Source organism: Paraburkholderia guartelaensis, from assembly GCF_004353905.1.
In the GTDB taxonomy this organism is placed as follows: domain Bacteria; phylum Pseudomonadota; class Gammaproteobacteria; order Burkholderiales; family Burkholderiaceae; genus Paraburkholderia; species Paraburkholderia guartelaensis.
Map to the genome: position 1 here is coordinate 1 of NZ_SMOD01000036.1, position 56,343 is coordinate 56,343.

Below are 56,343 nucleotides of genomic sequence, written 5' to 3' on the forward strand. Positions count from 1 at the left end.
GCGGCGTTCGGCGCGCTCGCGGGCGGGGCGGGCGCGGCGCAGGTGGTGGCCGGCCTGAGTGCGGAAACCGCGGTGTCGACGGCGCTCCTGCTCACGGCGGCCGGGCTGGCCTGGTTCGTGAAAACCGATCCGGCGCATGCGGGCGTGCGCCACACTGCGCCGGCGCGGATGAACGAATCGGAATCGCGCTGATGCAATCGCGAACCGGCGTGCCAATTACAGCGACGCCTCCTGGATCGCGCCGGAGTCGATTGCGCGCACGATCAAGCCGTCGTTCTGCGCCTTGCGGATGGCGTGAGCGATCAGCTGGTCGGGCTCTTCGAGCTCTGCCTTGAGCGCGCCGATGATCCCGCTGGCGTCGAGGATCACCAGCGTCTTCGCGGTAGCCGCGTAGCTGATGAACACGCGCCGCGTGCCGTCTTCCGCAAGACTCGCGCAGAACTGCTCGGTCTTGCCTGCCACGTTGAAGTCGAAGTTCTGTATCAAGGCCTGCTCCCTCTTCACCCGGTCGCCCGGTGGTTGTGAATCGACACTCGCGCCTCGCCCCACGCGAAGACGTCAGCCTCGCAGGCCGCCGCCGCGCGGTGCGCGCAAGCCATCAATGGAAGCACGTCCCGCGCCCGTCACGGTCAGCAGCAGGAAACCGCCCGCGATCGCGACGTTCTTCCAGAAATGAATGACCGCGTCCTGTTGCGCCGCAGCTTGGGTCATGTTCCAGAAGTCATGGCCGAGTATCGCCGTGACGATAGCGTACACGGCCAGCAGGAACGCAACCGCGCGCGTGCGCACGCCCAGCACGATCGCAATGCCGCCGAGCAGTTCGACGGCGGTCGCCACGATCGCGCCATACGAGGCATACGGCACACCCTTCGAGTGCAGGTAGCCGACGAACCCCGCGTATCCCAGCAGCTTCATGGCACCGCCCCAGAGAAAAAGAATGGCGAGCGCGATGCGAGCGATGAAGATGATGAAGGAATCGGCGGGACGGGTCATGGAGGGCTCCGGTATGCAATATCGGAATGACCGTGTGGCGCACGCTCAGTTCCCTCGATGTTGGATGGCAGTGGCGGATGAGGCGGCACGCAGAAGGGCGCGCCATGCGCCGGAGCGAAACAAACTAATTCGGGAATTGATTCGGAATGCTATGGAATTTGCCTGATGCGCCGTGGCGCGATTCGTTCGCGATGCCCCCGAGCAATTGCGCAAACCGACGCGGTGCTGGCACGCTCAATGCTTGTGATGCATGCCGTGCGGCCGATGCGCGTCGAGCCAGCGAGTCAGGCGCGCCTCGAGCGTGCCTCTGCTGCGGCGCGACACGGCCCACATGGCCGCGCACACCAGCAACATGACGCCTGGTCCGAGCAGATAAGCAGCAACGGTTTCCCTCATGGCAGTCTCCTCTGCGCGACGCCACAGTCCGTGAGAATTTTTATTCTAGGCGATAGCGCGGCACACGGTAAACGTCGTCCACGAATGCTGCGGGGGCGTAAACCCGAGGTTTTCATATATCCGTTGCTGGGTCGGCCGCTGCTTCTTTACCTCAGACGTAATCGCTCCGGCCACGCATTTCGCTAGAATCGGCGGCATGAACACGCTCGCCTCCATCCTCCCTGCCGCGCCGTCCGGCGCCGCACGCCTCAGCATCGGCGAAATGCTGCGCGACTGGCGCACGCGCCGGCGCATGAGCCAGTTGCTGCTCGCAACCGAAGCCGAGATTTCGACGCGCCATCTGAGCTTCGTCGAATCGGGCCGCGCGCTGCCGAGCCGCGAGATGGTCATGCATCTGGCCGAGCAGCTCGATGTGCCGCTGCGCGAGCGCAACGCGCTGCTCGTGGCCGCGGGCTATGCGCCGCTCTATCGCGAACGAGCGCTCGACGACCCGCAGCTCGCCGCCGCGCGCGAGGCTGTCGATCTCGTGCTGCGCGGCCACGAGCCGTATCCGGCCGTGGCCGTGGACCGCCACTGGAATATCGTCGCCACGAACGGCGCACTCGCGCCGCTCATCGGCGATGCTTCGCCCGCGCTGCTCGCCGCGCCGATCAATGCGCTGAGGCTTTCGCTGCATCCCGAGGGCATGGCGCCGCGCATCGTCAACTGGCACGCGTGGCGCGCGCATCTGCTCACGCGCCTGCAACGCCAGATCGATGCGAGCGCCGACCCCGTGCTCGCCGCGCTGCACGAGGAACTCGCGGCGTATCCCACGCCGCCTGGCGTTGCGAACGTGAGCGCCGAGCCGATCGCCAATCACATTGCCGTTCCGCTGCGCGTGCGCACCGTGCTTGGCGAACTGGCGTTCTACAGCACGACTACCGTGTTCGGCACACCGGTCGACATAACGCTATCCGAACTGGCAATCGAAGCGTTCTTTCCCGCCGATCCGCAAACCGCCCAGGCATTGCGCGACCACGCGCCTTGATGCCCGCAGGCGACCACGCAGAGTGCGCCGGAGAATATGTCGGGCCCGTGAAACGAGCTGGAATAGCCATTCCAGATTCATGCGCACACAACGATCGCGCAATTCAGCGTACTGCAATGTAATACGGCAGCGTAAATCTCAATCAATTACAAAAATAGTACGTCTTTTTGCTGTCAATTTACGCGTCAATTCCAGTTCGACGATGCTATCCGGAAAGCGCCGTGCTTCGCTCAACCGATAGATTCACCCATGAAATCATGGGTATTTCCTCTGTCCACGGAAAGCTTTAAAACACGAGTCGTTTTCAAACATATCCGCGCGGCAACGTGCGTTTTGCATATCTGACATTTCGCCATCTCCTCGACATAAATTTCAAAATGTCGTTATATCCAAATAAATACGTCGAAAGAGATTACATTCATCCTCTTTACTTCTTCTTGTTCCTACTTTTAAATACGGTTGTCCCTGACGCACACACAAGCTGGAGATGCCATGAGCCATTTTCTGGATCGTCTGCGTTACTTCACGGCGGCACGAACACAATTCGCGGACGGTCACGGCGCCGTCACAGACGAAGACCGAAAATGGGAGGAGGCGTACCGTACACGCTGGCAGCACGACAAAATCGTGCGCTCCACACACGGCGTGAATTGCACGGGCTCATGCTCGTGGAAGATCTATGTGAAGGGCGGCATTGTCGCGTGGGAAACGCAGCAAACCGACTACCCGCGCACGCGTCCTGACATGCCCAACCACGAACCGCGCGGCTGCTCGCGCGGTGCATCGTATTCGTGGTATCTCTACAGCGCCAATCGCCTCAAGTATCCGCTCGTGCGCAGCGCGCTCGTGAAGCTATGGCGCGAAAAGCGCCGCACGCTCGACCCCGTTGCCGCGTGGGCCGCCATTGTCGACGACGATGCCGCGCGCAAAAGTTATCAAACGCGGCGCGGTCTTGGCGGCTTCGTGCGGGCAGACTGGAGTGAAGTGCTCGAAATCGCGGCCGCAGCGAACGTGCACACCATCAAGCGCCACGGCCCCGACCGCGTGATCGGCTTCTCGCCCATTCCCGCGATGTCGATGGTGTCGTACGCGGCCGGCTCGCGCTATCTCTCGCTCATCGGCGGCGTGTGCCTTTCGTTCTACGACTGGTATTGCGACCTGCCGCCCGCGTCGCCGCAAACCTGGGGCGAGCAGACCGACGTGCCCGAGTCCGCCGACTGGTACAACTCGTCGTTCATCGTGATGTGGGGGTCGAACGTCCCGCAAACGCGTACGCCCGACGCGCACTTCATGGTGGAAGCACGCTATCGCGGCGCAAAGATCGTGTCGATCTTCCCCGACTACGCCGAAGGCGCGAAGTTCGGTGACATCTGGCTGCATCCCAAGCAAGGCACCGACGCGGCGCTCGCGCTCGCCATGGGCCACGTGATCCTCAAGGAGTATCACCTCGCCGGCAAGAGCGCCTATTTCGCCGACTATTGCAGCCGTTTCACCGACATGTCCTGCCTCGTCACGCTAGTCCAGCGCGACGGCCAGTACGTGCCCGACCGCTATCTGCGTGCGTCCGACTTCGACGGCGCGCTCGCGCAGGACAACAACCCGGAATGGAAGACCGTGGTGATCGACAGCGCGACCCACGAGTTCGCGGTGCCGCTCGGCTCGGTGGGCTTTCGCTGGGGCCAGCAGGAAGGCGCCGATCGCGGCAAGTGGAACCTGCGCGAAGAAGGCGTCAATGGCGCGCCGCTCAAGCCCGCGCTCTCGCTCGTGGAAAAGCACGACGACGTGGTGGACGTGCTGTTCCCCTACTTCGGCAACGTCGCGCATCCGCACTTCCCGCACACCTCGCACGGACCGGTGTTGAGCCGGCGCATTGGCGTGCGGCGCGTGGCGACGCCCGCCGGCGAGCGGCTCGTCGCCACCGTCTACGATCTCTTCGTGGCGAACTACGGGCTCGACCAGGGCCTGGGCGGCAAGGATCTCGCGCACAGCTACGACGACGACGTGCCCTACACGCCCGCGTGGCAGGAAGCGATCACGGGCGTGAAGCGCGCGGACGTCATCAACGTCGCGCGCCAGTTCGCCGAGAACGCCGACAAGACCGAAGGCCGTTCGATGGTGATCATCGGTGCGGGCATCAATCACTGGTTCCACATGGACATGGCGTATCGCGCCATCATCAACATGCTCGTGATGTGCGGCTGCGTCGGCAAGTCCGGTGGCGGCTGGTCGCATTACGTGGGCCAGGAAAAATTGCGCCCGCAAACGGGCTGGACCGCGCTCGCATTCGCGCTCGACTGGAACCGGCCGCCGCGCCAGATGAACGCCACCTCGTTCTTCTACGCGCACACCGACCAGTGGCGCTACGATCCGATGAATCCCACCGACCTGCTTTCGCCGCTCGCGAACAAGGCCGACTACCACGGCGCACCGATCGACTACAACGTGCGCGCCGAGCGCATGGGCTGGCTGCCTTCGGCTCCGCAACTCACGAGCAATCCGCTGGAGCTTGGCCGCTCGCTCGAAAGCCCCGCGAAGGCCGGCGCCGAAGTCGTGCGCCGCCTGAAAGACGGCAGCCTCAAGCTCGCCTGCGAGGACCCCGACAACCCCGCCGTGTTCCCGCGTAACCTGTTCGTGTGGCGCTCGAACCTGCTCGGCTCGTCGGGCAAGGGGCACGAGTACTTCCTCAAGCATCTGCTTGGCACAACGAACGGTGTGCAAGGCGAGGAAGTGGTGAAGGACGGCGTGCCGCGTCCCGAAGAAGTCGTCTGGCATGAGGAAGCGCCCAAGGGCAAGCTCGATCTGCTCTGCACGCTGGACTTCCGCATGTCCACCACCTGCATGTACTCGGACATCGTGCTGCCCACGGCCACGTGGTACGAGAAGGACGACATGAACACGTCGGACATGCATCCGTTCATTCACCCGCTTTCCGCTGCTGTAGACCCCGCATGGCAGGCGCGCAGCGACTGGGAAATCTTCAAGGCGATCGCGAAGCGCTTTTCCGAATTGAGCGTGGGCCATCTCGGCGTGGAGCGCGACGTGGCGCTCGCGCCCATTGCGCACGACGCCGCGGGCGAACTGGCCCAGCCCTTCGGCGTGGACGACTGGAAGCGCGGCGAATGCGAACCGGTTCCGGGCAAGACCATGCCGGGCGTGGTTACTGTCGAGCGCAATTACCCCGAGACGTATCACCGCTTCACTTCGCTCGGGCCGCTCATGGACAAGCTCGGCAACGGCGGCAAGGGCATTAGCTGGAATACAGAAGATGAAGTCCACGAGCTCGGCGCGCTGAACTACCGCGACCAGTCCGAGGACGCCGGCGACGCGAAGGGCCGCCCGCGCATCGAGACCGCGCTCGACGCCGCGGAGACGATTCTCTCGCTCGCGCCCGAAACCAACGGTGCAGTCGCCAAGAAGGCGTGGGAAGCGCTTTCGAAGTTCACGGGCATCGAGCACGCGCATCTCGCCGAAGCCCGCGCCGACGAGAAGATCCGCTTCCGCGATATCCAGGCACAGCCGCGCAAGATCATTTCGTCGCCGACGTGGAGCGGCATCGAGTCGGAGCACGTGTCGTACAACGCGGGTTATACGAACGTGCACGAGCTGATTCCCTGGCGCACGCTGAGCGGCCGCCAGCAGCTGTACCAGGACCACGCGTGGATGCGCGCGTTCGGCGAGGCGCTGTGCGTGTACAAGCCGCCTATCGACACGGGCAGCTACGAAAAGATGGCCGGCTCGCGCTCGAACGGCAACCCCGAGCTGGCGCTGAATTTCATCACCCCGCACCAGAAGTGGGGCATACACAGCACCTACACCGACAACCTGCTGATGCTCACGCTCTCGCGCGGCGGCCCGATCGTGTGGATTTCGGAGAAAGACGCGGCGCAGATCGGCGTGGTCGACAACGACTGGATCGAGTGCTTCAACGCGAACGGCGCACTCTGCGCGCGCGCCGTGGTGAGCCAGCGTATTCCGCGCGGCATGGTGATGATGTACCACGCGCAGGAAAAGATCGTGAATACGCCGGGGTCCGAAATAACGGGCACACGCGGCGGCATTCACAACTCGGTGACGCGCATTTCACTCAAGCCCACGCACATGATCGGCGGCTATGCGCAACTCGCTTACGGCTTCAACTACTACGGCACGGTAGGCTCGAATCGCGATGAATTCCTCATCGTGCGCAAGATGAAGAACGTCGACTGGCTCGACGCCGAGGAAACACCCGTTGGTCCCTTGCCTGCCGCCGTCGAAGCGGCTGTGAAACCGGCCGTCCGCGAAGGAGAAAGCTCATGAAAGTGCGTGCGCAGATCGCGATGGTGCTGAACCTCGACAAGTGCATTGGCTGCCATACGTGTTCGGTCACCTGCAAGAACGTCTGGACGAGCCGCGAGGGGATGGAATACGCGTGGTTCAACAACGTCGAGACGAAGCCAGGCATCGGCTACCCGAAGGAATGGGAAAACCAGGAGCGCTGGCGCGGGGGCTGGGTGCGCAAGGCCGATGGCCAGATCGAGCCGCGTCTGGGCGGCAAGTGGCGCTTGCTTGCGCAAATCTTCGCGAATCCACATCTGCCGGAAATCGACGACTACTACGAGCCCTTCACGTTCGACTACGCGCATCTGCAGGAAGCGGGCAATACGAAGGCCACGCCCGTTGCGCGGCCGCGCTCGCTCGTGAGCGGCGAGCGCATGGAGAAGATCGAGTGGGGCCCGAACTGGGAAGAGATTCTCGGCGGCGAGTTCGAGAAGCGTTCGAAGGACTATAACTTCGAGAACGTGCAGAAGGAAATCTACGGCCAGTTCGAGAACACCTTCATGATGTATCTGCCGCGCCTGTGCGAGCACTGCCTGAATCCGGCATGCGTGGCGGCGTGCCCTTCCGGGTCGATCTACAAGCGCGAGGAAGACGGCATCGTCCTGATCGATCAGGACAAGTGCCGCGGCTGGCGCATGTGCGTTTCGGGCTGCCCGTACAAGAAGATCTACTTCAACTGGAAGAGCGGTAAGGCCGAGAAGTGCATCTTCTGCTATCCGCGTATCGAAGTCGGTCAGCCCACTGTGTGCTCGGAAACCTGCGTGGGACGCATCCGCTACCTCGGCGTGCTGCTCTACGACGCCGATCGCATTCAAGAGGCCGCGAGCGTCGCCGACGAAAAGGATCTCTACCAGGCGCAGCTCGACGTATTCCTCGACCCGTTCGATCCCGCCGTGATCGAGCAGGCCGCGCGCGACGGCGTTCCGCAGGCGTGGATCGACGGCGCGCAGCGCTCGCCCGTCTACAAGATGGCGATCGACTGGCGCATTGCCTTCCCGCTGCACCCCGAGTACCGCACGCTGCCGATGGTCTGGTACGTGCCGCCGCTCTCGCCCATCAACGCGGCCGCCAATAGCGGCGAACTCAGCATGAACGGCTGGCTGCCCGACGTGCACTCACTGCGCATTCCGCTGCGCTACCTCGCGAACCTCCTGACCGCCGGCGACGAAAAGCCGGTCCAGGTCGCGCTGGAACGTCTGCTCGCCATGCGCGCGTTCATGCGCGCGCGCCAGGTCGACCGCGTGGACGCCCCTCAGGTGCTCTCGCAAGTGGGGCTCTCGCTCGCACAGGTCGAGGAGATGTACCGTTATCTCGCGATCGCGAACTACGAAGACCGCTTCGTGATTCCCACCACGCACCGCGAGTACGCGGAAAACGCCTTCGACCTGCGTTCTTCGTGCGGCTTCACGTTCGGCAATGGCTGCTCGGACGGCAAATCGGAGGCGAGCCTGTTCGCGCCAAAGAGTGGGCATCGCAAGATTCCCATTCAGGAGATCTGATCATGTTCGCGGCTCGTCCCCAGCCCATGACGTACCGGCTCGTTGCGTCGCTGCTCGAGTACCCCGATGCGACGCTCATCGAGGCCGTGCATGAACTGCGCGCGATCGTGCGCAGCGAGCGCGCGTTCGGCACCGAGGCGCGCGAGAAACTCGAGCGCTTCCTCGACTATCTCGGTTCGCGCGATCTGCTCGCGTTGCAGGAGAACTACGTCGCGTTGTTCGATCGCGGCCGCGCTACGTCGCTGCATCTGTTTGAGCACGTGCACGGCGAGTCTCGCGACCGCGGCCAGGCAATGATCGACCTCGTCCAGACCTATGAGAAGCACGGCATGCTGTTGCAGCCCGGCCAGTTGCCCGACTATCTGCCCGTGTTTCTCGAATACCTCTCGATTCTGGAGGCGAACGACGCGCGTGCGCTGCTGGGCGAGACTGTAGCGATCCTGCAATCGATTACGGAAGAGCTGAGCCGGCGCAATAGCCACTACGCGTATGTGATCGGCGCGCTGCTGCCGCTCGCGGGCGCGGGCGGCGCCGACCTGCCCGATGCCGCGCACGACGACGACGCGGGCAAGCCGCATGACAAGGAGCATCTGAGGGCGCTCGACGCGGCCTGGGCCGACGAACCTGTGCAATTCATGGGCGCGGAGCGCCCGGCCATCGCGCCCGTGGAGTTCCACCCGCGGCGAGCACCACGCTGAAGAGAACGCAACACGCCAGCTGAGCACGTTGTTCGAACACCGCAAGCAAGGAGCCGTCATGGGCCAATACTTCCATCAGTTTCTGTTCGGCATCTATCCGTATATCTGCCTTGCGGTGCTGCTGTTCGGCTCGCTCGTGCGCTTCGACCGCGAGCAGTACACGTGGAAGAGCGACTCGTCGCAACTGCTGCGGCGCGGCGCGTTACGCCTTGGCAGCAACCTGTTCCACTGGGGCATTCTGGTCGTGGTGATGGGTCACTTCGTCGGCTTTCTCGCGCCGCACTGGCTCGTCGCGCCGTTCATCTCGGCCACCGTGCACCAGTTGCTCGCGATGGTCGCGGGCGGCGTGGCCGGCAGCTTCGCCATTGTCGGGCTCACGATCCTGATCGTGCGACGGCTCGGCGACACGCGCATCCGCGTGAACAGCAAAGGGTCGGACATCCTCATCGTGTTCATGCTGTGGGCGCAGCTCGCGCTCGGCCTCGCGACCGTGGTGCTCTCGGCGCAGCACATGGACGGCCTGATGTTCGAACAGCTCACCGATTACGTGAAAGGCGTGGTGACATTCCGGCCCAATATCGCCGGGCTGCTCGACGGCGTGCCGCTCGTCTATCAAACCCATATCGCGCTCGGCTTCACGATCTTCCTCGTTTCGCCGTTCACGCGCATGGTCCATATCTGGAGCGGCATCGCTTCGGTGTTCTATCTGATCCGTCCGTACCAGCTCGTACGCAAGCGCTAAATCACGACAACCGGAACCAGGAGCGCTATCGATGATGAATGCGGTCCCCAATGAAGAGCAGCGAGACCAGCCCGCCCGCGTGAATGACGTCGAGATCGGGCTCGCGGCAATCGAGGCCGAGCGCGGCAATCACGCCGACGACCCGGACCCCGCGCTCGCCGCGCGGCGCACGCTCGTCGTGCACGAACTGCTGCGCCAGCGCGCCGTGGCGCTGGATCTGCTCGCGCCTGACGCCGAACTCGACGACAGCGCGATGGACGCGCTGCTGGAACGCGAGCTGCGCGTGCCCGAGCCCACGCGCGAAGACTGCGAGCGCTACTACACGCAGCACGCGAAGCGCTTCGTGCGCAACGAACTCGTGTACGCGAGCCATATCCTCTTCGCCATTACCGATCGCGTGCCGCTCGCGCTGCTGCGCCAGAAGGCCGAAGAAACGCTGCGCGAATTGCAGCAGGCGCCCGACACCTTCGAGGCGCTGGCGCGCCAGTTCTCGAACTGCCCCTCGGCGGGCGTGGGCGGCAGCCTTGGGCAGCTCACGCGCGGCGACACGGTGCCCGAATTCGAAGCAGCGCTGTTCGACTGCGCCGACATCGGCGTGCTGCCGCGTCTCGTGCGCACGCGCTTCGGCTTTCATCTCGTGCGCGTGGATCAGCGCGTACCGGGCAATCCGGTGCCCTACGACGAAGTCTCCGGCGACATCGCGCGCTTTCTCAGCGAGCGCGTGCGCCATAAGGCCATCCAGCAGTACGTATCGATCCTGGCTTCCGAAGCAACGCTCGAAAATGCGGCGCTGGAAGCCGCGACGAGCCCACTCGTCCAGTGAAGTCGATGTGCACCCCCACGCGATGGAGGCAACATGAATCTGCGTAGCGAACCGGCGCGCCCCGCAGCGAGCGCAGCTCAGCCCGAGAAAGTCGGCGCGAGGGCATGGTCAGTCCTGCTCGTCAGCACGCTCGCGTTTCTCGTCTGTTTCGTAGTGTGGATGATGTTCGGCGTGCTCGGCGTGCAGTTGCGCGACGAACTGCAGCTCAACAGCACCGAGTTCGGCCTGCTCACCGCCACGCCCGTGCTGACGGGCGCGGTCATGCGCTTGCCGCTCGGCGCGTGGACCGACCGCTTCGGCGGGCGCATTGTCATGACCACGCTGCTCGTGGTCTGCGCCGTGCCCGTGTACATCGTCAGTTATGCGAGCGAACTGTGGCAATTCCTGCTCATCGGCCTCTTTCTCGGCTGCGTGGGCGCCTCGTTCGCGGTGGGTACGCCGTATGTGGCGCGCTTTTTCCCGCCCAGCCAACGCGGCTTCGCCATGGGCTTTTTCGGCGCGGGCACAGTGGGCGCCGCCGTCAACCTGTTCGTCACGCCGCAGTTGCAAAACCTCTACGGCTGGCGCTTCGTGCCGCGCGTCTATGCCGTCGCGCTGGTCGTGACCGCCGTGATTTTCTGGCTCGGTTCGGCGCGCGACCCGGGCGCCGGCAAGTCGGGCGGCTCGCTGCTCGACTCGTTCAAGGTGCTCGCGGACCCGCGCGTGTGGCGGCTGTGCCAGTACTACTCGATCACCTTCGGCGGCTTCACGGCGCTCTCGCTGTGGATTCCGCAATACCTGAAGGCCGAATACGGCATGTCGCTCGTCATGGCTTCGGCGTTCGCCGCGGGCTTTTCGCTGCCAGGCTCGATCCTGCGCGCCGTGGGCGGCGTGCTCGCCGACAAGCTCGGCGCGCACACCGTCACGTGGTGGGGCCTGTGGGTGGCGTGGATCTGTCTCTTCATTCTCTCGTATCCGCCCACGGACTTCGTGATCCATACGATCGACGGCCAGGCGGCGCTGCATATCAGCATGCCGGTGTTCGGCTTCGTTGCGGTGGCCTTCGTGCTGGGCGCGGTGTTCGCGTTCGGCATGGCCTCGACGTTCAAATACGTGGCCGACGACTTCCCCACCAACATGGGCATCGTGACCGGCATCGTCGGGCTGGCGGGCGGCCTGGGCGGCTTTCTGCTGCCGATCCTGTTCGGCATCCTGCTCGACTGGCTCAAGATCCGCTCGAGCTGCTTCATGCTGCTCTACGGCATCGTGTGGGTCTCGCTGATCCTGCTCTACATCTCCGAGGTCAAGCGCACGCCAATTCTTGGCCAATCCAGCGCCTGAGCGCACAGCAGTTACATTTGCTTTACGGCGCCTGCGCGGCGGCTCAGGCCGCCGCCTTCGCGGGCTCAGGGTCCGCCGCGGTGACAACCAGCACGCTGCACGACACGCGGTCGAGCAGCAGGCGGTCGTCGCGCCCATCCCACCAGCGCTTGAGCGGCCCGCGCCGGTGGTGCGCCACCACGATGAGATCGGGCTGGAGTTCCGCGCAGTAGCTTGCGATCACGTCGATCGGCCGGCCCACCACGAAGTGCCCCGTTGCCACGAGCCCCTTGTCCTGCAGGCACGCCACCCCGTCACGCAGAATCTCGCGCGCCGCTTCTTCCGCGGCTTCGAACGGCACGGCGGACGCGATGTCCGTCCCCCATTGCAGCGGCGCCTGGTCGAGCACGGCCAGCAAATGCGTTTGCGCGTGGCATTCGCGCGCAAGGTCGGCACCCTCACGCAAAGCCCGGCGGCCTTCGCGCGTTGCGTCGTAACACAGCAGAATCCTGTTGAACGAGGCCATGATCCCTCCCCCGATGATTCCCGGCGCCGGGCGGGCGAACGTGCCGTACCCGAAATGCCGCTTTCATTATGCCAGTTGTATCACGTCATGATATACATGAAACGTCGGCTCTCGCGCGCGGCATACGTGGTCAGTTACATGGCCGGTGTGTTACCGGGCGCAGCCCTCACCGAAGCACTACCCTTATTGACCTGAATCCGCGCAAAAATCCAGCCCGACCCGGATTGCGCCTCGACAAGCGGCTCGCAAACGTTTCACACGCGCGATCTCTGCGCAATATCCAGCCTGCATATTTTCCAAAAACCAACGGCGCATCCCACCGTCTGCACTCGTAACATCTCAGTTACACATTGCCCTGTTACAGGGCGCCAGGGTCGAAACACCTGTTACAACTTAATCGTCATAGGTATTAATCCGCAGACCCGTATTTTTTACCTGTCAACCCAACTTCTTTCTAAACGTTTATTCCAGCGGGCCGCCGTTTTCCGCCTTTCGCTGATTCGTTGCGCATGCATCGACGGTCTGGCGGAAACCCTGATAAACCAAGGCTCTACGGTCCGTTTTCCGGATCAGACCAGAGCCGCGGCGGCTTGCCGCAAGCCGGGTTTCAAATTGCAGCAAAACTTACCGAAAATAATTTACAACAGTACGATTATTTTTGATCCGAGGGATTGATTTCTGAGATAAGCCCTCATACAATTCCCTCCAAGGTTGTTACGAGATGTAACAACCTGTATCAAAGAGTCAGATCGAGCCAAAGAGCGAAGATCGACCACAAGACCAGAAAAGATACAACGGCGAAAAAGCCGGGGGGTTAAATTCGGGGCTTCGGAAACTAGAGAAATGGACCGTAGCAGCGAGACGCTGGAATCTATCCGCGAAATTAATTTGTCGTATCTGATGCTCGCACAGCGCATGCTGCGCGAGGACAAGCCGGTCGGCATGTTCCGACTGGGACTGTCGTCGGAACTGGCCGATCTGCTTGGCGCTCTGTCGCTCGCGCAGATCGTCAGGTTGGCCTCTTCCGACCAACTTCTCTGTTTTTTCCGCTTCGACGACCATGCGATGTTGTCCGCGCTCACGCAGACTTCGAAGCATGCCGACGTGGCGGCTACCCATGCGGCCATCCTGCTTGCGGGACAGCCGGCTGGTCAATTCGCCTGAGGGTGACGTCCATGACTACGCGGCGCAGCCTCACCGAAGACGCTCAGGAAGTATTCCGCGCGATCGCACTGATCGAGCTGGGCGCACGCATGCAGGTGCTCGAAAGCGAACTCACGCTCTCGCGCGACCGCATGATCCGCCTGTATCGCGAGATCCGTGGCGTATCGCCACCCAAAGGTATGCTGCCGTTCTCGGCGGACTGGTACATGACGTGGCTGGCCAACATCCACGCCTCGCTGTTCTATAACACGTACCTGTTCCTCAAGAACGAAGCGCGTTGCTCGCATCTCGACGCGCTCACCAAGGGGTTCCGGCTGTATCTGGAACACTGCCGCCACAGCGGGGCCGAGCCGGCGCTCGACCTGACGCGTGCGTGGACCCTGGTGCGTTTTTTCGATGCCGATATTCTGCAGTTGACGCCTTGCTGCCGTTGCGGCGGTAAATTCGTCGCGCATCGCCACGACCTTCAGCACAACGTCGTGTGCGGCGCATGCCAGCCTCCTTCGCGAGCCGGCAAGACGAAAAAGGCGGCTGCAGCGCGACGGGGCGCCGAGCAGACCGAGAGCGACCTTCCGGCAGTTGTAACGTCGGATGGCATTGCCGAGGCTGCGTAAGCGTAGGAGAGCAGATCCGGATTAACCGGACGCGAGACCAAGACGCGAACCCGTCCGGTGCCTGAGCGCACCGGACGGCGAAGCGCTTTCTGATTGCCGCTTTGCTTGCCGCCTTTGATTGCCGCCTGTATGGCGCGCGCCTGTTACACCTTCCCTGCTTTTAGTTTCCGCTGAACGTCTGCCAGACGAGCCACAGGTTCGCCGCCGAAATCACGACGAACAGGAACCACGCCAGCAGCCGCGTGGGGAACCGGTTCACGAACTGGCCCATCAGCGCACGATCGTTCGTCATGCGAATGAGCGGCCAGAGCGCGAACGGCAGTTGCAGACTCAGCACCACCTGGCTTGCCACCAGCAGCTTGCCCACCGCGCCGTTGCCGAGCAGCGCAACGCCCGCGAAAGCGGGGATCAGTGCGAGCACGCGCGTAATGAGCCGCCGCTGGTAGCACGGAATCTTCATCTGCAGGAAGCCTTCCATGATGACCTGGCCCGCCACGGTGCCCGTGAACGTCGAACTTTGCCCGGAGGCAAGCAGCGTGATCGCGAACAGCACCGCCGCCGCGCCCGTGCCGACGATCGGCGCGAGCAGCTTGTAGGCCTGTTCGATATCGGTGACCTCGGTGTGCCCGTTGGCGTGAAACGCCGCCGCGGCCAGAATCAGGATGGCCGCGTTGATGAGCAGCGCGATCAGGAGCGAGACGATCGTGTCGAGCCGCGAAAGGCTGATGGCCTGCGCGAGGCTTGCGGGATCACGCTTGACGGCGCGCGTCTGCACGATCGACGAATGCAGGTAGAGGTTGTGCGGCATGACGGTCGCGCCCAGAATGCCGATCGCCAGGTATAGCGGCTCCACCGAGGAAATGGCGTGCCACGACGGCACCGCGCCCGCGAATACCGAGGGCCAGTGCGGCTTCACAAGCGCGAGCTGGATCACATAGCCCAAGCCTATCGTGGCGATAAGCCCGGCCATGATCGCCTCGAGCGAGCGGAAATTCTTGCCCTTCAGGCCCAGCACGATGAGTGTGTCGAACGCCGTGAGCACCACGCCCACCATCAGCGAGCAGCCCAGCAGCAAGTGGAACGCGAGCGCGCCGCCCAGCACCTCCGCAAGATCGCAGGCGATGATCGAAAGCTCGGCGAGCACCCACTGGCCGAGCGCCACGGGCCTTGAATAGCGCTCGCGCGAAAGCTCCGCCAGATCGCGCTGCGTGACGATGCCAAGGCGCATGGAAAGGCATTGCAGCGCAATTGCCGCGAGGCTCGAGAGCACGACCACGAACAACAGGCTGTAACCGTAGCGCGAGCCCGCCTCGATATCGGTGGCCCAGTTGCCCGGGTCCATGTAGCCGATCGACACCAGCAGGCCAGGGCCAGCGAATTGCCAGAACTTCTTCCAGAACGGCGCGCGCGGCGAAACCTCGATACTGCCCTGCACTTCGGACGGGCAAAACGGCGCCGTTGCCGTGGTCGGTAGTCGGAACTCCAACGGTTCGATCCTCAAGGGTTGACGCGTCGCGGCACGTGCCGCGATCGAGCCCTCAAGTGTACAGCGTCGGCTGCGGCACTTCTCTCAAGAGCGTAAAGCGGCCCACGTCGCGCAGGCGGTAGTCGAGCGGATCGTGCAGCGTATGCACGCGCGCATTGCGCCAGAATCGGTCGAGCGCGAGCGCCGCGCCCGTGGCGCGTGCGCCGCACGCCTCGAAAAGCTGCTCGCCGCCCTGGAGCGCGGCGCGATGCGCGACGATTTTCGCCTCCGAAATCGCGAGCGAGACTTCGGCACGCGAGGCCGTGCTCAACGTCTCGCCTTCGTCCCACGCGGCGTCGAGCAACGCGCCCGCGCGATCGGCCAGCACCGCCGCCGCGAGCGACTGCACACGCATTTCGCCAAAGCGCTGCTGCAGGAACGGGTCGTCGGCCACGTGCTGCACGCCCGAATTGACCCACGGGCGGCCGTTCGCGAGCACATAGGCGCGCGCCTCTTCGAGCGCGCCTTCGGCGAGGCCCACGAAGAGATTCGTCAGCACACCCTGGGAGACCAGCGTGCGCAGCGTGGCGCGCGGCGTGTCGGGGCGCTGCAGCACTTCGTCCGCGCGCACCTCCACGTTCTCGAACGACACCGTGCCGCTATCGGTCTGGCGCTGGCCTATCGGGTCCCAGTCGTCGTGCACCGTGATCCCGGCGCGCGTGGTGGGCACGACCGCGAACACCGGGCTGCCAGTAGCGGGATCGTGCGCACTCACGGTCATCATCTGCGACCCGTAGGTACCCGAACAGAATCCCTTCTTGCCATGCAGACGCCAGCCGCCTTCCCTTCCCGGCTGCGCGACGAGCCGCGTGTCGATGGGATTCACGGCATTGCCCCACCACCAGCGATGCTCGACAGTGCCTTGCAGCCAGTTCGCGCGCTGCGCGGCGCTGCCCCACAATTCGACGCTCGCCACCTGCAAGCACTGGAAGCCGAGCAGATGTGCAAGCGCGCTGTCGACGCGCGCGAGCTCGCGGATGGTCGCGTAGATGTCGCTCCAGCGCACGCCGTCCCGGCCGAACTGCCCGCCGAATTCGCGCGGCACGGCGAGCGTGAGCAACCCGGCGTCGGCAATGCGCTGCTTTTCGGCGGCCGCGTGACCGCCCGCGAGATCGCGCTGTGCGGCGTTCGCGCGCAGCGCTTCGAGCAGCGCGGCAAAACGCGCGTCCTGTTCCTGCCCGCGTGGGCGCTGTGCTTCGTTCATACCCTTAGTTCCCGAATGTGATGCCCTAAAAGCGAAGCGCGCAGCAAGCGGGCTGCGCGCGTCATGTCGAACGGCCTGCGCCACTCAGGTGCGCCGCAAAAGACGCCGCACCAGCATGTCGCCCGTGAACTGCACCGCCGCGACGATCGCGATCAGCAGCACGATCACGGTGACCATGACCGTCGTGTCGAAGCGTTGATAGCCGTAGCGAATCGCGAGGTCGCCGAGACCACCCGCGCCGACGGCGCCCGCCATCGCGGAGGAGCCGATCATCGCCACCACGGTGATCGTGAAGCCGCCGAGCATGCCGGGCAGCGCCTCGGGCAGCAGCACATGCCACACGATATGGCGGCGCTGTGCGCCCATGGCCTGGGCCGCCTCGATCAAGCCGCGATCGACTTCGCGCAAGCTCACTTCGGCCACGCGTGCAAAGAACGGAATGGCGGCGATGGAAAGCGGCACCACGGCGGCCCACACGCCAATGGTCGTGCCAACGAGGAAGCGCGTGAGCGGCAGCAGCGCGACCAGCAGGATGATGAAGGGCGTGGAGCGGAATGCATTGACGAGCGCGCCCAGCGTGGTGTTGAGCGCGGGCCGCTCCAGAATGCCGCCGCGCGCGGTCGTGACGAGCAGCAGTGCGATAGGAATACCAATCAGGAGTGCGAATACCGCCGATACGCCGACCATCAGCAACGTGTCGCGTATCCCTTCGAGGAGTTCGGTGATCCACACGTCAGACATAGCCGAGCACCTCCACGCGGCTCGCATATCCACGCGCCCGCTCGGCGAGCGACACGGCTTCGGCGGCGCTCAGCACCGGCGCGGAAACGACTAGCCGCCCTTGCGCGCGCCCTTGAATCCTCTCGATACCGCCATGCACGAAGCGCACGCCCTGCACGCCGAACGCCTGCGCGAGCGTGGCGAGTTCGGGCTCTTGCGCCGCTTCGCCGGTGAAGCGCACGTCAAACAGCGCGTGTGCGCCCGCTTGCGGCGAAGCGTGAATACGCGCCGCCAGGTCGTCGGGCAACTCGTGGCCGGGCGTGTGCAGCAGCGCGCGCGTCGCATCGTGTTGCGGATCGCCGAACACGCGCCACACGGGCCCCTGCTCCACCACCTCGCCGCGCTCGATCACCGCGACCGTGTCGCAAACGTCGCGTATCACTTCCATCTCGTGCGTAATGAGCACGATGGTGACGCCGAGCCGCCGGTTGATGTCACGCAGCAGCGCGAGAATGGCACGCGTGGTTTCCGGGTCGAGCGCCGAAGTCGCCTCGTCGCAGAGCAGGATATCGGGCTCGTGCACGAGCGCGCGTGCAATGCCCACGCGCTGCTTCTGACCGCCGGAAAGGCGCGCGGGCCACGCGTCGCGTCGTTCGCTCAAGCCGACGAGATCGAGCAGCACGTTCACGCGCGCCTCGATGTCGGCCTTCGGCATACCCGCGATTTTGAGCGGCAGTGCGATGTTGTCGTGCACGGTCTTGGCGGAAAGCAGATTGAAGTGCTGGAACACCATGCCGATACGTCGCCGCAGCGCGACCAGAGCGCGCTCGTCGAGTGCGCCCACGTCCACGCCGTTCACTTGCACGCTGCCGCTCGTGGGCTTTTCGAGCCCGTTGACGAGCCGCAGCAGCGTGGACTTGCCCGCGCCGCTGCGCCCGATGATGCCGAACACCTCGCCGCGCGCCACCTGCAAGTCGACGCCCGCGAGCGCCGCCGGCGCGCCTGCCGCGTAAGTCTTGCCGACGTTTTCGAACACGACCGCAGGCTGCGACGCATCGGCATTGCCCTGCGCCTCGCCCGCCGCCGGCCCCGCCTCGATAAAGCGCGTCGCTCCGAACCATTTCATCATTGCTGCTCTCCTCGTGCGTAGATTGCGCGCGCTTTACCAGGCGACCGCGTAGAGGTTGCCGAAGGCTTTGTCGAGTTCACGGCGCACGGCCGGCGAATGCTGGTAGATGTCGATGAACTTGCGGATGCGCGGATCGTTCACGCTCTCAGGCCGCACGACGAACTGGATCGCAAACGCCTTGTTCTCCACGCCGTCGAAGAGCAGCGCGCTATTCGGATCGGTAGTGCCCGCGAGCTTGATGAAGCTCGGGTAGCCTTGCGCGAGATCGACGTCGTCGAGCGATCGCGCCAGTTGCGACGCTTCGAGCTGCACGATCTTCAGGTGTTTGGGATTGGCAACGATGTCGAGCGTCGTGGCGCGATAGTCCACGCCCGGCTTGAGCTTAATGAGGCCCGCGCGCTGCAGCAGCAAGAGGCCGCGGCCGCCGTTCACGGGATCGTTCGCGATGGCGACCGTCGCGCCATCCTTCAGGTCTTCGAAGCGTTTCACCTTCTTCGAATACAGGCCGATCTTCATGATCGTGCCCGGCGCGATGGCAACGAACTTGTAGCCGCCCTGCTGTTCGGCGTTTTCCAGAAACGGCTTGTGCTGGAAGTAGTTGGCGTCGATATCCTTGTTCGCCAGCGCGGCGTTGGGCGTATTCCAGTCGGTGAATTCGATGATCTTCACGTCCACGCCCTGTGCCTTCGCCTCGCGCGCCGCTTCCTGGAGCGCGGGCGTTTGTGGCGTGGTGGCAATGCCGATCTTGAGCGTAGCGGTGTCAGCGTGTGCGTTGAGTGCTGCCGCCGCAAGCGACACGGTGATTGCCGTCAGCAGACCGAAGCGCAGGAAAAAGGAAGGGCGCCCCACGGCGCGCACGGCACGGATCATCGCGTTCCTCGAATGGAAGTTGGACTTCGTTCAGTGAGGAGCGACGCGATGTGGGCCCATCGCGTTGGCTCCAGATGGGTCCAGACGATGATAGGGGCGCGGCGGGGCCGGGTCTACGAAGCGATTGCGCAAAGGAAATCGCCGCCTGCGATATGCACAGGCGGCGAGCGTTGCGGCTATTTTGCGCGGGGTGTAAGGGGCGTTTTAACGCGCCGCGAGCGGCGCCGGAGGCGGCGGCGTACCGTCGCCGGGCTTCGCGTCGCCCCAGCCGCCGCCCAGCGCACGGATCAGGTTGACGGTCGCCACGGCCTGCGAACCCTGCAGATGGCTGGCCTGCAACTGCGATACGAGCACCGTCCGTTCGCTGTCGATCACGTTCAGATAGCTGACCTCGCCTTCCTCGTACTGCGTGCGGGAAAGCTGCGCCGACTGCTGCGAAGCGCTCACCGCGTCGTTCTGCTCGCGGATCTGATCGTCGAGCAGGCGCAGGTCGGAGAGATTGTCTTCGACCTCGCGGAAGGCCACGAGCACCTGCTGGCGGTATTGCGCAACATCTTCTTCATACTTCGCGCGCGACTGGGCGAGATTCGCCTTGCGCCGGCCGCCGTCGAAAAGCGGCAGCGTGAGCGCCGTACCCGCGAGCGGCCCGAGCAGGAACGCACGGCTCGACCACATGAACAGGTCGCCGAGCGTTGCGGACTCGAAGCCAGCCGCACCCGTGATATTGAGCTGCGGGAAGAACGCCGACTTCGCGAGACCCACGCGTGCGTTCGCGGCCGCCATGGCGCGCTCGGCAGCGGCCACGTCGGGGCGGCGCTCAAGCAGCGTGGAAGGCAGGCCCGGCGGCACCTGCACGACGACCGGCGCGAGCGGAGTTTCGGGGAACGTGAAGTCCGCGGGAGCCTTGCCAAGCAGGATCGCGAGGCTGTGCTCCGAAGCCGCGCGCTGACGCGCGACGCCCACCGCATCGGCACGTGCACTCGCGAGTTCGTTGCGCGCCTGCGCCACGTCCAGCGCGCTGATGTCGCCTTCCTTGAAGCGGCGCTCGACGAGCTTGAGCGCGTCTTCGCGCAACGCCACCGTGCGACGGTACAGATCGACATCGGAGTCGAACTGGCGCAGCTGGAAGTAGTTCTGCGCGACATCGGCCTGCAATGCGAGCTGCACCGAGAGGAACAGGGCTTCGCTTTGCTGGGCGTCCGCCTGCGCCGCGTGGACATTCGAACTCACACGGCCGAACAAGTCGACTTCATAGCTTGCTGTAGCCTGCGCGCGCCACAGCGTTTGAGCGGGCACGTTGTAATTTTGCGGGAAATACAGCGAAGCCGGCGAAGCACGCTGATACGTCGGGCCGAAGCCCGCATCGATCGACGGGAACCACGAGGCGCGCGCGGCCTGCGTCACGGCGCGCGCCTGCTGCACGCGCGCGGCCGCCGCCTTGAGGTCCTGGTTGGCTTCGAGCGCCTGCTGCTCGAGCTTGTCGAGCGCCGGGTCGCCGAACACCGTCCACCATTCGCCGCGGTGGGTGTCGTCGGCAGGCTGAGCGGGCGTCCACGTGCCCACGTCGTGCGGATTCGTGCTCTGCGTTTGTTGCGGCGCTTCTTTGTAGGCGGCTGGCACGGCGGCGTCGGGCACTTTGTAGGTCGGCTCGACCGAGCATGCCGCGAGCCATGCAAAGAGCGCGACGCTCGCCGCAATTCGTGTGATACGCGCGAAACGCCCGCCTCCCGGCGCGGCATTCGCGCTATAGCGCAAGATGGATTCGTTAGTCATGTTGATCATTTTCCCTTGTCGCCTTACGCGTCGACCATCGACTGCGGCTTGCGCGCATTGTCCTTCTGCGCGACGTGAATCTTGCCGCCCGCGAGCGTGCGCAGCACCACGTAGAACACCGGCGTCAGCAACAGACCGAATGCGGTCACGCCGAGCATGCCGAAGAACACAGCCACGCCCATTGCATGACGCATTTCCGAACCCGCGCCGCTGGAGAGCACGAGCGGCACCACGCCCATGATGAACGCGATGGACGTCATCAAGATCGGGCGCAGACGCAAGCGGCTCGCCTCGATGGCAGCGGAAAGCGGCGTGTGTCCGTCATGCTCCAGCTCGCGCGCAAACTCGACGATCAGAATCGCGTTCTTCGAAGCGAGTCCCACCAGCACCATCAAGCCGATCTGCGTGAAGATGTTGTTGTCGCCCTGCGTGAGCCACACACCCGTCAATGCACACAGCACGCTCATCGGCACGATCAGGATCACCGCGAGCGGCAGTGTCAGGCTCTCATAGAGCGCCGCCAGCACGAGGAACACGAGCAGCACGCTGATCGGGAACACCCAGATGCCCGCATTGCCCGCCAGCACCTGCTGGTACGTGAGGTCGGTCCATTCGAACTTCACGCCGCGCGGCAGCACCTCAGCCGCGATGCGTTCCGCCGCCGCCTGCGCCTGGCCCGACGAATAACCGGGCGCCGGGCCACCGTTGATGTCGGCAGCGGTGTAGCCGTTGTAGCGCACCACCATCTCGGGGCCATACGTCGGCGTGACCGTGACGAGCGACGAGAGCGGCACCATTTCGCCCGCGGCGTTGCGCGTCTTCAGTTGCAGGATGTCGTCAGCCCGCTGGCGGAACGGCGCATCGGCCTGCACGCGCACCTGATACACGCGTCCGAAGCGGTTGAAGTCGTTCACGTAGAGCGAACCCAGATAGATCTGCATCGTGTCGAACACGTCCGTGACCGGCACGCCAAGCTGCTTCGCTTTCGTGCGGTCGAGATCGACGTTCAGCTGCGGTACGTTGATCTGGTAGTTCGTGAACGTCGGGCCCAGCTCCGGCGTTTGCGCCGCGCGCTTGACGAAGTCCTGCGTCGCGCGGTTGAGCGCCTCATAGCCGAGCGCACTATGATCCTCCAGCTGCATCTTGAAGCCGCCCAACGTACCGAGACCGAGCACCGGCGGCGGGGGGAACACGGCGATGAACGAATCCTTGATGCCGGCGTACTGCTGGTTCAGCGCACCCGCAATCGCACCTGCCGAAAGCGCCTTGCCCTTGCGCTCCTTGAACGGCTTGAGCGTGACGAACACAATGCCCGCGCTCGAACTATTCGTGAAGCCGTTCACCGAAAGACCCGGGAACGCCACGGCGCTTTCCACGCCGGGCTGTTTGAGCGCAATGGCGCTCATGTCGCGAATCACGTTCTCGGTGCGGTCGAGCGCGGCGCCATTGGGCAGTTGCGCGAACGCGATCAGATACTCCTTGTCCTGCGCAGGCACGAAGCCGCCCGGCACCACACGCGCCATCAGCACCGTGGCGGCGATCAGCACCACATAGACTGCGAGCATCGCGCCCTTGTGGCGCAGCACGCCATTTACGCCGCGCCCATAGCTTTCCGAGCCGCGATGGAACACCCGGTTGAAGCGGCGGAAGAAGCCGCCCAACACGAGGTTCATCCCGCGCGTGAGCCAGTCTTCCTTCTCGCCGTGACCACGCAGCAGCAGCGCAGAGAGTGCCGGCGAAAGCGTGAGCGAGTTGAACGCCGAGATCACCGTGGAAATGGCGATGGTCATCGCGAACTGCTTGTAGAACTGGCCCGTGAGACCGCTCATGAACGCGAGCGGCACGAACACAGCCACGAGCGTGAGCGCAATGGCGATGATCGGCCCGCTCACTTCCTGCATGGCTTTATACGTCGCATCGCGCGCGGATAATCCGCTGGCGATATTGCGCTCCACGTTTTCGACCACCACGATTGCATCGTCGACCACAATGCCGATGGCGAGCACCATGCCGAACAGCGACAGTGCGTTGATCGAGAATCCGAATGCAAGCAGCAGCGAGAACGTCCCGACGATCGACACCGGCACCGCGATCAGCGGAATGATCGAGGCACGCCACGTTTGCAGGAACACGATCACCACGATCACCACGAGCGCAATCGCTTCGAGCAGCGTATGCACCACGGCTTCGATACTGGAACGCACGAACTGCGTGGGGTCGTAGACAATCTTGTAATCCACGCCCGCGGGCATGTCCTGCTTGAGCTCCTTCATCGCCGCGCGCACCTGGTCCGAAATCGCGAGCGAGTTCGCGCCAGGCGCCTGGTTGATGGCGAGCGCTACGGCCGGCTTGTTGTCGAGCAGCGAGCGCAGGCCGTATTCGGAGGCCGCCAGTTCGATACGCGCGATATCACGCAGGTACGTCACGCCGCCATCAGGATTCGTCTTGACGATGATGTTGCCAAACTCGCTTTCCGTACGCAGACGGCCGCGTGCATTGACGTTGAGCTGGAACGGCGTGCCAGGGACGCTCGGCGACGCGCCGATCACACCCGCCGCCACCTGCACGTTCTGCTCGCGAATCGCGTTGACTACGTCGTTCGCAGTGAGATTGCGCTGCGCCACCTTCTGCGGATCGAGCCAGATACGCATGGCGTAATCGCCCGAGCCCCACAGCTGAACCTCGCCCACGCCCTGGATGTTCGAGAGCCGGTCCTTGACGTTGAGCAGCGCGTAATTGCGCAGGTACGTCATGTCGTACCGGTTGTCCGGCGAGATCAGGTGCACCACCATCGTGAGCGTAGGCGAGCTCTTGATGGTCGTGATGCCGAGACGCTGCACGTCTTCCGGCAAGCGCGGCAGCGCCTGGTTCACGCGGTTCTGCACGAGCTGCGTGGCCTTGTCCGGGTCGGTGCCGAGGCGAAACGTGACCGTGAGCGTGAGATTGCCGTCGCTATTGGCTTGCGACTGCATGTACAGCATGTTCTCGACGCCGTTGATCTGCTCTTCGAGCGGCGCGGCGACGGCTTCGGCGATCACCTTCGGGTTCGCACCCGGATACTGCGCGTGGACCACCACCGAAGGCGGCACGACCTCGGGGTACTCGGAGATCGGCAACTGGAACAGCGCGATCACGCCGGCCAGCAGGATCAGCACGGACAGCACGCCCGCGAAGATCGGCCGGTCGATGAAGAATTTCGATATGTTCATGGGTTGCTCTTGTTCATGACGCTCAATATGACGCGAATCTTGCTGCTTAGTCGTCCTGACGGATGCACAGGCGCAGGCTGCGATCGCCTACGCCCGCCGCTCGTCAGGACGTTTTCGCTGCCTTGGCGCCGGGGTTCGCTGCCGTGTTGGTCGAATCGGCGTCGGGGTCGCCGTTCATCGGCACCATGTGCGAGCGCACGGCTTCACCGGGGCGCACGCGCTGCGTACCGTTCACCACCACGTGGTCGCCCGCCTTCAGGCCGTCCAGAATCACGCGCAGGTTGCCCTGCTGGCCGCCCGTTTGCACCGTGCGGTAGGCGATCTTGCCGCTGTTATCCACGACGTAAACAAACTTCTTGTCCTGGTCGGTGCCGATGGCGGCGTCGTCCACGAGCAGCGCCGGGTGCGGGGCGCTGCCGCTCACCTTGATGCGTGCGTAAAGCCCCGGCACCAGCGCGCCGTCGGCGTTGTCGAAACGCGCGCGCACGCGGATCGTGCCCGAGGTGGTGTCGAGACGGTTATCCACCGACTCGATCGTGCCCGTGCGCGAATAGCCCGATTCGTTCGCAAGACCCAGTTCCACCGGCACCTTCGAGCCATTCTTCATGTGGCTGATGTAGTCGAGATAGGTCTGCTCGTCGGCGTCGAATTCGGCGTAGATGGGCGAAACGGAAACGAGCGTCGTGAGCGGTGCGGCGCTCGCCCCGGCCGAGACGACGTTGCCTACCGTGATCTCGGCGCGCGACACACGTCCGGCAACCGGCGCGACGATGCGCGTGTAACCCAGATTGATCTGCGCGGCTTCGAGCGCGGCCTGCGCGGCCTTGAGGTTCGCGTTCGCTTCACGCGAGGCGTTCTGCTTCTCGTCGTAATCGCGCTTGGCGATGGCGTTATCGCCAATCAGGCGCTGCGCGCGCTCCCAGTCGCTTTGCGCGTAGCCCGTGCGCGCCTGCGCGGCGGCAAGCTGCGCAGCGGCCTGATCGACGGCCGCCTGGTACGGGCGCGGATCGATCACGAACAGGGTCTCGCCCTGCTTCACGAGTGCGCCGTCATGGAAGTTCACGGAGACGATCGTGCCGGAAACCTGCGGACGTATCTCCACTTTCTCGACAGCGGCCATGCGGCCCGAGTAGGTCTGCCAGTCGGTGATCGTGCGGTTGAGCACGGGTGCGACATCGACCTCGGGTGCAGGCGGCGCTTCAGCGGCAACGGCAGGGTGCGAGTCGAGGCGGATGGCACCGAGGGTGCCGAGGCCCGCGACCACCAGCACGCCAATGACCGCTAGCGCGATACGGGTTCGGGATTGCGAAAAAAGTGACATGTCGGACTCCAGAAATAATGGTTAGTGTTCTTCACTGGTTCGGCAGCACCGCCGCAAGGGTGCTTCGTCTATGACGCGCCCGCGTCGAAGCAACATTGGAAAAACCGTACGGCTTCGCTGAGCGCGGCCGGATGCGCCGCGAGGTTCGCGTGCGAGACGCTCGGGTAGCGCACCACCTGGGTGCGCACGCCCGCGTCGATCAGGCGGCTCGCGTACTTCTCCGCTTCGATGTGCAGCACGTCGTTCTGTGCGGTCACGATGAGCGTGGGCGGCAACCCGCCAAGACGCAGCGATTCGAGCGGCGCCGCGTACGGATGCATGCGCTGCGTCGCATCGGGCAGATACGCGCGATAACACGCCGCGCACTCGCTTGCTGTGATATCGGAGCCCAAGCGCGCCTCGTCGCCAAGACGCGTGAGGCTCGGGTCGAGCATCGGCGCAAACAATGCCTGCGCCGCGAGTTTCACGTCGCCGCGATCGCGTCCCATGAACGCGAGCACGTTGGCGATCTGGCCGCCCGCGTCGTGGCCCGCCGCGATCACGCGCTTCGGATTGCCGCCAAAGGCGCGGGCCCGCGTAAGCGCCCACAGCGCCGCGCGATGCGCATCTTCGGGCGCGGCTGGAAACGGGTGCTTCGGCGCGAGCGAATACCCGACGCTCACCACGAGCGCTGGTAAGCGTTCTGCGAGAAAACGCCCAATGGCATCCGCTTCTTCGATCGACCCGCGCACAAAACCGCCGCCGTGGAAATACAGCAACACCGGCAAACCATTCGCGGCTTCGGGTCGGTACAGCCGCAGCGGAATCTGCTGGGCGTAGCCTTCAATCATCACGTCGGTCGTGAGCACCGCGCGCGCCTTGCTGGGCTTGGCGGACGCGGTATCGGGCAGGGCCGCGGGCACTTCGGCCAGCGGCGCTTCCTCCGCGGAGGTCCAAGACGTAGGGCGTTTAAAGACATCCATGTCAAATCGGCGCAATGCGCGAGAGTAGATTCGAATGAAGCGAATTGTGGGTTCGGCAGACTTGCAAATAAATGCCTATAATCCGGCAACACAATTCGGCGCACCTGAACAATCTGTCTCCTCTTTCTGCGCGGGCGTTTCTATCGAACGTCGCGCCGTGCGACCGAAGCTTTTTGGAGAGTGGTAATGGACCGCCTTCAGGCCATGCAAGTGTTCACCCGCGTCGTCGATACCAACAGCTTCACGCGCGCTGCCGAAACGCTCGATATGCCGCGCGCTTCGGTCACGACGATCATTCAGAATCTCGAAGCGTTTCTCGGCGTGCGCCTCATGCACCGCACCACGCGCCGTCTGTCGCTCACGCCCGATGGCGCCGCGTACTACGAGCGCTGCGTGCGAATTCTTGCGGACGTCGAGGAAACGGAAACCACATTCCAGGATCGCAACCGCAAACCGCACGGCAAATTGCGCATCGACATGCCAGGCTCGATCGGGCGGCTCATCGTGATTCCGTCGCTGTGCGAATTCCATGGCCGCTATCCCGACATCGACCTGCAACTCGGGCTTTCCGATCGCCCCGTCGACTTGCTGCAGGAAGGCGTGGATTGCGTGGTGCGCGTGGGTGCACTGCAGGATTCGTCGCTGGTCGCGCGGCGCATCGGCATTTTCGAAGGCGTGTCGTGCGCGGCGCCGTCGTATCTGGAGCGCCACGGCACGCCGCAAACGCTCGAAGAGCTGGCCGAGCATCGCGCCGTGAATTACTTCTCGTCGCGTACGGGACGCGTGATGGACTGGGCGTTTCTCGTCGACGGCAAGGAAGTGGAGGTCAAGCTCAAGAGCATGGTCTCGGTAAACGACGCGGACGCTTATGTGACCTGCGGCATCGAAGGCTTCGGCCTGATTCAGGGGCCGCGCTACATGGTGCTACCGCACCTGAAGTCGGGCGCGCTCGTCGAGGTGCTGCCCGATTACAAGCCGCTACCCATGCCGATTTCGGCCGTCTATCCGCACAGCCGCCATCTGTCACCCAAAGTGCGCGTGTTCGTGGACTGGATCGCCGAAGTGTTCGACCGCTGCCCGCTGCTGAGCGGCCGCGCCTCGCTCGACAAGGCCTGCACGATGCGCACGCTCGAAGAGCGCGAAAACGCGCCGGCGCTCGAAACGCCTGTCATTTCGGAATGGGCCGCATAAGCTCAGCGGCGTAACGCAATCGCGCTGCGCCAACCCTCAAAGCCGCGTCCGCAAAGGCTTCGCGGGCGCGACGCCGCGATTGTTCCGGATTTTCGACAATTGCTTTCGCATTCCGGCCGTTTATCGCAAACGGCTGCGCAACTACATTTGCTCCTGTCGCCGCGACCTACGTGGCACCAGTACAAAAGGAGCAGATCATGAAACGCACTCTCGCAACCGCCATTGGCGCCACGCTCGTTCTCTCGCTCGCCGCCAGCGCTTCGGTCTTCGCCCAGGAAAACAGCGCCCCGAAAACGCGCGCTGAAGTGAAGGCGGAAATCGCCGCCGCGTATCGCGACGGCACGCTGCCCTCGCTGAACAAGACGAGCTACCCCGAGCAAAGCCTGATCGGCCGCACGCAAGCCCAACGCATCGCGCTACAGGAAAGCCGCGCGAACAACGCCCAGCGCGTTGCGCAGGCTGGCGAATAATTCCACAAGACGCATCGGCATTTCGATTGCAAGACGAAAAACGTAGGAGTCCAACATGAATCCGACCGTACCTTCCGAACTCGAGCAATGGGACAACACCACGCCCGTGTGGACGCCGTTTCGGCATTGAAGAGTGAAGCGCGCGTGAAGATGTAAAGATGTGAAGATGTGAAAAGGCCCGGCGGTTTGGCAACCGCCGGGCCTTGGCATTACCGGTTCACGAAATCGGGCTCGAAAAACACCCAGCGCACGAGGGGAAAGCGTGACTGCAGGTCGGCTTCGATCTCGTTGATCGCTTCGACCATGGTACGGCTGTGCTCGTAGTCGAGCATTTCGCACTGCACCGCCACCATCACCTCCTTGCCCCATTGCAGGGTAATGAGGCTGATGATGCTGCGAATCTCGGGCCGCGCGCGCAGGAACGATTCGATATCGCGCCGCATTTCCGGGCTTGCCGATTCGCCGACGATCATCGACTTCACTTCGCGCGCGATGAACCACGCAATCAGCATGAGCAGAATGCCCACGCCGATCGAGCCGCACGCATCCCATACCGGATTGCCCGTGATGACCGTGAGCAGCACGGCGGCGAACGCAATGGCGAGACCCGCCAGCGCGGCGATGTCCTCGCCCGCGACGACGAGCAGGTCGGAATCGCGCGTTTCGCGCGCCCAGCGCCACAGCGATTTCGTCGGCGCGCCCTTGCGAATCTCACGCATCGCGCCGTAAAGCGAGAACGCTTCGAGCGCCACGGAAATGCCGAGCACGACGAGCGCCACATACACGAATCGCAGCGGCTCGCGCGCGATCAGCCGATGCACGCCCTCATACACCGAGAACGCGCCGCCCACGAAGAACAGCAGCAGCGCCACGAGCAGCGAATAGAAGTTGATCGCGCGGCCCGTGCCCATGGGATGCAGCGGCGTGGGCGGCTCGCGCGACTGGCGCAAGCCGAAGAGCAAGAGCAATTGATTGCCGCAATCGGCCGTAGAGTGAATCGCCTCCGCGAACATCGATCCCGAACCCGTGAACGCAGCGGCAGCGAACTTGCAGACCGCAATGCCGAAGTTCGCAGCGAGCGCGTAGAAGATGGCTTTCGGCGATTCTCCGCTCATACGGTCCTCATGCGACGTCCACGCGCGCCGGGCCTTCGCTCAGTTCGCCGATCACGCGTGCGTCGCCAAAGCCTTCCGCACGGAAGATCGCCAGCACTTCGTCCACGTTTTCCGGCGCGCAGGCCACGAGCAGGCCGCCCGAGGTTTGCGGGTCGGTGAGCAGCGTGCGTGCGCTTTCGGGCAGGCTGGGCGCGAGCGTGACGGCGTCGCCGTACGAGGCCCAGTTGCGGCCCGAGGCGCCCGTGTACACGCCGTCGTCGACGAACTTCTGCACGCCCGGCAGCCACGGCAGCTCGGCGTAGTGCACGCGCGCCGTGAGATTCGCGCCGCGCGCGATTTCGAGCGTGTGGCCGAGCAGGCCGAAGCCCGTCACGTCGGTCATGGCGTGCACGCCCGGCAGTTCGGCCAGCGTCGCGCCCGGTTTGTTGAGCAGGGTCGCGGCGGCCACCATCGCCTTGTAGCCCGCGTCGCCGAGTATTTCCTTCTTCAGTGCTGCGGAAAGCACGCCGACGCCCAGCGGCTTGCCGAGCACGAGCACGTCGCCGGCTTTTGCCGATGCGTTGCGCTTCACGCGCGAGGGATGCACCACGCCGAGCGCCGCCAGGCCGTAAATGGGCTCCACGGAGTCGATCGAATGCCCGCCCGCCACGGGAATGCCCGCCGCCGCGCACACGTCCTCGCCGCCGCGCAGCACCTGCGCGATCACATCATGCGGAAGCACGTTGATCGGCATGCCCACGAGCGCCAGCGCGAGGATCGGCTTGCCGCCCATGGCGTAGACGTCCGAAAGCGCGTTGGTCGCGGCGATGCGGCCGAAGTCGTACGGATCGTCGACGATCGGCATGAAGAAGTCCGTGGTCGCGACGATGGCCTGCTCGTCGTTGAGCTTGTAGACCGCGGCGTCGTCGGCGGTCTCGGTGCCGACCAGCAGGTTCGGAAACGCGGTGGTGAGCGGCGTGCTGCGGGCGAGCAGCGCGGAAAGCACGCCCGGCGCGATCTTGCAGCCGCAGCCGCCGCCGTGCGAAAGGCTCGTGAGGCGCGGTACGGCGGCGCCAATGGCGGGTTTGTCGTTCATGTCTGGAAATCGTCCTGAAAGTGCCGGATGAGTTTTCGTATTATGGGGCAATCGCCGGACGGGCGATGCGGGCGGCGCGCACGCACCGCGGCGCCGCTCAGCCGCGCCCGGCAGCCTGGCCCGCGGCGTTCGCGGCGACGCCGCCCGCGTGGAGCGTATCGACGAGCCATTGCGGATCGTCGTGCGGCAGATCGTGCCCCGCCCACGGATGCTCCACGTGCGGCGCGCCCCAGGCCCGCGCGAGCCGCGCCGAGCAAACGGGGTTCACGAGCCGGTCGCCCCGCGACGACACCACGAGCACCGCACAGCGCGGCACGCCGAGCGCCTTGAAGCGCGCGGCGGCGGCCAACTGGCGCAGCGCGTTCGCGCGGCTCACATGGGCGCTCTCGCGGATCGCTCGCCACGTTTCGAGGTCGGCCGCGAGCGTGTCGCGGCGCGCGCAGGTGCGCCCGTGGATCAGGGTCTCGGCAATGTTGCCGCTGTCGCCGCCATCCCAATGCCGCGCCACGCGCACGAGTGCGGGCCACGCCGAGGGCCGCAAGCGCTCGTACACGCGGCTATGCGGCCGCATGCTCGTGTTCACGAGCACGAGCTGCCCGATTTCTACGGGGTAACGCAGCGCCCACGCCGTCGCCACCATGCCGCCCAGCGACATCGCCAGCACGCGGTATGGCGCGCGTGCGCCGTACCGCTGCTGCGCTTCGGCGCGCAGCGCATCCACGTAGTCGTCCACGGCGAGCGGCGAGCGTACGAGCGCCGCCGTGCCGTTGCCCGGCAGGTCGATGGGCAGCACGCCGTCGCGCGCCGCCAGCAGCGTGGCAAACGCGCCCCAGTGGCGCGATTCGCGCGTGAGGCCGCGCAGCAGGATCCATGGTTCGCTCATGTGCCCGGCTTGCGATACCAGTGCCCGATCGCGCTTTTCAGCACTTCCTCGCGTATCACGCCCTCGGGCAGCCAGCGCTGCGAGGAATACGCGGCGCGCGTGAGGAACTCGAACAGATTCGCGTGACGCCGCAACACACGCGCGGTGCGATGCTGCAAGAGGGGATTGAACATGCCCTGGCGCGAAAAGATCTGACGCGGGTTCTTCTTGATCCACAGCCACGAGCCCAGTTCGAGTGTGAGCGGCAGGAAGATGTTGCTGTTAGGCGCGCGATCGTACGCGCAATCCCACAAGTCGCCGTGCAGTAAATACTGGTGGCTCTGCGGCTCGAAGGTGTAGCCATGATGCGGATGCGCGCGCTCGAACATCGTCTTGAGCACGTACATTTCGGGCAGATGCCGTATGAGGCGGCGCGTGCGTGCGTACGGAAACCAGATGCTGTCGGTCCAGCCATAACCCGAATGGCAGTCGAGCGCGAAGGAAAGCGGGCGCCGCGTGAGTTCTTCGTCGACGATCTTCAGGAGCGCCTGCGCCTCGACCTCCATGGCCGCGCCGCGCCGCCCCCGATACCACGGCAGCCACGAGCCGACGCGCTGGCCGCCCGCGAGAAAGGGCACGCGCTCGTCGGCGTCCTGCGGCGCGTTGCGCATGAGGTCGACGCCGTTCGGATTCGCACGCGTGGCGAGCCACATGCCGCCGGGATTGAGGATTGGCGCGAAGACGATGCGCACGGACTCGAGCTGGCGCAAGAGCAGTTCGTCCCAGGCAAGACGCCCCACCAGTGCGCGCATGTAATCGAGCACGAGCTGCGAGCCGATGCGCTCGAGCCCATGAATGCCCCCGAAAAAACCGATGCCGGGCGCGGCCGGATCGCGCGAGCCGATTGCCGCCACATACAGAGGAAACGTGCGGCCGCGCACCTCGACTTCGCCTTCGCTGCGAATGTCGAGCCAGCGTGCGCCGGCATCGAGGATCATCTTGAGATCCTCGTATTCCTCGAAGCTGTCGGGTAGGAAGCTCAGTGCCTGCATATGGCGCCGGGTTTCGTCGCTCGTTTGGGTGGGGCCGCCCAGGTGGGACCGCCCAGGTCGGGCCGCCGCGTGCGGCCGCTTTGTCTACAACTGCCTTGCGAGTGCCGCCCCTGTCGACAATGAGTCAGCAATAAGTCAGGAAAACCAGGGACAGCACGTACGTTGCCCATCAATATAGCCGCTTCCCATGATATTGAGCATGACAGATGTTTGGCGTCATGTGTCTGTCACATCTCTCGCGTTTTTTTTCGCCGCTAGAAGGCCGCAAGACATGTAGTCGTCTAGACGTCGCGACACCTTCACTTAACCGTCACAGTCACTTCCTAGAATGAGCCCTCGACTACACAGCGACGGATTGTTATGGACGCCATACGCATCGAACGCCTCTCGAAAAGCTTCGACAGCGGCCGCAAGGCACTCGACGAAATTAACCTGCGCGTAGGCGTTGGTGAGATGGTCGCGCTGATCGGCGCATCGGGCTCGGGCAAATCGACATTGCTACGCCATATTGCGGGCTTCACGGCTTCCGACCCGCAGCCTTCGCGCATCGAGATTCTTGGTCGTCCTATTCAGCAGGACGGCCGCATCGTGCGCGAAGTGCGCCGCATTCGCCGCGACATCGGCTTCGTGTTTCAGCAGTTCAACCTCGTGCATCGCCTCACGGTCGAAACGAATGTGCTGATCGGCGCGCTGTCGCGGCTGCCGTTGTGGCGACGCCTCACGGGCCGCTTTCCGCGTGCCGAGCGCGAGCTGATGCTGGCCGCACTCGGCGAAGTCGGCATCGCGCACAAGGCCGCTGAGCGCGCATCGAATCTCTCGGGCGGCCAGCAGCAGCGCGCGGCGCTCGCCCGCGCGCTCGTGCAGCGCGCACGAATTATTCTCGCCGACGAACCCATCGCCTCGCTCGACCCCGCATCGTCGCGCCGCGTGATGGACATGATGCGCATGCTCAACCGCGATCACGGCTTGACGGTGGTCGTCTCGCTGCATCAGGTGGATATCGCCATGGAGTATTGCCCGCGCACCATCGCGCTGCGCGACGGGTGCGTAGTGTACGACGGCGCTTCGGCGGCGCTCACGCCCGCCCTGCTGCAACAGCTTTATGGCAACGCCGCGCGCGAATTGCTCGAACCCGATGCTGCACCGGCCTCGGCAACGCGCTTCGGCGCGCAGCCTCGCGCGGCCTGATCACGCAACGCAACCCTTTCTCAACCCGCAACGTTTCTTCTCACCACGGACCGCCCCAATGAAACTGTTCCGCTCCATGCTCTCCTGGTGCGCCGCCGGCGCCGTCGCGTTTGCCTCGCTCGGCAGCGCGGCCGCTCACGCTGAAGACCTCAACTTCGGCATCATCTCGACCGACTCGTCGGCGGTGCTCAAGCAACGCTGGCAACCGTTCATCGATGATCTGAACAAGCAGACCGGCCTGCACGTGAATGCGTTCTTCGCCACCGACTACTCGGGCATCATCGAAGCCATGCGCTTCAACAAGGTGCAGATCGGCTACTTCGGCAACGCTTCGGCCATGGAAGCCGTGGACCGCTCGAATGGCGAGATCTTCGCGAAGGTGCTCTACGCGAACGGCGACGCAGGCTACAAGTCGGTGCTCATCACGAACGTGAACAGCCGCGTGAAGTCGATCGACGATGTGTTCAAGAATACTAAGGATCTCACGCTCGGCTGGGGCGACCCGAATTCGACCTCGGGCACGCTGATTCCGGGCTATTACCTCTTCGCGCAGCACGGCATTTCGGTGAACGCGACGAACTTCAAGACCGTGCTGCCGTCGAGCCACGAAGCGAACCTGCTCGCCGTAGTGAACAACAAGGTGGATATCGCCACCAACAACACCATCGAGCTTGCCACGTTGCAACAGAAGCACCCGGACCGCTTCGCCCAGGTGCGCGTGCTGTGGACCTCGCCGCTCATTCCGTCCGATCCGCTCGTGTATCGCAAGGATCTGCCTGAAGCCACCAAGCAGAAGCTGCGCGACTTCTTCTACCACTACGCCAAGACCGACCCGCGCGAGAAGAAGATCATGGCCGATATCACCGGCTACGCAGGCTTCGCGCCCGCCACCGACGCGCAGCTCCTGCCGATCCGCCAGGTCGCGCTGTTCCAGCAGAAAGAGAAGATCGCCGCCGACACGCATCTCTCCGACGACGACCGCAAGAGCCAGCTCGCCGCAATCGACGCGAAGATCGGCGCGCTCTCCGCACCTGCGAAGCAGTAATGGGCGCAATGGATTTCGACAGCTCACGCGCCGTGCCGCAGGCAGAAGCCGCGAGGCCCGCTGCCGGGCCGGCGGCGGCGCCAAACGTCACCGCCGCCCCGCAAGCGGCCGCCCTCGCGGCGAGCAAGCAGGCAGGCAAGCGCAGCTGGTCCTCGCTCGCGCTCTGGGCCATCGTGTTCGTGCTGCTCGGCGTGGCATGGCGCGGCGCCGACATGCGCCCGCTCGACCTGTTCTCCGATTCCGCGAACATGGGCACGTTCGCGCGCGGCTTCTTCCCGCCGGACTTCACGGAATGGCGCACGTACGCCCAGGAGATGTGGGTCACGATCGCGGTGGCGCTGTGGGGCACGGCGCTCGCCATCGTCTGCGCGGTGCCGTTCGGGCTCATGTCGGCGCACAATCTCGCGCCCGCGTGGGTGCTGCATCCTGTGCGGCGTTTGATGGACGCGTGCCGCGCCATCAACGAGATGGTGTTCGCGATGCTCTTCATCGTGGCCGTGGGCCTCGGGCCGTTCGCCGGTGTGCTCGCCTTGTGGGTGCACACCACGGGCGTGCTCGCGAAGCTCTTTGCCGAAGCGGTGGAAGCCATCGACCCGCGCCCTGTGGAGGGCGTGCGCGCGACGGGTGCCTCGCCGCTCGACGAGATCATCTACGGCGTGCTGCCCCAGGTCATGCCGCTGTGGATCTCATATGCGCTCTACCGGTTCGAGTCGAATGTGCGCTCAGCGATGGTGGTAGGCATGGTGGGCGCGGGCGGCATCGGCGTCGTGCTGTATGAGGAAATCCGCTCGTTCGATTATCAGCAGACCAGCGCCGTTCTCATCATGGTGATCGTGGTCGTCACGGCCATCGATCTGATCTCCGCAAGACTGCGTGCGCGCGTGATCTGACGCGTTGTTCCCCGAAAGCCGCGCGAGCCGAATAGAAACACAACGACGGCTCGCGCGGCTTTTCTCTATTTCTGGCGGCCATTCGCGTTCGCTGGAATAATCACATGATTGCGGCCGCAACGGCCCGCGTCTCCAACAAACATTCGATTCGCAATCCCAATGGCCAGTTTCGTCGTTCTGCTGGTCCTGCTCTCGGCACTCATGCACGCGAGCTGGAACGCCTTTCTCCATCTTTCGGGCGATCGCCTCTGGCTGCTCGGCATGTTCTCGGTGCCGTATATCGTCGTGAGCGCGATCGCCGTATGCGTGCTGCCGCTGCCCGCGCCGGCGAGCTGGCCGTATATCGCCGCTTCAGTGGTGCTGGAGTTCGTGTACTGCTTCACGCTGATCCGCGCCTATCGCAGCGGCGACTTTGGGCAGATCTACCCCATCGCGCGCGGGCTTTCGCCGCTGCTCGTATTCGCGGGCGCGCTCGTGTTCGCGCACGAAGACCTGCATGCGCTCGCGGCCACTGGCGTCGCGCTCGTTTCGCTTGGCATCATGTCGCTCGCCTTCCGGCGCGGCATGCGCTTTTCGGGCGAGAGCGTGCCGTATGCGCTGCTCACGGGCCTGTTCATCGCGATGTATTCGGTCGTCGACGGCCTCGGCGCGCGCCTGGCCGGCAACGGCATCAGCTACATCATGTGGGTCTATCTGCTCTGGAACGTCCCGCAGTTTCTCCTGGTCTGCAAGCTGCGCGGCGGCGCGGCGCGGATGTTCACGTCGAAGTCCGCGGTCGCGCACGGCATGCTCGCGGGCGTGCTCGCACTCTCGGCGTATTGCCTCGTGATCGAGGCGTTCCGTTACTTGCCTATCGCAATGGTTTCCGCGCTGCGCGAACTCTCGTCGGTCTTCGCGGTGCTGATCGGCTGGCTCTTCATGAACGAGAAGCTCACGGCGCGCCGCATGATGGCGTGCGCGCTCGTGACTTGCGGGGCGGTGCTGATCCGGCTGTGATTGGGCTGCACTGTCGTGACCGCTTCGCTCACGCGAACGCGGGTAACGTCGTATCGATCGCCTCGGCAAGCGTGTCGAACGCCGGCGCGATCTCCTCGTCGGGCACGCAGGCATAGCCGATCAGCAAGCCCGGGTTTGCGCGCTCGCGCGACGAGTAGTACCCCGAAAGCGGCCGCACCACGATATTGCGCGCGAGCGCGGCCTCGGCCACGGCGCGGTCGTCGCTGCCTTCGGGCAACTGCATCACGACGTGCAGGCCCGCGTCCCCGCCCATCGCGGGCAACGCGTCGCCGTAGCGGCGCGAAACGGCGTCCAGCAGCACCTGGCGGCGCTGGCCGTAAAGCGCGCGCATCTTGCGGATATGCGAGGTGAAATGCCCTTCGGCGATGAACTCCGCGAGCACGGCCTGCTGCAGCAATTGCCCCTCGCGGTACAGCTCCGCGCTCGCGGTCGCGAAGCTTTCAGCCAGCGCTTCCGGCGCGACGAGATAACCCACGCGCAGGCCTGGAAACAGCGTCTTGCCGAAGCTCCCCACGTAGATCACCTGCCCCGCCGTATCGAGGCCCTGCAATGACGCGAGCGGGCGGCTGCCGTAGCGGAACTCGCTGTCGTAGTCGTCCTCGATGATCCAGCACTGATGCTGACGCGCGTACTCGAGCAACATGCGCCTGCGCGCGAGGCTCATCACCATGCCGAGCGGATACTGGTGCGAAGGCGTGACGAGCATGAGCCGCGGCGGCGGCGCGGTAAAGTCGTCGGCCGACGGGTTGAGTCCTTCGGTGTCCACGGCGATCGGCCGCGTGTTGAGGCCTGAGACGTGGAGCACGCTGCGCACGCCCCAGTAGCACGGGTCTTCGGTCCAGATAGTGTCGCCGGGGTCGGAGAGCAGACGCACGGCCAGGTCGATGGACTGATGGATACCCGTCGTGATGATGATCTGCTCCGGCGAGCAGCGCACCGAGCGAGAGGTGCGCAGATAGTCGGCCAGCACGTGGCGCAGCAGCGCGAGCCCACCGCCGGGTGCGTAGGTCAGCAGGTCCGGGCGCAGGCTGCGCCAGTACTTGTTGTGCAGGCGCGTCCACACGCGCGCGGGGAAGCGCGAGACGTCGGGCACGCCGGGCATGAACGCGCCGCCCTGGCGCTTCGATACGCCCGCGCTGGTAATCAGGCGCGTGCCGCGTGCCGAGAGTGCGCGCGCAGTGGGGCGCTGCGCCTGCGTGGCGCTTTCCATTCCGATCGCCGCCGCTGCGGGTGCCGCCGCGGCGAGCGTCTCCGCGCCCTGCGCGCGGTGGCTGTTAGTTGCGACTTCTCCCACAGGCAGCGCGGCTCCTGAAACGCCAAATTTTTTCCGCGTTTGCATAGAGCCAATTTCCGCCGCCCCCACGATCTCGTCTGGCGACGTGTCCGCCACGAAGGTACCGCGCCCCGTCGCCGACGTGACATAGCCTTCGAGCACCAATTGTTCGTAGACCTGCGTCACGGTATTGCGCGCAATCCCCAGTTCGGCCGCCAGCAACCGCGACGACGGCACCCGCGCCCCAGCCGGCAGCTCGCGCGACAAGATCGCCTGCTGCAGCAGCTTGTGCAGCTGCCGATACACCGGCTGGGCGCTTCCGCGGTCGAGCCGTTGGGCCAGCCAATCGGACAGAACACTCGCACGCATCGAAATTGGCTCCTAAAGATTGCACTGAATGGCTCTGAAATTTAGAGCCAAACGTGAGTATAGTCGCGACATGGACTGCTTGCCGGTCCGCCAACCAACTTCAGAACTGACACCGATTCCACAGGAGATGAACGTGAGCAAGAACGCCGATCTGCAAAGCCGCAAGAACGCCATTACCCCGCGCGGCGTGGGCGTGATGTGCGACTTCTACGCCGAGCGCGCCGAAAACGCGGAGCTGTGGGACGTGGAAGGCCGCCGCTTCATCGACTTCGCCGCCGGTATCGCCGTGTGCAACACGGGCCACCGCCATCCGAAGATCGTCGCCGCGATCAAGGCGCAGCTCGACCAGTTCACGCACACGGCCTACCAGATCGTGCCGTACGAGTCGTACGTCTCGCTGGCCGAAAAGGTCGCCCAGCGCGCGCCGGGCAGCTTCGCCAAGAAGGCCGCCTTCTTCACGACAGGCGCCGAAGCCGTCGAAAACGCCGTCAAGATCGCACGTGCCCACACGGGCCGTCCGGGCGTGATCGCCTTCGCGGGCGGCTTCCACGGCCGCACGCTGATGGGCATGGCGCTCACGGGCAAGGTCGCGCCGTACAAGCTCGCGTTCGGCCCGTTCCCGGCCGACGTGTACCACGCCCCGTACCCCAATTCGGTCCACGGTATCAGCACGGCTGACTCGCTCAAGCACATCGAGATGTTGTTCAAGGCCGACATCGATCCGAAGCGCGTCGCCGCGATCATCTTCGAACCGGTTCAGGGCGAAGGCGGCTTCTACCAGGCACCGGCTGATTTCGTGCGCGGCCTGCGCAAGATCTGCGACACGCACGGCATCCTGCTGATCGCCGACGAAGTGCAAACGGGCTTCGCGCGCACCGGCAAGCTGTTCGCGATGGAACACTACGACGTCACGCCGGACCTCATGACGATCGCCAAGAGCCTGGCAGGCGGCATGCCCCTCTCGGGCGTGGTGGGCCGCGCGGAAGTCATGGACGCGGCAGCGCCCGGCGGCCTCGGCGGCACGTACGCGGGCAACCCGCTGGCGGTGGCTTCGGCGCACGCGGTGATCGAGATCATCGAAGAAGAAAAGCTCTGCGAGCGCGCGACGAAACTCGGCGACAAGCTCAAGGCCAAGCTCAACGCGATGAAGGCCGACGTGCCGCAAATCGCCGACGTGCGCGGCCCCGGCGCGATGAACGCCGTTGAGTTCTGCAAACCGGGCACGAACGAAGCCGACGCCGACTTCACGAAGCGCGTGCAAACGGCAGCCCTGAACCGCGGCCTGCTGCTGCTCGTGTGCGGCGTGTACTCGAACGTCGTGCGCTTCCTGTTCCCGCTGACGATCCAGGACGCCGTGTTCGACGAAGCGCTCGCGATCCTCGAAGAGTCGGTCAAGGAAGCCGTGGGCGTGCCGGCGTAAGCCTCCACCACATTCTGGCCCGCGAGCAGCGGGCCATCCGCGAAACGGCACACCGGCGCTTGCCGCTGTGCCGTTCGTCGTTCTAAATGAATCGAAGTCAGTCCGGAGTGCAAGCATGAATCTGAAAGACGCATCGCTGCTGCAAACCAGCGCCTTTATCAACGGCGAATGGCAAGGCGCCGAAGACGGCGCCACGTTCGAAGTGAAGAACCCCGCCACCGGCGCGGTGATCGGCACGGTGCCGCGCATGGGCGCCGCCGAAACGCGCCGCGCAATCGCCGCCGCGAATGCCGCATGGCCCGCATGGCGCGCGAAGACCGCGAAGGAGCGCAGCGTCATCCTGCGCAAGTGGCACGACCTGATGATGGAAAACGCCGACGACCTCGCGCTCATCCTCACCACGGAACAAGGCAAGCCGCTCGCCGAGGCGAAGGGCGAGATCGGCTACGCCGCATCGTTCCTCGAATGGTTCGCGGAAGAAGGCAAGCGCATTTATGGCGACACGATCCCCACGCCCGCCAACGACAAGCGCATCGTCGTGACGAAGGAACCCGTGGGCGTGTGCGCCGCGATCACGCCGTGGAATTTCCCCGCCGCGATGATCACCCGCAAGGTCGGCCCCGCACTCGCCGCAGGCTGCCCGATCGTGCTCAAGCCCGCCGAAGCCACGCCGTTCTCGGCACTCGCGCTGGCTGTGTTGGCCGAGCGCGCAGGCGTGCCGCGCGGTGTGTTCAGCGTCGTGACGGGCGACCCGAAGGCGATCGGCGGCGAGCTCACGAGCAACCCGACCGTGCGCAAGCTCTCGTTCACGGGCTCGACGCCGGTGGGCCGCCTGCTCATGAGCCAGTGCGCCTCGACGGTCAAGAAGGTGTCGCTGGAACTAGGCGGCAACGCGCCGTTCATCGTGTTCGAAGATGCCGATCTCGATGCGGCCGTAGCCGGTGCCATCGCCTCGAAGTATCGCAACAGCGGCCAGACCTGCGTGTGCACGAACCGCTTCTACGTGCACGACGCCGTGTACGACGCGTTCGCGGCCAAGCTGCGCGACGCGGTGGAAAAGCTCAAGGTCGGCCTCGGCACGGAGGCCGGCGTGACGCAAGGCCCGCTCATCAACGAAGCGGCCGTGCTGAAGGTGGAATCGCATATCGAAGATGCGCTCGCCAAAGGCGCTCAGGTGACCACGGGCGGCAAGCGCCACGCGCTCGGCCACGGCTTTTTCGAGCCGACCATCCTCACCGGCGTCACGCCCGCGATGAAGGTTGCGCGCGACGAAACCTTCGGGCCGCTCGCACCGCTCTTCCGCTTCTCGTCCGATGAAGAAGTGATCAGGATGGCGAACGATACCGAGTTCGGTCTCGCCGCCTACTTCTACAGCCGCGACATCGGCCGCGTGTGGCGCGTAGCCGAAGCGCTCGAATACGGCATGGTGGGCATCAACACCGGCCTGATCTCGAACGAAGTCGCGCCGTTTGGCGGCGTGAAGCAGTCTGGCCTTGGTCGCGAAGGCTCGCACTACGGCGTGGACGACTACGTGGTGATCAAGTACATGTGCATGGCTGGCATGTAACGAGCCAACGAAAAACGGGCGCCTTCTGAGGCGCCCGTTCGGATCGCAAAAAAGGAGCCGGCGCCGCAATGCGCCGGCTTTTTTATGTGCTTACTGCGTGGCGCCAACCGGGGTCACCTGCGTCGCATAAGCGGAAACGAACACGGCGTGGATCGTGTCGCCGACCTTTAGAGTCTTGAGGTCGATATCGGGCGTGGCTTGCAGCGTGACGGTCTGATACGCGCCGCGCAGCGTCACCTCGCGCTTCTTCGCGTTGATATGCTGCACCGTGGCCTGGACTTCGACCTGGCGCGCGGCGTCGTAGCCCGACGATGCGGGGAGATAGACATTGGTATCCACACGCTTGCGAATACCCTGGTCCTTGCCCGTTACCTTTTCGGCGGTCACGAGGAGCGCGTTCTTGTAGAGCACGTCGACGGTGTCGCCGACCTTGAGTTGATCGAAGTTGCTGACCTGCTGGCTGAGCGCGATATCGACATCATTGCCGCGCGGCCCCCGCAGCGTAACGACGCGCGCAGCGCGATCGATGCCGACGATCTTCGCCTGGATATGCACCGGCTCCGCCTTGGCGAGCACGTCCTGCGCCGCACTGGCAAGCGCGCTTTGCCCTTGCGGCGCCGAAGCGGGCGCGTCGTTTTGCGCAAACGCCGCCTGCGAAAGGCCAACGCTCACCACCCATGCCGCCGCCAGAATCGCTGCCTTCGTCATTCACCTTCTCCTCGTCAAACGCGTTTGAATTGATCGCCGTATTGGCATCCGCGTGGGGCGCCGAACTGCCACCGATTCTACGCGCGGCCTTTAAAACGAGGATGCTACCTGGCCGGAAACGAGTCAGAGTATCGCCAATAAGTGAGGCTAATTGCCGAAGGGTTTGTAGAAGCTCAAATCCCTGTGCGATTTGCGCGCTGAAACGAATCGCGTAATTGTTTCGTGTCGCGAAATATTCATTTTGTGCATGGCGTTGTTGTGTGGTGCTTATGCGCCTTGCAGCATTGGGGCAAGCGGGTTTCCATCGCGATGCTTCCTTTTTCATATTGATTAGGCATCCGTATTTATTTAGCCACTCGCTTTACGTGTTATTTCTGTCGAACAGCTAGCATTTCACCCACTCATGGCTAATGGCGTGCGCCGACAGATGGCAGGGCGATATGCGCTTAGTCTTGTACGCCGCACGCGATAACCTGAGCAGGTTGCAAGCAAGGCGTGCAGCGGGGCTTTTGAAGTTTGCACTCCATACGCTCAATATCGCCGTGCGCCTGCAACAACTGAACGCCGGCAGACTCGATACAGCACTTACAGACGATTACACATGGGGCACACCTTGCAATCGGTGCTGCTCATACAATCGACGCGTCGAAAGTCTTGGGGAGACGATAGTGAGAAAAGTACGAACGATCATTGCGACAGCGGCCTGCCTGCTGGCTTGCGCTTCGCTTACCGCTTACGCGCATGGCGGCGGCAATGGTGGCGGTAGCGGAGGCGGCAACGGCGGGGGAAATGGCAATGGCGCCGCGCTGGGCGCGGGCGTCGGCGTTGGACACTCGGACGCTGGCCACACGGACGGAATGTCGCTGGGCCATATGAGCCATGTGGGGTTCAGCAACACGAACAGCCACGTTTCGGCGGACCGTGACAAGGGCCTGGCCCGAGCGGGCGACCGGTCTGGGCACCACGCGCGCAGTCACAGTTTGCATGCGGATGGCAGGTCGGCGAGCCATATGAGCGAGCGGGGCCTGAGCGAAACGAACAGCCACATCTCGGCAGACCGAGACAAGGGCCTCGCGCGGGCGGCTGACCGTTCGGCGTTGCCGTCGCAACCGCACGCAGCCGACCCAACCTGAACAAGAGCGCCGCCAGGTAAGACCAGGGCGCGCAGCAAAACAAAAAAGCCGCGGATCGAATTCGATCCGCGGCTTTTTCAATTCAGCGCGACCAGGAATCAGACACGCTCGATAGCGATCGCAATCCCCTGCCCCACGCCGATACACATCGTGCAAAGCGCAAAGCGCCCTTGCGTGCGATGGAGCTGATACGTGGCGGTGGTCACGAGGCGCGCGCCGCTCATCCCGAGCGGATGGCCAAGCGCAATCGCGCCGCCGTTCGGATTGACGCGAGGATCATCATCGGCAACGCCGAGCATGCGCAACACGGCGAGCCCTTGCGAAGCAAAAGCTTCGTTCAACTCGATAACATCGAACTGATCGATGGTCATGTTCAAACGCGCGAGGAGCTTCTGCGTAGCGGGCGCCGGACCGATACCCATCACGCGCGGCGCGACGCCGGCCGTCGCGATACCGAGCACGCGCGCACGCGGCACGAGCCCAAAGCGCTTGGCGTTTTCCTCATTGGCGAGGAGCAGCGCGCAAGCGCCGTCATTCACACCCGAAGCATTGCCAGCCGTCACCGAGCCATCCGGGCGCACGACGCCCTTGAGCTTGGCAAGCGCTTCGAGGCTCGTCTCACGCGGATGCTCGTCGCGCGAGAAAACAATCGGATCGCCCTTCTTCTGCGCAATCGTCACTGCGACGATCTCTTGCGCCAGCGTGCCATCCGCCTGGGCACGAGCCGCTTTCTGCTGACTGCGAACCGCAAATGCGTCCTGATCGGCGCGGCTCACGTTGTAGTCGACGGCGACGTTCTCGCCCGTTTCCGGCATCGAGTCCACACCGTACTGCTGCTTCATCAGCGGATTGACGAAGCGCCAGCCAATCGTCGTGTCGTAAATCGCGGCGTCGCGAGCGAAGGCGCTCGCCGCCTTGCCCATGACGAATGGCGCGCGGCTCATGCTTTCCACGCCGCCTGCAATCATCAGCCCGGTTTCGCCCGACTTGAGCGCGCGCGCGGCAATGCCCACGGCGTCCATGCCGGAGCCGCACAGGCGGTTCACCGTCGAGCCCGGCACGGCCTGCGGCAAGCCCGCCAGCAGCGACGACATGCGCGCGACGTTACGGTTGTCCTCGCCCGCCTGGTTCGCGCAGCCGTAGATGACGTCGTCGATGGCCGTCCAGTCCACGTCCTTGTTGCGCTCCATGAGCGCCTTGAGCGGAACGGCGCCGAGGTCGTCGGCGCGAACCTGGGAAAGGGCGCCCGCGTAGCGGCCGATAGGCGTGCGAATCGCGTCGCAGATGAATGCTTCCGTCATGTGAGTCTCCTTTCGATCGCAGCCACTTGATGCGATCCCATGCAAAGATGATTGAGATTGACGGACTGCGCGGGCGAAAATGGGAGATCGAACGCGCACGTCCTCGTGCGATTTGTTCGACTGTCGAACCAATGATCGTTAATCGAACAATTTGACGGCCATAATAGGCGCGTCCTGGGACGGGTGTCAAGCACGCGGACCTGGGTCCAAAAGCGAAAAAGCCGCACAGGACAGGTACCCGTGCGGCTTTGCGAGTTCAGGCGGGCGCGAGGCGCCAGCCAGTGAGGCGAACGCTTAACGCGACATCATGAGCATGCCGACGTTGTGCATGACCCAGATCGTGCCGAAGATCAGGAACGCCGCGGCCAGCACCGTGTACGCGAGCGACAGGACGTTCCAGCCCTGCCCCGGCGACGTGTTCAGATGCAGGAAGAACACGAGGTGCACGACCACCTGCACGAAGGCAAGCACCGCGATCACGATCATGGCCGTGGTGGCATCGAGCGCGCCGTGCAGGACTACGCCGAATGCGCCCGCGGTAAGCATCACCGAAAGAATGAAGCCCGCCACATAGCTGCCGAGGCTGCCGTGCGACTCCGCATGAGATTGAGCCATTTAGAGCACGCTCCCCAGATAGACAAAAGTAAACACGCAGATCCACACCACGTCGAGAAAGTGCCAGAAGAGGCTCAGGCAGGTGAGGCGGCGGATTTCCTGCTCGCCCAGCTCCCGTGCGCGAACCACCTGGATCATCATCACGAGCATCCACAGCAGGCCGAAGAACACGTGCAGGCCGTGCGTGGCGACAAGCGTGAAGAACGACGAGAGGAACGCGCTGCGCTGCGGGCCGGCGCCTTCTGCGATCAGGTGCGAAAATTCGCGCAGTTCGAGCACGAGGAACGACGCACCCAGAATGAAGGTGACGGCGAGCCATCCGAGCACGACGCCGTTCTTGCGCTGGTGCGCGCCGAGCATCGCGAAGCCGTACGTGATGCTCGAAAGCAGCAGCACGGCCGTTTCGAGCGCCACGCCCGGAATGTCGAACAGGTCCTTGCCAGTGGGGCCGCCCGCGAACTGGTGGCCCAGCACGCCGAACGTGGCGAACAGCGCCGCGAACAGCAGGCAGTCGGTCATCAGGTAGACCCAGAAGCCGAATACCGAGTGCGACTGCGGGTGATCGTGGTGATCGAGTTCGGCAAGGGTTGCCGCATTGGTTTTCTGTAACATCAGACTGCCTCCTCGGCGACCAGGTCACGCTTGGCCACGGCGGCGCCGGTGCCAAAGCGGCTTTCTTCGATCTCGCGGACCTTCGCGGCCGGAATGTAGTAACCGTCGTTGTTGCCGAAGCTCTTGAGGATGACTGTCAGCACGACGCCCACGAACCCGAGCACCGCAAGCCACGTGATGTGCCACACGCCCGCGAAACCCAGCACGAGGCTGAAGAGGCCGATGAAGAGGCCTGCCGACGTGTTCGACGGCATGTGGATGTCGCTGTATTTCGCGGCGAGGCCCGGAGCGCGGCCCGCTTCCTTCATGTGCGCGAAGGCGTCGATGTCGTCCACGTGCGGAATGACCGCGAAGTTATAGACCGCCGGCGGCGACGACGTTGCCCATTCGAGCGTGCGGCCGTCCCACGGATCGCCGGTCACGTCCTTGCATTCGGCCTTGTTGCGGTTCACGAAGGCCATCACCCACAGCAGGACCTGGCACACGATGCCGACCGCGATGATCGCAGAGCCAATTGCGGCGACCACGAAGTACGGATGCCATTCGGGCACGTCGTAGTGGTTGGTACGACGCGTGGCGCCCATGAAACCGAGCACGTAGAGCGGCACGAAGGCCACGTAGAAGCCGACGAACCAGCACCAGAACGACGCCTTGCCGAGCTTTTCGCTGGGCTTGAGACCGAACACCTTCGGGAACCAGTACTGCAGGCCCGCGAGATAACCGAACACCACGCCGCCGATAATCGCGTTGTGGAAGTGAGCGATCAGGAAGAGCGAGTTGTGGAGCACGAAGTCCGCACCCGGAATCGCGAGCATCACACCGGTCATGCCGGCGATCGAGAACGTCACCATGAAGCCGACGGTCCAGAGCACGGGCGCGGTGAAGTGCACACGGCCGCGATACATCGTGAACAGCCAGTTGAAGATCTTCACGCCGGTGGGAATGGCAATGACCATCGTCGCGATACCGAAGAACGCGTTGACGTCGGCGCCCGAACCCATCGTGAAGAAGTGGTGCGCCCAAACGAGGAACGCCAGCACCATGATCGCGCACGAGGCGTAGACCATCGTCTTGTAGCCAAACAGCGGCTTCTTGCAGAACGTGGCCATCACTTCCGAATAGATGCCGAACGCAGGCAGCACGAGGATGTACACCTCGGGGTGGCCCCACGCCCAGATCAGGTTCAGATACAGCATGGCGTTACCGCCCAGCTCGTTCGTGAAGAAGTGCGTGCCGACGTAGCGGTCGAGGCCGAGCAGCGCCACCGCGATCGTGAGGATCGGGAACGTGGCCATGATGAGCACGTTCGAGCACAGCGCCGTCCACGTGAACACGGGCATCTTCATGAGCGTCATGCCGGGCGCGCGCATCTTCACGATCGTGACGAAGAAGTTCACGGCCGTGATCAAGGTGCCGACGCCCGAAAGCTGGACCGCCCATATGTAATAGTCGACCCCCACGTCCGGACTGAACTGCAGCTCGGAGAGCGGCGGATACGCGAGCCAGCCTACCTTTGCGAACTCGCCGACCACGAGCGAAATGTTGATGAGGATCGCGCTGATCGCCGTCATCCAGAACGAGAGCGAGTTCAGGAACGGGAACGCCACGTCGCGCGCGCCGATCTGCAGGGGCACGACGAGGTTGAAGAAGCCGACCATGAGCGCCATCGCCATGAAGAAGATCATGATGACGCCGTGCGCCGTGAAGATCTGGTCGAAGTGATGTGGCGGCAGATAGCCGGGCGAATTAAACGCCATGGCCTGCTGGATGCGCATCATGACCGCGTCGGCGAAACCGCGGACGAGCATGAGCACCGCCACGATCATGTACATCACGCCGATGCGTTTGTGGTCCACGCTCGTGAGCCACTCGGTCCAGATGTACTTCCACTTGCCGGCCACGGTAACGAAACCGAGCACGCCGATGACGATCAGCGCCATGAACGCCGCCGCGCCCATGATGATGGGCTGATCGAACGGGATCGCCTCTAATGTGAGTTTTCCGAACATGCTGCTTACCCCTTGGTCACGCAGGACGGGTCGAAATTCGTGACGTGCCCGTTGTTGTACTTCGCGATGATGTTATTGAAGAGCTTCGGGTCGACGGTCGAGAAGTACTGCACCGGCGCCTTCTCCTGCGGCTTCGCAACCGTTGCGTACTCGTCCATCGAAAGCTGGGTGGACGACGTCTTCACTTTCTGCACCCACGCGTCGAAGTCCTGCTGGCTCGTGGCGAGCGTGCGGAACTTCATGTCCGAGAAGCCCTTGCCGCTGTAGTTGGACGAGAGCCCGTCGAAGTCGCCCGCTTCGTCGGCGATCAGGTGCAGGCGCGTTTGCATGCCCGCCATGGCGTAGACCTGGGTGCCCAGCTGCGGGATGAAGAACGAGTTCATCACCGAATCCGACGTGATGCGGAAGTTGACCGGCGTGCCCACCGGCACGGCGAGCTGGTTCACCGAGGCAATGCCAAGGTCCGGGTAGATGAAGAGCCATTTCCAGTCGAGCGCGACGACCTCGACGTTGATGGGCTTCACGCTCGACTCCAGCGGCTTGTACGGGTCGAGTTCGTGCGACGTGCGCCACGTGAGGATGGCGAGGAACAGGATGATTGCGGCCGGAATGGCCCAGACCACCACTTCGATCGCCGTGGAGTGGGCCCACTTCGGCGCGTAGGTCGCGTTGCGGTTCGAGGCGCGGTAGCGCCACGCGAACAGGAGCGTCAGGATGATGACGGGCACCACGACCAGCAGCATGGCCCACGTGGCCGTGAGGATGAGCGACTTCTCGGCCACGCCCACGCTGCCCTTCGGGTCCAGCACGGCAAAATTGCCGCTGCACCCCGCAAGAGAAACGAGCAGCCCGCTACCGAGGGGGATTAACCACCTTTTAAAGGCTTTTCTGTCTTTCATGTTTGCCTGTTCTTCCGTTGTCCACCAAAACGCGTAACACCCAACACATTTGCATCGCAAATTCGCCACGCAAAATGCACCCGTATCGTATTCAGCGCGATTCTACGGAAACGCCAATCTCAAAATTTGATCTTTGCTAAGGATTGGCCAGCAGGACAAAGCTCGCTCAAGCAAGCGCGACGGAAAGCCGCAATTATCTTTCCAATAGCTTTCATCCTTAAAACGCCCACTGCACAGCGGTTTCGGCGTGATGCCCAGTGCGCGGGCAAGCGAAGAAGGGCACCGGCGATACGCGCGGCGCAAGCGAAGAATTGTCAGAAAGTGTGCCAATTCATTCGAATTTCGACATTACTTTTATCCCGATTTAATTTGAAGTAGTGTCAACATTCAGACATGAATAATCGGTTCACGAATCAATCATTCTTCGCCAAAAATTAATTGACCGGAATCAAATAACTGAATGCCAAATAATCTGATGTGCGCATTTGACGCACGTCATGCCACGCCGCACTATCGATGTAGACGCAGACGTCCCGCAGCGAAAGTGAGCGCCCGCCTCGACCTCGCCGCTTGTTGGCGAAACCGATCGCTTGGGTTATCTTGATAGGTTCTTCAAGCGCCGCAGCAAGACCGAACGCCACGCCCATGAATTCTGCTTCCAGTGCCTCGCCAGACCGCTCCGCCGACCAGCAGGAGATCCCCGAAAAGCCGGGCGACTCCTATGTGCAGTCGTTCGCGCGCGGGCTTTCGGTGATCCGCGCGTTCAACGCCGAGCATCCCGAGCAGACCCTCACCGACGTCGCCGCCGCCACGGGCCTCACGCGCGCCGGAGCGCGCCGCATTCTGCTCACGCTGCAGACGCTCGGCTACGTCGAAGCCGAAGGGCGGCTCTTTCGCCTCACCCCGCGCATTCTCGATCTGGGCTTCGCGTACCTCACGTCGATGCCGTTCTGGAATCTTGCCGAACCGGTCATGGAAGAGCTGTCGCAGGAAGTGCATGAGAGCTGCTCGGCGGCCGTGCTTGACCGCACCGAGATCGTCTACGTGCTGCGTGTGCCCACGCACAAGATCATGACGATCAACCTCTCGATCGGCAGCCGCCTGCCCGCCTACTGCACCTCAATGGGGCGCGTGCTGCTCGCGTCGCTCGATGACGCCGCGCTCGACGAAACGCTCGGCTCCTCGCCGCTCTATGCGCATACGGCGCGCACGGTCACCGACGTCGGCGAACTCAAGAAGATCATCGCCCAGGTGCGCCAGCAGGGCTGGGCCATTGTCGACCAGGAACTGGAAGGCGGCCTCATCTCGATCTCCGCGCCTATCCGCAACCGGCAGGGCCGCGTGATCGCCGCGATGAACATCAGCGGCAACGCGCAGCGCACGTCGGCCAGGCAGATGGTGAAGACCTTCCTCGATCCGCTTCAGCAAGCCGCGGCGCGTGTGTCCGGCATGGTCGCGCGGCGCACGTAAAAACAACGGGGCGCAAGCGGGCGCGCCTGGGCAAGCCGCCCCGGCGCGCTCGAGCCATTTCAGGCAACCTCGGCAAACACCTGCACGAGCCAGTCGGCGAAAGCGCGCACGCGCAGCGACAACTGGCGGTTCTGCGGATACAGCACCGAGACCGGCAAGGGCGGCGGCGGATACGCGGGCAGCACGACGCACAGCTCGCCGTTGGCGAGCAGCTCGCGCACGCGGTAGCGCGGCACCTGCACGATGCCGAGCCCCGACAGCGCGCCCGCCGTATAGAGTTCCGCGCCGTTCACGGCCACCGGGCCCGGCAGCGTCACGTGGGCGATACCGTCGGCTGTCGTGAATTCGAGCGGGAGCGCGCGGCCTGTGGCCGGCGAAACATAGTTCACGGCGCGATGGCCGGGTCTACCCGGCCGGCCCGGATTTTCCGTGTGCGTGCCGGCGAGCGCCTCGATCGATTCCGGGTCGCCATGCCGCTCCAGATAGGCGGGGCTCGCGCAGGTCACCTGCTCGAGCAGCGCCACGCGCCGCGCAACCATCGAGGAGTCGGCCAGCTCGCCCGCGCGCAGCACGCAGTCCACGCCCTCGCGCACGAGATCGACGAAGTGGTCGCCCGAGCCGATGAAGAGTTCGATGCGCGGATAGCGCGCGAGAAAGTCGGGCAGGCGCGGCATCACGAAATACTGCGTGAGCGTGCCCTGCATGTTCACGCGCAAGCGCCCCTGCGGATCGGTGTCGCGAAACGCCTCCTCGGTTTCCTCGAGGTCGGCGAGCAGGCGCATGCAGCGTTGGTAGTAGGCGTCGCCGTCGAGCGTCGGCTTGACCTGGCGTGTGGTGCGTTCGAGCAAGCGCACGCCAAGGCGCGCTTCTAGGCGCTTGATCGAGTTGGTGACCGTCGCGCGCGGCAAGTTCAGATCCTCGGCCGCCTGCGTGAAGCTGCGGCGGTCGACGATGCGCGTGAAAATCTGCATCTCCTGGAAGCGGTCCAAGGGCATTCTCGTTGAGTTCTTGGGGTCGCCTGCATCTTCTCATGGCAACCACGCCCAACCAAAAATCCCCCAGCCCGTTCGAGCCCTTAAGCGGCTGTTAAGCGGCGCTTAAGGACGGCGCCGCGACTATCCGGCCGCCACCTGCCGCACGAGTTCGACGAACGCCCCGCCCGCTTCCTCCAGGTGCCCCGAGTTGTCGATGCGCGCGTACGCCGCGCCCGACGGCACCTCGAACGGCGCGCGCCGCGCGAGACGCAACGCGACCTGCTCGGGCGTTTCGCGCGCCCGGGATGCGAGGCGCGCGGCCAGCACATGCTGCGCGGCCTCGATGTGCACGAGCGTCATGCGCGGATAGCGCTCGAACGCCTCGCCAGCGTAAGCGCGCGAACCGTTCACCACAACGGTGCAGCCGAGCGCCATCCATTGATCGATCTCCACGCCCACGCCGTAGCGCAGCGCGTGGCTGCGCCATTGCAACGCAAAGAGGCCGCGCTGCGAACGCGTCTCGAATTCGGCCTCGGTGAGCGCGATGTGGTTCTCGCCGCCGCTGTCTTCGCGCGTGATGTAGCGATGCGCGAAGACGACGTCTTCGCCGGACAGGCGCTCGCGCGCGTAACGCAGCAGCGTGTCCTTGCCCGCGCCCGAAGGCCCCATTACGTAGATCAGACCGCCCTTCATGCGCGGGCCCCCGCGAACGGCAAGCGGCGCCACAGCGCGAACGGCGCGCCCGGCTCGGGCTCGACGAAGAGCGCCGCGCCATCTACCGGCAGCGGGTTTGCACCCTGCATCTGCGTGTTCCAGGCATCGACGAGTTGCGCGCACGTCTGCGCGTCGTTCAGCGAATCGGATAGCGTCATGTGAAAGCGGAATTCTTCGAACACGTACGGGTAGCCCCACTCTTCGACGTAAGTGCGCTGACGCTGCGTGAGCGGCGCGTCGAGGCGCTTCGCGAGTTCGGCGGGCGTTTGCGGGGCGCGCAGCGAACCGAGCGCGCGAAGTGCGTTGGCAGCCAGCTCGCGCAGCGCGGTTTCGCCGGCATCGTCGGCGGGGCGCAGCGCCACGAAGCGGCCGAGCAGCGCCGCCTCGACATTGGCTTCGAAGCGTGCCTGCCCTTGTGCCCACTGCTGCGCGGCGGCAAGGAGCGCCGCGGGCGTCACGCCCGGCGCGAGACGGAACGGCGGCACGAGCGTGCCGTGCCAGCCGTAGCGGCGTGGCGCAACCGTGAGCGTTTCCAGCGGCTGCGGCAGGCCCGCGAGCCAAGACGGCGGCGCGAGCGTGTCGCCCGTCTCCGGATCGCGGCCAAGCCACGCGCAGCCCGCCTGCCACCACACCGACTCGCGCGGCGGCGCATAGTAAAGCGCGAAGCGCGCGGCGGAGCGGAAGGCTTCGTGCAGCACGCTCATATGTCGTGCTCCACCATCAGCTGCACGCGGTCGGCGGCGAAGTGCGTGATACCGTACTTGATCGGCACGCCTTCGAGATCGACGTCGACGTTTTCCACCCACAGCACCGGCTGCTGCCGGTTGATGTTCAAACGCCGCGCCACCTCGGCCTCGGGCAGCACGCTGCCGATACGGCTCCACTTGCGCAGATAGTCGGTCACGCCGTATTCGGCGAGGGCCTTCGATGTGCTGTCGACGCGCTCCATGACCACGGGCAGATCGGCGAAGCGCGCGGCGGGGTACCAGCTGCGCGCATAAGTGAGCGGCACGCCGTCCGACTCGTGCAGCGTTTCGAGCCGGTAGACGAGTGCGCCCGCACGCAGGCCGAGCGCCTTGGCGACCGTGGGGTCCGCCTTCCCGCGCGACGACGAGAGCAGCTTGCCCGCCGCCGAATGCTGATGGCGCTTCAGGTTCTCGGTAAAGCGCGTGCGCTTGCCGATGGTGTAGTCGATCGCGCCGGGCTGCACGAAGGTGCCGCGCCCCTGCTCCACGCTCACGAGTCCCAACGCCGCGAGGCCCAGCATCGCGCGCCGCACCGTGTGGCGGTTTACGTCGAAACGGCGCGCAAGCTCGCCCTCGCTAGGCAGCCGGCCGTCTTCGCCGAAGCCCTTCGCGGCGATCTCGGCAGCGAGGATCTGCTCGATCTGCCGCCACACCGCCACACCCGCGCCGCGCTCAAGCAGGCTGGACGGCGCCTCGTCGTTCGATGTCATGGTGCTGTCATTCCTCTCGGTTCCAATAGCGTTTTGTGCATTGTAGTGCGCAGGGCGTGATGGAAATATGAAAACCTTCATTGCGTCCGCGTTGGACGACTGTACCACTAAACGTCTAGACGTTTAGATGAATAGATGGTTCAATCGAGGTCCAGACAAGGTTGTTCGCAGGTGCAGTTGCCATGTCCGTTCCCCCCGTTCACGACACAGGAACTCCGATGAACGCTTCCTCCACCCCATCCTCCGCGTCGGCAACCCGCCGCGCATGGATGGCCGTTCTCGCGCACACCCCGCGCGCCGAACTCGAAGCGGCGCTGAGCGCCGCGCTCGCCGGTGCGCCCGAGCCCGCTTTCGACTGGCTGCGTCCGCCCCAAACCGGACTGGCCATGGTACGCGGGCGCATTGGCGGCACCGGCGACGCCTTCAACCTGGGCGAAGCCACCGTCACGCGCGCCACGCTGCGCCTGCGCGCCTCGGGCACCGAGCGCGCCGAAGGCGGCGATGCAAGCCAGCCCGGCCCGGTCGGCGTGGCCTGCCATCTGGGCCGCGACAAGCGCCGCGCCGAGCTGGCCGCGCTCGCCGATGCGCTGCTGCAGCTCCCCGCGCGCCACGATCAGTTGCATGCCAGCCTGATCGAGCCGCTCGCCGCGCGTCTCGCCGCACAACGCGACGCGCGCCGCGCCGACGCCGCCAGCACGCGGGTCGAATTCTTCACGATGGTTCGAGGTGACGCATGAGCGACCAACGCAATGCCATGACGCCCGATTTGCTCGCGGCGCTCGCGCCCGGCTTCGCCGATCCGGTTCACGACACGCAGACTGTGTTCCGCACGCTGCTCGACGCGCTCGCGCGCCCCGGCACGATCGGCGTGATCGAAACGCCGCTGCCGGCGGCCACGGCGGCGGATGCGTCCCCCGCGCGCGCCGGCCTCGCCGCCTTCGCGTCGCTGCTCGCACTCGCAGACTACGCCACACCGGTGTGGCTCGCTCAAGTCGACGCCGCGCTCGCAGCCGCGCTGCGCTTTCACGCAGGCGCGCCGCTTGCACAGCAAGCGCGCGAAGCCGCGTTCGCCTATGTGCACGACGCCGCCGCGCTGCCGCCGCTCGAAGACTTCGCGAGCGGCACGCCGGAGTCGCCGGAGCAGTCGGCCACGGTGTTCGTGCGTGTCGATTCGCTCACTGGCGGCGCGCCGCTCACGCTGCGCGGCCCCGGCATCGAAACGACCTGCAGCATTGCGCCCGTCGGTCTGCCCGAGCGCTTCTGGCGCGAACGCGCCGCCCTCGCGCCGCACTTCCCGTGCGGCATCGACTTCTATCTCGTGTGCGGCGACCGCCTGATGGGCCTGCCGCGCACCACTCTCGTGGAGATGCACTGATGTACGTCGCCGTCAAAGGAGGAGAGCGCGCGATCGAAGCGTCCTGGCGTCTGCTCGACGAGGCTCGCCGCGGCGATACGCGCGTGCCCGAGCTGAGCGTCGCGCAGATCCGCGAACAGATGCGTCTGGCCGTGGCGCGTGTGATGGCCGAAGGTTCGGTCTACGACGAAGAACTTGCCGCGCTCGCCATCAAGCAGGCCGCGGGCGATCTCGTCGAAGCGATCTTTTTGCTGCGCGCATATCGCACGACGCTGCCGCGTTTTGGCTATACGCAGCCGGTCGAAACGGAAAACATGGTGGTGGAGCGCCGCATTTCGGCCACCTTCAAGGACGTGCCCGGCGGCCAGGTGCTCGGCGCGACCTACGATTACACGCAGCGCCTGCTCGACTTCGCGCTGCTCGCCGAAGGCGACGACGCCGCGAGCGCCGAGCCCCAGGCGCCGCGAGCAACCCCGCCCGAAGAAGCGATGCCGCGCGTGGTTTCGCTGCTCGACAAGGAAGGCCTGATCGAGCAGGAAACGCGCTCGCCGCAGGCGCGCGAGCCCGGCGACCTCTCGCGCGAGCCGCTTGCGTTTCCTGCCGATCGCACCGTGCGCCTGCAAAATCTCGCACGCGGCGACGAAGGCTTCCTGCTCGCGATGGGCTATGCCACGCAGCGCGGCTACGCGCATTCGCACCCGTTCGCGGGCGAGATCCGCTTTGGTTCGGTCTGCGTAGAAATGATGCTGGACGAACTCGATGAAGCCGTAGAAATCGGCGAGATCGACTTGACCGAGTGCCAGATGATCAACCAGTTCGCGGGCGCGAAAGACGTGCCGCCGCAATTCACGCAAGGCTACGGTCTCGCGTTCGGCCACGCGGAGCGCAAGGCCATGGCGATGGCGCTGGTGGATCGCGCGCTGCGAGCCGAGGAGCTGGGCGAGACGATCGCCTCGCCGACTCAGGACATCGAATTCATGCTCTCGCACAGCGATAACGTGGAAGCCTCGGGCTTCGTTCAACACCTGAAGCTGCCGCACTACGTGGACTTCCAGGCTGAGCTGGAACTCGTGCGCAAGCTGCGCGCGCAGCACGAAAGCGACAGCGACGCGAATGCCGACGCGCAAAACAAGGAGGCTGCATGAACGCGCCCGATACGTTGCAATCCACCGCAGCCGAAGTCGCGTCGCACGAAACGCAGGCCGTCTCGGGCTACAACTTCGCGTACCTCGACGAGCAGACCAAGCGGATGCTGCGCCGCGCGCTCCTCAAGGCCGTGGCCGTGCCGGGCTACCAGGTCCCGTTTGCCTCGCGCGAAATGCCGCTGCCGTATGGCTGGGGCACGGGCGGCATCCAGGTGACGGCCGCGATCATCGGCGCGAAGGACACGCTCAAGGTGATCGACCAGGGCTCAGACGACACCACGAACGCCGTGAACATCCGCCGCTTTTTCGCGCGCACCACGGGTGTGGCCACCACGCGCCGCACGAGCGAGGCGTCGATCGTACAGACGCGGCACCGCATTCCCGAAACGCCGCTCACGGACAAGCAGATCCTCGTGTACCAGGTGCCGATGCCCGAGCCGCTGTTCCGCCTCGAGCCGCGCGTGGCCGAATGCAAGAAGCTGCATGCGCTAGCCGACTATGGCCTCATCAGCGTGAAGCTTTATGAGGACATCGTGCAGCACGGCAGCATCGCCACGACTTACGACTACCCGGTGACCGTGAACGGCCGTTATCTCACGTCGCCCTCG

The 56,343-nt window shown here is 64.5% G+C and carries 51 protein-coding genes and 1 pseudogene (1 of these 52 only partly in view); 23 read left to right on the plus strand and 29 right to left on the minus strand.

Translation table 11 applies throughout. The features are described 5' to 3' along the window. Positions 1 to 192 (plus strand): annotated as a pseudogene (locus tag E1N52_RS32830) (MFS transporter); the annotation flags it as partial. 24 nt (positions 193 to 216) lie between these two features. On the opposite strand, the gene E1N52_RS32835 reads toward E1N52_RS32830, so the two are convergent. The 3 genes from E1N52_RS32835 to E1N52_RS44260 form a co-directional block, all read right to left on the minus strand. Then, a complete protein-coding gene (locus E1N52_RS32835) occupies positions 217 to 486 on the minus strand; it encodes a hypothetical protein (protein WP_133187737.1) in 270 nt (89 codons plus the stop codon). Positions 487 to 558: 72 nt separating this feature from the next. Beyond that, the gene (locus E1N52_RS32840; protein ID WP_133187739.1) at positions 559 to 993 is read right to left on the minus strand and encodes a DoxX family protein; all 435 of its coding nucleotides are present in this window, start codon (positions 991 to 993) and stop codon (positions 559 to 561) included. Positions 994 to 1,227: 234 nt separating this feature from the next. Then, positions 1,228 to 1,389 carry a hypothetical protein gene (locus tag E1N52_RS44260; RefSeq protein ID WP_165979491.1) on the minus strand — a complete coding sequence of 54 codons (162 nt, stop codon included), beginning with the start codon at positions 1,387 to 1,389 and terminating at the stop codon, positions 1,228 to 1,230. Positions 1,390 to 1,585: 196 nt separating this feature from the next. On the opposite strand from E1N52_RS44260, the gene E1N52_RS32845 reads away from it, so the two are divergent. From E1N52_RS32845 to E1N52_RS32875, 7 genes are all read left to right on the plus strand, one after another. After that, complete coding sequence (locus E1N52_RS32845) at positions 1,586 to 2,416, plus strand: helix-turn-helix domain-containing protein (protein WP_133187741.1); 831 nt, start codon at positions 1,586 to 1,588, stop codon at positions 2,414 to 2,416. 492 nt (positions 2,417 to 2,908) lie between these two features. Next, positions 2,909 to 6,712 (plus strand): nitrate reductase subunit alpha, encoded by a 3,804-nt coding sequence (locus tag E1N52_RS32850; RefSeq protein WP_133187743.1) that lies wholly within the window; start codon positions 2,909 to 2,911, stop codon positions 6,710 to 6,712. Beyond that, the gene (narH, locus tag E1N52_RS32855) at positions 6,709 to 8,232 is read left to right on the plus strand and encodes a nitrate reductase subunit beta (protein ID WP_133187745.1); all 1,524 of its coding nucleotides are present in this window, start codon (positions 6,709 to 6,711) and stop codon (positions 8,230 to 8,232) included. The genes E1N52_RS32850 and narH overlap by 4 nt, the downstream gene beginning before the upstream one ends. A 2-nt stretch (positions 8,233 to 8,234) precedes the next feature. Continuing rightward, entirely contained in the window at positions 8,235 to 8,930 is a 696-nt protein-coding gene (narJ, locus tag E1N52_RS32860; protein ID WP_133187747.1) for a nitrate reductase molybdenum cofactor assembly chaperone, read from the plus strand. Between the two features lie 58 nt (positions 8,931 to 8,988). Beyond that, positions 8,989 to 9,672 (plus strand): respiratory nitrate reductase subunit gamma, encoded by a 684-nt coding sequence (narI, locus tag E1N52_RS32865; RefSeq protein WP_133187748.1) that lies wholly within the window; start codon positions 8,989 to 8,991, stop codon positions 9,670 to 9,672. 34 nt (positions 9,673 to 9,706) lie between these two features. After that, positions 9,707 to 10,495: a peptidylprolyl isomerase gene (locus E1N52_RS32870; RefSeq protein WP_133187849.1), complete on the plus strand. Its 789-nt coding sequence runs from the start codon at positions 9,707 to 9,709 to the stop codon at positions 10,493 to 10,495. Positions 10,496 to 10,528: 33 nt separating this feature from the next. Continuing rightward, entirely contained in the window at positions 10,529 to 11,815 is a 1,287-nt protein-coding gene (locus E1N52_RS32875; RefSeq protein WP_133187750.1) for an MFS transporter, read from the plus strand. Positions 11,816 to 11,858: 43 nt separating this feature from the next. On the opposite strand, the gene E1N52_RS32880 is transcribed toward E1N52_RS32875, so the two are convergent. Then, entirely contained in the window at positions 11,859 to 12,320 is a 462-nt protein-coding gene (locus tag E1N52_RS32880; RefSeq protein ID WP_133187752.1) for a universal stress protein, read from the minus strand. Between the two features lie 843 nt (positions 12,321 to 13,163). On the opposite strand from E1N52_RS32880, the gene flhD reads away from it, so the two are divergent. Beyond that, entirely contained in the window at positions 13,164 to 13,484 is a 321-nt protein-coding gene (flhD, locus tag E1N52_RS32885) for a flagellar transcriptional regulator FlhD (protein WP_028202636.1), read from the plus strand. A gap of 11 nt (positions 13,485 to 13,495) precedes the next feature. Beyond that, a complete protein-coding gene (gene flhC, locus E1N52_RS32890; RefSeq protein WP_069261691.1) occupies positions 13,496 to 14,098 on the plus strand; it encodes a flagellar transcriptional regulator FlhC in 603 nt (200 codons plus the stop codon). Between the two features lie 160 nt (positions 14,099 to 14,258). On the opposite strand, the gene E1N52_RS32895 is transcribed toward flhC, so the two are convergent. From E1N52_RS32895 to E1N52_RS32935, 9 genes are all read right to left on the minus strand, one after another. Beyond that, positions 14,259 to 15,584 (minus strand): Nramp family divalent metal transporter, encoded by a 1,326-nt coding sequence (locus E1N52_RS32895; RefSeq protein ID WP_133187754.1) that lies wholly within the window; start codon positions 15,582 to 15,584, stop codon positions 14,259 to 14,261. Between the two features lie 52 nt (positions 15,585 to 15,636). Then, positions 15,637 to 16,827: an acyl-CoA dehydrogenase family protein gene (locus E1N52_RS32900; protein WP_133187756.1), complete on the minus strand. Its 1,191-nt coding sequence runs from the start codon at positions 16,825 to 16,827 to the stop codon at positions 15,637 to 15,639. An 84-nt stretch (positions 16,828 to 16,911) separates the two neighbouring features. Beyond that, positions 16,912 to 17,568: a methionine ABC transporter permease gene (locus E1N52_RS32905; RefSeq protein ID WP_133187758.1), complete on the minus strand. Its 657-nt coding sequence runs from the start codon at positions 17,566 to 17,568 to the stop codon at positions 16,912 to 16,914. Next, positions 17,561 to 18,676: a methionine ABC transporter ATP-binding protein gene (locus E1N52_RS32910; protein ID WP_133187760.1), complete on the minus strand. Its 1,116-nt coding sequence runs from the start codon at positions 18,674 to 18,676 to the stop codon at positions 17,561 to 17,563. Before E1N52_RS32910 ends, E1N52_RS32905 begins: the two co-directional genes overlap by 8 nt. Before the next feature lie 33 nt (positions 18,677 to 18,709). After that, entirely contained in the window at positions 18,710 to 19,546 is an 837-nt protein-coding gene (locus E1N52_RS32915) for a MetQ/NlpA family ABC transporter substrate-binding protein (RefSeq protein ID WP_133187762.1), read from the minus strand. A 204-nt stretch (positions 19,547 to 19,750) separates the two neighbouring features. Further along, entirely contained in the window at positions 19,751 to 21,319 is a 1,569-nt protein-coding gene (locus E1N52_RS32920; protein WP_133187764.1) for an efflux transporter outer membrane subunit, read from the minus strand. 23 nt (positions 21,320 to 21,342) lie between these two features. After that, positions 21,343 to 24,528 (minus strand): efflux RND transporter permease subunit, encoded by a 3,186-nt coding sequence (locus E1N52_RS32925; protein ID WP_133187766.1) that lies wholly within the window; start codon positions 24,526 to 24,528, stop codon positions 21,343 to 21,345. A gap of 103 nt (positions 24,529 to 24,631) precedes the next feature. Then, a complete protein-coding gene (locus E1N52_RS32930; RefSeq protein WP_133187768.1) occupies positions 24,632 to 25,849 on the minus strand; it encodes an efflux RND transporter periplasmic adaptor subunit in 1,218 nt (405 codons plus the stop codon). A gap of 68 nt (positions 25,850 to 25,917) precedes the next feature. After that, entirely contained in the window at positions 25,918 to 26,811 is an 894-nt protein-coding gene (locus tag E1N52_RS32935; protein ID WP_133187770.1) for an alpha/beta hydrolase, read from the minus strand. A 186-nt stretch (positions 26,812 to 26,997) separates the two neighbouring features. Here E1N52_RS32935 and E1N52_RS32940 point away from each other — a divergent pair, with 186 nt between their 5' ends. Continuing rightward, on the plus strand, positions 26,998 to 28,002 hold the full coding sequence (locus E1N52_RS32940) for a LysR family transcriptional regulator (protein ID WP_133187772.1): 1,005 nt from the start codon (positions 26,998 to 27,000) through the stop codon (positions 28,000 to 28,002). A 197-nt stretch (positions 28,003 to 28,199) separates the two neighbouring features. Further along, on the plus strand, positions 28,200 to 28,472 hold the full coding sequence (locus E1N52_RS32945) for a DUF4148 domain-containing protein (RefSeq protein WP_133187774.1): 273 nt from the start codon (positions 28,200 to 28,202) through the stop codon (positions 28,470 to 28,472). 209 nt (positions 28,473 to 28,681) lie between these two features. On the opposite strand, the gene E1N52_RS32950 is transcribed toward E1N52_RS32945, so the two are convergent. From E1N52_RS32950 to E1N52_RS32965, 4 genes are all read right to left on the minus strand, one after another. Beyond that, complete coding sequence (locus E1N52_RS32950; protein WP_133187776.1) at positions 28,682 to 29,587, minus strand: cation diffusion facilitator family transporter; 906 nt, start codon at positions 29,585 to 29,587, stop codon at positions 28,682 to 28,684. A 7-nt stretch (positions 29,588 to 29,594) separates the two neighbouring features. Then, positions 29,595 to 30,662: a selenide, water dikinase SelD gene (selD, locus tag E1N52_RS32955; RefSeq protein ID WP_133187778.1), complete on the minus strand. Its 1,068-nt coding sequence runs from the start codon at positions 30,660 to 30,662 to the stop codon at positions 29,595 to 29,597. Between the two features lie 97 nt (positions 30,663 to 30,759). Further along, on the minus strand, positions 30,760 to 31,545 hold the full coding sequence (locus E1N52_RS32960; protein WP_133187780.1) for an alpha/beta fold hydrolase: 786 nt from the start codon (positions 31,543 to 31,545) through the stop codon (positions 30,760 to 30,762). Continuing rightward, positions 31,542 to 32,576 carry a M14 family zinc carboxypeptidase gene (locus E1N52_RS32965; RefSeq protein WP_133187782.1) on the minus strand — a complete coding sequence of 345 codons (1,035 nt, stop codon included), beginning with the start codon at positions 32,574 to 32,576 and terminating at the stop codon, positions 31,542 to 31,544. Before E1N52_RS32965 ends, E1N52_RS32960 begins: the two co-directional genes overlap by 4 nt. A gap of 360 nt (positions 32,577 to 32,936) precedes the next feature. On the opposite strand from E1N52_RS32965, the gene phnC reads away from it, so the two are divergent. The 4 genes from phnC to E1N52_RS32985 all read left to right on the plus strand — a co-directional run bounded on the left by phnC (position 32,937) and on the right by E1N52_RS32985 (position 36,695). Continuing rightward, a complete protein-coding gene (gene phnC, locus E1N52_RS32970) occupies positions 32,937 to 33,764 on the plus strand; it encodes a phosphonate ABC transporter ATP-binding protein (protein WP_133187784.1) in 828 nt (275 codons plus the stop codon). Between the two features lie 58 nt (positions 33,765 to 33,822). Then, entirely contained in the window at positions 33,823 to 34,809 is a 987-nt protein-coding gene (gene phnD / locus E1N52_RS32975; RefSeq protein WP_133187786.1) for a phosphonate ABC transporter substrate-binding protein, read from the plus strand. Then, positions 34,809 to 35,699 carry a phosphonate ABC transporter, permease protein PhnE gene (phnE, locus tag E1N52_RS32980; RefSeq protein ID WP_205965703.1) on the plus strand — a complete coding sequence of 297 codons (891 nt, stop codon included), beginning with the start codon at positions 34,809 to 34,811 and terminating at the stop codon, positions 35,697 to 35,699. The genes phnD and phnE overlap by 1 nt, the downstream gene beginning before the upstream one ends. 159 nt (positions 35,700 to 35,858) lie before the next feature. After that, the gene (locus E1N52_RS32985) at positions 35,859 to 36,695 is read left to right on the plus strand and encodes an EamA family transporter (RefSeq protein WP_133187790.1); all 837 of its coding nucleotides are present in this window, start codon (positions 35,859 to 35,861) and stop codon (positions 36,693 to 36,695) included. A gap of 28 nt (positions 36,696 to 36,723) precedes the next feature. Here the strand turns inward: E1N52_RS32985 and pdxR are convergent, their stop codons facing one another. Beyond that, the gene (gene pdxR, locus E1N52_RS32990; protein WP_133187792.1) at positions 36,724 to 38,358 is read right to left on the minus strand and encodes a MocR-like pyridoxine biosynthesis transcription factor PdxR; all 1,635 of its coding nucleotides are present in this window, start codon (positions 38,356 to 38,358) and stop codon (positions 36,724 to 36,726) included. A gap of 127 nt (positions 38,359 to 38,485) precedes the next feature. On the opposite strand from pdxR, the gene gabT reads away from it, so the two are divergent. Together gabT and gabD are read left to right on the plus strand one after the other, a co-directional pair. Then, positions 38,486 to 39,778 (plus strand): 4-aminobutyrate--2-oxoglutarate transaminase, encoded by a 1,293-nt coding sequence (gene gabT, locus E1N52_RS32995; RefSeq protein ID WP_133187794.1) that lies wholly within the window; start codon positions 38,486 to 38,488, stop codon positions 39,776 to 39,778. A gap of 115 nt (positions 39,779 to 39,893) precedes the next feature. After that, the gene (gabD, locus tag E1N52_RS33000; RefSeq protein WP_133187796.1) at positions 39,894 to 41,345 is read left to right on the plus strand and encodes an NADP-dependent succinate-semialdehyde dehydrogenase; all 1,452 of its coding nucleotides are present in this window, start codon (positions 39,894 to 39,896) and stop codon (positions 41,343 to 41,345) included. Positions 41,346 to 41,435: 90 nt separating this feature from the next. On the opposite strand, the gene E1N52_RS33005 is transcribed toward gabD, so the two are convergent. From E1N52_RS33005 to E1N52_RS33035, 7 genes are all read right to left on the minus strand, one after another. Continuing rightward, a complete protein-coding gene (locus tag E1N52_RS33005; protein WP_133187798.1) occupies positions 41,436 to 42,053 on the minus strand; it encodes a hypothetical protein in 618 nt (205 codons plus the stop codon). A gap of 1,231 nt (positions 42,054 to 43,284) precedes the next feature. Beyond that, positions 43,285 to 44,487, minus strand: coding sequence for a 3-oxoadipyl-CoA thiolase (gene pcaF / locus E1N52_RS33010; protein ID WP_133187800.1), 1,203 nt, complete (start codon positions 44,485 to 44,487; stop codon positions 43,285 to 43,287). Positions 44,488 to 44,781: 294 nt separating this feature from the next. Beyond that, on the minus strand, positions 44,782 to 45,102 hold the full coding sequence (cyoD, locus tag E1N52_RS33015) for a cytochrome o ubiquinol oxidase subunit IV (RefSeq protein ID WP_133187802.1): 321 nt from the start codon (positions 45,100 to 45,102) through the stop codon (positions 44,782 to 44,784). Beyond that, positions 45,103 to 45,714, minus strand: coding sequence for a cytochrome o ubiquinol oxidase subunit III (cyoC, locus tag E1N52_RS33020; RefSeq protein WP_133187804.1), 612 nt, complete (start codon positions 45,712 to 45,714; stop codon positions 45,103 to 45,105). Further along, on the minus strand, positions 45,714 to 47,723 hold the full coding sequence (gene cyoB, locus E1N52_RS33025) for a cytochrome o ubiquinol oxidase subunit I (RefSeq protein WP_133187806.1): 2,010 nt from the start codon (positions 47,721 to 47,723) through the stop codon (positions 45,714 to 45,716). Before cyoB ends, cyoC begins: the two co-directional genes overlap by 1 nt. Before the next feature lie 5 nt (positions 47,724 to 47,728). Then, positions 47,729 to 48,622: a ubiquinol oxidase subunit II gene (cyoA, locus tag E1N52_RS33030; RefSeq protein ID WP_133187808.1), complete on the minus strand. Its 894-nt coding sequence runs from the start codon at positions 48,620 to 48,622 to the stop codon at positions 47,729 to 47,731. A gap of 434 nt (positions 48,623 to 49,056) precedes the next feature. Beyond that, on the minus strand, positions 49,057 to 49,269 hold the full coding sequence (locus tag E1N52_RS33035) for a hypothetical protein (RefSeq protein WP_133187810.1): 213 nt from the start codon (positions 49,267 to 49,269) through the stop codon (positions 49,057 to 49,059). On the opposite strand from E1N52_RS33035, the gene E1N52_RS33040 reads away from it, so the two are divergent. Then, positions 49,268 to 50,092, plus strand: a complete 825-nt coding sequence (locus E1N52_RS33040; RefSeq protein ID WP_133187812.1) for an IclR family transcriptional regulator — start codon at positions 49,268 to 49,270, stop codon at positions 50,090 to 50,092. The two genes, E1N52_RS33035 and E1N52_RS33040, sit on opposite strands and share 2 nt — an antisense overlap. Positions 50,093 to 50,151: 59 nt before the next feature. Here the strand turns inward: E1N52_RS33040 and E1N52_RS33045 are convergent, their stop codons facing one another. From E1N52_RS33045 to phnF, 4 genes are all read right to left on the minus strand, one after another. Then, positions 50,152 to 51,081, minus strand: coding sequence for a LysR family transcriptional regulator (locus E1N52_RS33045; RefSeq protein WP_133187814.1), 930 nt, complete (start codon positions 51,079 to 51,081; stop codon positions 50,152 to 50,154). 126 nt (positions 51,082 to 51,207) lie between these two features. Further along, positions 51,208 to 51,759 carry a phosphonate metabolism protein/1,5-bisphosphokinase (PRPP-forming) PhnN gene (gene phnN / locus E1N52_RS33050; RefSeq protein WP_133187816.1) on the minus strand — a complete coding sequence of 184 codons (552 nt, stop codon included), beginning with the start codon at positions 51,757 to 51,759 and terminating at the stop codon, positions 51,208 to 51,210. Further along, positions 51,756 to 52,484, minus strand: a complete 729-nt coding sequence (locus E1N52_RS33055) for a DUF1045 domain-containing protein (protein WP_133187818.1) — start codon at positions 52,482 to 52,484, stop codon at positions 51,756 to 51,758. The genes phnN and E1N52_RS33055 overlap by 4 nt, the downstream gene beginning before the upstream one ends. Continuing rightward, complete coding sequence (phnF, locus tag E1N52_RS33060) at positions 52,481 to 53,236, minus strand: phosphonate metabolism transcriptional regulator PhnF (RefSeq protein ID WP_133187820.1); 756 nt, start codon at positions 53,234 to 53,236, stop codon at positions 52,481 to 52,483. Before phnF ends, E1N52_RS33055 begins: the two co-directional genes overlap by 4 nt. A gap of 218 nt (positions 53,237 to 53,454) precedes the next feature. Here phnF and phnG point away from each other — a divergent pair, with 218 nt between their 5' ends. The 4 genes in view from phnG to E1N52_RS33080 are tightly spaced (each overlapping or abutting the next) and all read left to right on the plus strand, a layout consistent with a single transcriptional unit that may run on beyond the window. After that, positions 53,455 to 53,973, plus strand: a complete 519-nt coding sequence (phnG, locus tag E1N52_RS33065; protein ID WP_133187822.1) for a phosphonate C-P lyase system protein PhnG — start codon at positions 53,455 to 53,457, stop codon at positions 53,971 to 53,973. Then, positions 53,970 to 54,611, plus strand: coding sequence for a phosphonate C-P lyase system protein PhnH (gene phnH, locus E1N52_RS33070; RefSeq protein ID WP_133187824.1), 642 nt, complete (start codon positions 53,970 to 53,972; stop codon positions 54,609 to 54,611). The genes phnG and phnH overlap by 4 nt, the downstream gene beginning before the upstream one ends. Then, on the plus strand, positions 54,611 to 55,735 hold the full coding sequence (locus E1N52_RS33075) for a carbon-phosphorus lyase complex subunit (RefSeq protein ID WP_133187826.1): 1,125 nt from the start codon (positions 54,611 to 54,613) through the stop codon (positions 55,733 to 55,735). Before phnH ends, E1N52_RS33075 begins: the two co-directional genes overlap by 1 nt. Beyond that, a protein-coding gene (locus E1N52_RS33080; RefSeq protein WP_133187828.1) for an alpha-D-ribose 1-methylphosphonate 5-phosphate C-P-lyase PhnJ crosses the window boundary here: on the plus strand, positions 55,732 to 56,343 show its 5' portion. Its footprint extends 318 nt past the window's final position; the window shows 612 of its 930 coding nt (coding positions 1-612); the start codon lies at positions 55,732 to 55,734; the stop codon falls past the right edge of the window. Before E1N52_RS33075 ends, E1N52_RS33080 begins: the two co-directional genes overlap by 4 nt.

What these genes read in the sequence shown, in the direction of transcription:
- E1N52_RS32840 (WP_133187739.1), bottom strand. Translation starts at nt 993, where the DNA reads ATGACCCGTCCCGCCGATTCCTTCATCATCTTCATCGCTCGCATCGCG.
- E1N52_RS44260 (WP_165979491.1), bottom strand. Translation starts at nt 1,389, where the DNA reads ATGAGGGAAACCGTTGCTGCTTATCTGCTCGGACCAGGCGTCATGTTG.
- E1N52_RS32845 (WP_133187741.1), top strand. Translation starts at nt 1,586, where the DNA reads ATGAACACGCTCGCCTCCATCCTCCCTGCCGCGCCGTCCGGCGCCGCA.
- E1N52_RS32850 (WP_133187743.1), top strand. Translation starts at nt 2,909, where the DNA reads ATGAGCCATTTTCTGGATCGTCTGCGTTACTTCACGGCGGCACGAACA.
- narH (WP_133187745.1), top strand. Translation starts at nt 6,709, where the DNA reads ATGAAAGTGCGTGCGCAGATCGCGATGGTGCTGAACCTCGACAAGTGC.
- narJ (WP_133187747.1), top strand. Translation starts at nt 8,235, where the DNA reads ATGTTCGCGGCTCGTCCCCAGCCCATGACGTACCGGCTCGTTGCGTCG.
- narI (WP_133187748.1), top strand. Translation starts at nt 8,989, where the DNA reads ATGGGCCAATACTTCCATCAGTTTCTGTTCGGCATCTATCCGTATATC.
- E1N52_RS32870 (WP_133187849.1), top strand. Translation starts at nt 9,707, where the DNA reads ATGAATGCGGTCCCCAATGAAGAGCAGCGAGACCAGCCCGCCCGCGTG.
- E1N52_RS32875 (WP_133187750.1), top strand. Translation starts at nt 10,529, where the DNA reads ATGAATCTGCGTAGCGAACCGGCGCGCCCCGCAGCGAGCGCAGCTCAG.
- E1N52_RS32880 (WP_133187752.1), bottom strand. Translation starts at nt 12,320, where the DNA reads ATGGCCTCGTTCAACAGGATTCTGCTGTGTTACGACGCAACGCGCGAA.
- flhD (WP_028202636.1), top strand. Translation starts at nt 13,164, where the DNA reads ATGGACCGTAGCAGCGAGACGCTGGAATCTATCCGCGAAATTAATTTG.
- flhC (WP_069261691.1), top strand. Translation starts at nt 13,496, where the DNA reads ATGACTACGCGGCGCAGCCTCACCGAAGACGCTCAGGAAGTATTCCGC.
- E1N52_RS32900 (WP_133187756.1), bottom strand. Translation starts at nt 16,827, where the DNA reads ATGAACGAAGCACAGCGCCCACGCGGGCAGGAACAGGACGCGCGTTTT.
- E1N52_RS32905 (WP_133187758.1), bottom strand. Translation starts at nt 17,568, where the DNA reads ATGTCTGACGTGTGGATCACCGAACTCCTCGAAGGGATACGCGACACG.
- E1N52_RS32910 (WP_133187760.1), bottom strand. Translation starts at nt 18,676, where the DNA reads ATGATGAAATGGTTCGGAGCGACGCGCTTTATCGAGGCGGGGCCGGCG.
- E1N52_RS32915 (WP_133187762.1), bottom strand. Translation starts at nt 19,546, where the DNA reads ATGATCCGTGCCGTGCGCGCCGTGGGGCGCCCTTCCTTTTTCCTGCGC.
- E1N52_RS32920 (WP_133187764.1), bottom strand. Translation starts at nt 21,319, where the DNA reads ATGACTAACGAATCCATCTTGCGCTATAGCGCGAATGCCGCGCCGGGA.
- E1N52_RS32925 (WP_133187766.1), bottom strand. Translation starts at nt 24,528, where the DNA reads ATGAACATATCGAAATTCTTCATCGACCGGCCGATCTTCGCGGGCGTG.
- E1N52_RS32930 (WP_133187768.1), bottom strand. Translation starts at nt 25,849, where the DNA reads ATGTCACTTTTTTCGCAATCCCGAACCCGTATCGCGCTAGCGGTCATT.
- E1N52_RS32935 (WP_133187770.1), bottom strand. Translation starts at nt 26,811, where the DNA reads ATGGATGTCTTTAAACGCCCTACGTCTTGGACCTCCGCGGAGGAAGCG.
- E1N52_RS32940 (WP_133187772.1), top strand. Translation starts at nt 26,998, where the DNA reads ATGGACCGCCTTCAGGCCATGCAAGTGTTCACCCGCGTCGTCGATACC.
- E1N52_RS32945 (WP_133187774.1), top strand. Translation starts at nt 28,200, where the DNA reads ATGAAACGCACTCTCGCAACCGCCATTGGCGCCACGCTCGTTCTCTCG.
- E1N52_RS32950 (WP_133187776.1), bottom strand. Translation starts at nt 29,587, where the DNA reads ATGAGCGGAGAATCGCCGAAAGCCATCTTCTACGCGCTCGCTGCGAAC.
- selD (WP_133187778.1), bottom strand. Translation starts at nt 30,662, where the DNA reads ATGAACGACAAACCCGCCATTGGCGCCGCCGTACCGCGCCTCACGAGC.
- E1N52_RS32960 (WP_133187780.1), bottom strand. Translation starts at nt 31,545, where the DNA reads ATGAGCGAACCATGGATCCTGCTGCGCGGCCTCACGCGCGAATCGCGC.
- E1N52_RS32965 (WP_133187782.1), bottom strand. Translation starts at nt 32,576, where the DNA reads ATGCAGGCACTGAGCTTCCTACCCGACAGCTTCGAGGAATACGAGGAT.
- phnC (WP_133187784.1), top strand. Translation starts at nt 32,937, where the DNA reads ATGGACGCCATACGCATCGAACGCCTCTCGAAAAGCTTCGACAGCGGC.
- phnD (WP_133187786.1), top strand. Translation starts at nt 33,823, where the DNA reads ATGAAACTGTTCCGCTCCATGCTCTCCTGGTGCGCCGCCGGCGCCGTC.
- phnE (WP_205965703.1), top strand. Translation starts at nt 34,809, where the DNA reads ATGGGCGCAATGGATTTCGACAGCTCACGCGCCGTGCCGCAGGCAGAA.
- E1N52_RS32985 (WP_133187790.1), top strand. Translation starts at nt 35,859, where the DNA reads ATGGCCAGTTTCGTCGTTCTGCTGGTCCTGCTCTCGGCACTCATGCAC.
- pdxR (WP_133187792.1), bottom strand. Translation starts at nt 38,358, where the DNA reads ATGCGTGCGAGTGTTCTGTCCGATTGGCTGGCCCAACGGCTCGACCGC.
- gabT (WP_133187794.1), top strand. Translation starts at nt 38,486, where the DNA reads ATGAACGTGAGCAAGAACGCCGATCTGCAAAGCCGCAAGAACGCCATT.
- gabD (WP_133187796.1), top strand. Translation starts at nt 39,894, where the DNA reads ATGAATCTGAAAGACGCATCGCTGCTGCAAACCAGCGCCTTTATCAAC.
- E1N52_RS33005 (WP_133187798.1), bottom strand. Translation starts at nt 42,053, where the DNA reads ATGACGAAGGCAGCGATTCTGGCGGCGGCATGGGTGGTGAGCGTTGGC.
- pcaF (WP_133187800.1), bottom strand. Translation starts at nt 44,487, where the DNA reads ATGACGGAAGCATTCATCTGCGACGCGATTCGCACGCCTATCGGCCGC.
- cyoD (WP_133187802.1), bottom strand. Translation starts at nt 45,102, where the DNA reads ATGGCTCAATCTCATGCGGAGTCGCACGGCAGCCTCGGCAGCTATGTG.
- cyoC (WP_133187804.1), bottom strand. Translation starts at nt 45,714, where the DNA reads ATGTTACAGAAAACCAATGCGGCAACCCTTGCCGAACTCGATCACCAC.
- cyoB (WP_133187806.1), bottom strand. Translation starts at nt 47,723, where the DNA reads ATGTTCGGAAAACTCACATTAGAGGCGATCCCGTTCGATCAGCCCATC.
- cyoA (WP_133187808.1), bottom strand. Translation starts at nt 48,622, where the DNA reads ATGAAAGACAGAAAAGCCTTTAAAAGGTGGTTAATCCCCCTCGGTAGC.
- E1N52_RS33040 (WP_133187812.1), top strand. Translation starts at nt 49,268, where the DNA reads ATGAATTCTGCTTCCAGTGCCTCGCCAGACCGCTCCGCCGACCAGCAG.
- E1N52_RS33035 (WP_133187810.1), bottom strand. Translation starts at nt 49,269, where the DNA reads ATGGGCGTGGCGTTCGGTCTTGCTGCGGCGCTTGAAGAACCTATCAAG.
- phnN (WP_133187816.1), bottom strand. Translation starts at nt 51,759, where the DNA reads ATGAAGGGCGGTCTGATCTACGTAATGGGGCCTTCGGGCGCGGGCAAG.
- E1N52_RS33055 (WP_133187818.1), bottom strand. Translation starts at nt 52,484, where the DNA reads ATGAGCGTGCTGCACGAAGCCTTCCGCTCCGCCGCGCGCTTCGCGCTT.
- phnF (WP_133187820.1), bottom strand. Translation starts at nt 53,236, where the DNA reads ATGACATCGAACGACGAGGCGCCGTCCAGCCTGCTTGAGCGCGGCGCG.
- phnG (WP_133187822.1), top strand. Translation starts at nt 53,455, where the DNA reads ATGAACGCTTCCTCCACCCCATCCTCCGCGTCGGCAACCCGCCGCGCA.
- phnH (WP_133187824.1), top strand. Translation starts at nt 53,970, where the DNA reads ATGAGCGACCAACGCAATGCCATGACGCCCGATTTGCTCGCGGCGCTC.
- E1N52_RS33075 (WP_133187826.1), top strand. Translation starts at nt 54,611, where the DNA reads ATGTACGTCGCCGTCAAAGGAGGAGAGCGCGCGATCGAAGCGTCCTGG.